Origin of the sequence: Streptomyces sp. NPDC060366 (assembly GCF_042725135.1) — a bacterium.
Lineage (GTDB): Bacteria > Actinomycetota > Actinomycetes > Streptomycetales > Streptomycetaceae > Streptomyces.
Genome location: NZ_JBHXDC010000009.1, coordinates 173,015 through 228,176, shown reverse-complemented (window position 1 = coordinate 228,176; position 55,162 = coordinate 173,015). Strand labels below are relative to the sequence as shown.

Genomic DNA, 55,162 nt, shown 5'->3' with positions numbered 1-55,162 from the left:
GCCGGTGACGGCATCACCGCCAACGCCGTCCACCCCGGCGCGGTCCTGTCGAACCTGACGCGCCACATGAGCCAGGACGAACTCGACAAGGCCATCGCCTCCGGCTACACGTTCAAGACGCCCGAGCAGGGTGCGGCCACCTCGATCCTCCTGGCGACGTGGCCGGGGCTCGAAGGCATCGGCGGGCGGTACTTCGAGGACTGCCAGGAGGCGCGGATCCATCGGGAGGGCGACTCGGGCGGCGTCGCCGCGCACGCACTGGACCCCGTCGCGGCGGAGCGGCTGTGGCAGGTGTCGCTCGACATGCTGGCCTCGGCGTCGCGCGCGTGACCCCCACCCCGCAGGGCTCAGGCCCCCGCCTCCTCCAGCAGCCGCACCGTCTCCGGATACGGCCCGGTCCGCGCCCATTCGAGCGGCGAGTGCCCGTCGCCGCCGTCCTCGCGCAGTCGCGGATCGGCGCCGTACGCGAGCAGTTCGCGTACGGCGTCGGCATGCCCCCAGCACGCCGCCCCGCACAGCGGTGTGCCCTCCGTGCCGTCCCCGCTCTCGGTGTCGGGCAGCGCGCCCGCCGCCAGCAGGAGGCGTACGGAGTCGGCGTCGCCCTGCACGGACGCCGCGTACAGGGGAGTCGACCCCTCGGAGTCCCACGTCTGCGCCGGCGCCCCGCCCCGCAACAGCACGGCGACCTCCGCCGCCCCACCGAGCCTCGCGGCCCACACCAGGCGCCGCGACAGCTTCTTCCGCCGTCTGTTGTTCATCGCGCTCCCGCTCCCTTCCTCAACTCGTGTGCAGCATCAGGCCGACGCCGATCACCATGAGCCCGGCGGCCGCGATGGTCGCGCCTGGTCCGGATCGCTCGGTCGACCGGGGTACCCCGTGCAAAGACGGCAACTGAGCCGGACGGACATTGCCTGACCCCGGCATGGTCAGGCAACACCGGGTCCAGCGACAATGCAGGCACCTTCGGGCCGGGCGTTATTTCGCGTTCCGGGCCTCTCGAGGTCGGAGCGGAGCGACACCATGGCATGGGTAGTAGGACTGGGCGCGCTCTTGGGGCTGCTGGCGGTCACATCGGGAATCGTCACGCTTCGGACCGGGTGGATCGTGCCCACGGCACGTCGCCACGTCACCAGGCCCCGACTCCACGGTCTCGGCGCCCTGCTCACGGGTACCTCCGTCTTTTTGCAGAGCCTCTTCCACTTTCCAGTCCTGCCGAGCGTTTCCTGGGAGGCCCGCTTCTTCGGTGGGAACGCCCTCCTGCTTTCTGGACTGCTCCTGATCGCCTTCAGCCAGTTGCTGCCGCTCCGCCGAAGCAGCCATCACCCCGATCCCTCTGCCGTTTGAAGGGTGTCGGTGGATCACGGCCGGAGCCATAGGCTGTCGAACCCCGGGGGCCGTCTTCGTCGCGCTGGACGTGTGGCCGGGCCCACCTCACGACTTCGGCTGTGCGGCAGCGCGGCCACCTCCGTCGCGCCGCCTCCCGCTTTCTTCCTCAACTCGTGTGCAGCATCAGGCCGATGCCGATCACCATGAGACCGGCCGCCGCGATGCGTGGTGTGCCGAAGCGTTCCTTGAAGAACACCGCCCCTATCGCCGCTCCGACGATGATCGACGACTCCCGCAGCGCCGCGATCGGTGCGAGGGCCGCCTGCGTCTGGGCCCACAGCACCAGGGCGTACGCGCTCACCGAGAGCGTCGCGCCGAGCAGGCCGAGGCGGGCGTGCGGGCGGAGTTGGGTGAGGAGCCGGCCGCGGCGCGCGAACAGGGCGTAGAGCGGGATCAGCGAGCCCTGAAGGATCATCAGCCAGCCGATGTAGCCGAGTGGTGTGCCCGATTCGCGGACGCCCACCCCGTCCACGACGGTGTAAGCGGCGATCGCCACACCCGTCGCGACCGCGGCGGTCAGCGCGGGCCACTGCGGCTTCGTCTCCGCGCTCCGCATGCCCCACAGGGCCACGCCCACCAGCCCCGCCGAGGCCACGGCGACGCCGGTCGCCTGCCAGCGGTCCAGCGACTCGCCGACGAAGACCGCTGCCAGGACGGTCACCAGTAGCGGCGCCGTGCCGCGGGCGATCGGATACATCTGGCCGAAGTCGCCGAGACTGAACGACCGCATCAGCAGCGCCTGGTAGCCGAGGTGAACCACCGCCGAGACGATCAGATACGGCCACGCGCCGGACGCCGGGAACGGCGCGAAGCAGACGGCGACCGCGCCGATCAGCGTCCCGCCCCCGGCGATCAGGGTGAAGGCGACCACCTGGTCCTTGATGGTGTGCGCGATCGCGTTCCACGTGGCATGGGTGACGGCCGCCAGGAGGACGGCGGCGGCGACGGCCGGGGTCACGCCATGCGCTCGCGGACGTCCACCAGCGTGCCGCCGGCGTGCGAGACCACGCTCTTGGGGTCCATCGGGAAGACCGTGTGCGGGGTGCCGGCCGCCGCCCACACCACGTCGTGGTCGAGCAGCCCCCGGTCGGCGAGCACGCGGGTCCGGGTGCGGTGGCCGAAGGGCGGTACGCCTCCGATCGCGTAACCGGTGGTCTCCCGTACGAGATCCGCGCGCGCCCGCTTGACCGCCCCGGCGCCCAACTCCTCCCGTACGCGCTCCACATCGACGCGCGACGCGCCGTCCATCAGCACCAGCACCGGGACGCCGTCGGCCTCGAAGATCAGGGACTTGACGATCTCGCCGAGTGAGCAGCCGATGGCGGTGGCGGCCTCGGCCGCCGTACGGGTGGCGTCGGGGAAGGCGCGGACCTGGCCGGTGAGGTCGTCGAGGCCCAGTTCGCGCAGGGCCTCGACGAAACGGGGATGCGCGGCGGGGGCGGTGTCAGGCGTGCCGTCGGGGTTGGTCATGACGGGCACGCTAGCGGCAGGGCGAGGGGCGGTGCGAGGGCGTTTCCCGACGCGTTTCTCGACCCGCCGCCCGCAGCCTGTCCGCCAGCGCGCCGCAGCGCTCCGCGAGCTCCGGAGGGTCGAGCACCTCGAAGTCGTGCCCCAGCAGCAGGACATGCATGAGTACGGCGTCGAGACGGGCGCCGCCGCTCAGCACCTCGCAGCGTCCGTCCCCCCGCTCCTCCACGACGGCCGCCGACGCCGGGATCTGCTCACGCACCCTGTCGGCGGACGCGTGCACGAGGAAGCGCGCCCGATGCGCGTAGACGCGGCTCGCCACACCCTCCTGCACGTACGCCGCCGCGTCCGGCGCCGCGCGCGGGCGGAAGCGCCAGGTCCGCACCGATACCCCGGTCATCCGGTCGACACGGAAGGTGCGCCAGTCGTCGCGGTCGAGGTCGTAGGTGAGGAGGTACCAGCGCCGGTCGGAGGCGACCAGCCGGTACGGCTCGCAACGGCGCCGCCGCGTCTCGCCGCCCGAGGGGTAGTCGAAACCGGTCTCGACCTCGTCGCGGCAGGCTCTGGCCAGCGTCATGAGCACATCGGGGTCGACCGGCGACCGGCCGCCGCCGAAGAACTCCACCGCGCCGGAGAGGGCGCGCACCTCGTGCCGCAGCCGGACGGGCAGCACCTGGTCGAGCTTGGTCAGTGCCCGGAGCGCGGCCTCGCCGGCGCCGGTGACCGCGCCACCCGCGCCGACCAGCAGGGAGACCGCCGTCGCGATCGCCTCCTCGTCGTCGAGAAGCAGCGGCGGCAACTCCTGCCCCGCGCCGAGCTGATAGCCGCCGCCGACGCCTTGGCCGGCCCGTACCGGATAGCCGAGCACGCGCAGCCGCTCGACATCGCGCCGCACCGTGCGCGTCGTGACGCCGAGCCGGTCGGCCAGCTCGGGGCCGGTCCAGACCTGACGCTGTTGCAGGAGCCCGAGCAGGGTGAGTACCCGCTCGGTCGTACCGCGCTCTGTCGTGCCGTGTTCCGCCGTACCCGCCCGCTCGGTCGCGTCCCGCCCGTCACCGCTCGCCGCCGTATCCATGCCGACACCCTGACAGAGAATGCGGACCGATCCTGTCCGCCATGGGTGTCAGGGTGGCTCCATGGAAGCGGACGAACTCGATTGGAACCGGACGCTGCGCGAGCAGTGGGAGTTCCACTGGAACCATCAGCTGCGGGCCCGGCTCGACGGCCTCACCGACGACGAATACTTCTGGTCGCCCGTGCCGGACGCCTGGAGCGTGCGGCCACGCGGCGAATCGACGGCGCCCCTGCGGTTCGGTGCGGGGGACTTCACGATCGACTACGCCCACCCCGCCCCGGACCCGGCGGCCTTCACCACGATCGCCTGGCGGCTCGGCCACGTCGTCGTCGGCGTGCTCGCCGCGCGTAACGCGGCGCACTTCGGCGGGCCGCCGGCGTCGTACGAGAGCTGGGAGTACGCCGCGAGCGCGGAGACCGCGCTCGCGCAGTTGGAGGAGCAGCTCGATACCTGGCTCGCCGGGGTGCGGGGCCTCGGTGACGCCGGGCTCCGGGTCCCGATCGGTGCGAAGGAGCCGTATCCCGAGGCCCCGACGGCGGATCTGGTGCTGCACATCCACCGCGAGCTGATCCACCATCTGTCCGAGGTCTGCCTCCTGCGCGACCTCTACCACCACATGAAATCCACCACGAACGGAGCCACCCGATGAGCCGCCACATCCAGATCACCTTCGACGCCCACAACCCGGCGGCGCTGTCGACCTTCTGGCGCGACGCACTCGGCTACGTCCACCCGGCTCCGCCCGGCGTCGACCTGCCGGAGGGCGCCGACCCGCTGGCCGCGTGGGACGAATTCCTGGCGCGGATCGGCGTACCGGAGGAGCAGCGCAACACCCGATCGGCCGTCGAGGACCCGGACGGCCACGGCCCGCGGCTGTTCTTCCAGCAGGTACCGGAGGACAAGGTCGCCAAGAACCGCGTCCACCTCGACGTCCGCGCGGCTCCCGGACTGGAGGGGGAGGCGCGGATGGCGGCACTGGAGGCGGAGTGCGACCGCCTGGTCGTCCTGGGAGCGACCCGCGTACGCCGCGACGAGCCGGCCCCGCCGCTGAGCGCCGGGTTCATCGTGATGACGGATCCCGAGGGCAACGAGTTCTGTCTGGACTGACGGTGCGGGGGCGGCCCTGGGGGGCGTACCCGGAGTGGCACGGCGCGGTGCCGGTGCGCCCGCTCCGTAGGATGCGAGGCATGCCGGATGCCCCGTTCCGTCCCGAGCCGTTCACCGCGCGCGCCTCGCCCGCCGCGCTTGAGGACCTCCGAGCGCGGCTGCGCGCGACGCGCTGGCCGGATGCGCCCGAGGACGCCGGATGGGGGCTCGGGACCGACCTCGGCTACCTCCGTGAGCTGGTCGACTACTGGGCGGACGGGTTCGACTGGCAGGCGCAGGAGTCGGCCCTCGCCCGGTTCCCCCGCTACCGTGTCCCGGTCGGCGGCCTCGGGATCCACTACGTGCACGCGCGTGCCGTCGCGCCGACCGGGTCCACCGTGCTGCCGCTGGTCCTCAGCCACGGCTGGCCGGACTCCTTCTGGCGGTACGCGAAGGTCCTCCCGCTCCTCACCGATCCCGGCGCGCACGGCGCCGACCCCGCGGACGCGTTCGACGTGGTCGTGCCGGACATGCCGGGTTACGGGTACTCCGACCGTCCCACCGGCGCGCCACTCGACTCCATCGCCGTCGCGGGTCTCTGGGCCGAGCTGATGGGCCTTCTCGGCTACGCGCGGTTCGGCGCGGCGGGCGGGGACATCGGCAGTCACGTGAGCCGCTACCTCGCGCTCGACCATCCCGACCGGGTGGTGGCCGTCCACCGCACCGACGCGGGCGTTCCGCTCTTCGCCGGTGATCCGGCGGACCTCGCGCCCGAGGAACGAACCTGGTTCGATTCCGTCGCGGCGTGGGGCGCGAGCGAGGGCGCGTACGCCGCCGTGCACCGTACGAAGCCGCAGACGGCCGCCTTCGGGCTCACCGACTCGCCGGCCGGGCTCGCCGCGTGGATCGTGGAGAAGATGCGGGCGTGGAGCGACTGCGGGGGCGAGATCGAGCGCGCCTTCTCGAAGGACGAGATCCTCACGAACGTCACGCTCTACTGGCTCACGGGCACGATCGGCTCGTCGATGCGCATGTACGGCGCGAACGCCGCGATTCCGCCCGCGCAGCTCGCTCGCCGGGTCGAGGTGCCGTCCGGCTTCTCGCTCTTCCCCGGCGACATCGTGCGTCCGCCGCGGGCGTGGCTGGAGCGGACGGCGAACGTCGCGCGCGTGACGGAGCCCGAACGAGGCGGCCACTTTGCCGCGTTCGAGGAGCCGGAGCTGTACGCGGAGGAACTGCGCGCGTTCTTCCGCCCGTACCGGGCACCGTCGCTGGGCTAGGGCGTGTCCGGGGCGCCGGGTCCGTCCGGTGGCCGGTTCGTCCTCAATCGCCGGACGGCTGAAAACGCGGCCGCGTCCCGCTTCCTCAGCCCGCCGCGAGGACCGCTGCCACCACCGGGCCCGCCGCGTCACCGCCGTGGCCGCCCGCCTCTACGCTCGCCGCCGCCGCCAGGTCGTCCTGGAAGCCGGTGAACCAGCTGTTCGACGTGGCCTGTCCGTCCACCTCGGCGGAGCCCGTCTTCGCGCCCTTGTCGCCGCCGAGCGCGGACATCGCCGCCTTGCCCGTGCCCCACGAGGCCGTCGCCCGCATCATGTCGCGCAGCTGCTGGCCCACCCCGCCCGGCAACTGGCGCTCGGCCACCGCCAGTTGGCGGTCGTCGAGGTCGCGCGGGACGATGACCGGCTGGCGGAACGTGCCGTCCTTCGTGGTGGCCGTGACGGACGCGATGTTCAGCACGTTCATCTGGACCGTGCCCTGACCGATGTACTGCGCGGCGGCCCCGCCCCCGGCGGACTCCGGCACGCTGCCGTCCGCCGACGCTATGCCGGTCTGCCAGTTCAGCCCGAGGCCGAAGACCTCACGGGCCTCCGCGGGCAGCGCGTGGTCGTCCTTCGTGTCGTCGATCAGCTTGATGAAAGCGGTGTTGCAGGAGCGCGCGAAGCTCTGTGTGAAGTTGCCGCCCTTGATGTCGAACTGGTCCAGGTTGTGGAACGAAGTGCCCTGGTAGAGCACCGTCTTGGGACACTCGGCCGGCTGGTTCGCGCCGACCAGACCCTTCTCCAGCAGCAGCGCCGCGGTCACTATCTTCATCGTCGAGCCCGGCGCCTGCTTGCCGAGCATCGCCGCGTTGAAGCCGTCCTCACGATTGTTGGCGACGGCGAGTATCTCGCCGGTGCTCGGCTTCACGGCGGCGACGGACGCCTCGTCGTACTTCTTCACGGCCTGCTCGGCCGCCGCCTGCACCTTCGCGTCGAGTGTCGTCCTCAGCTCGCCGGGCTTGCCCTTGGAGAGCGTCAGCAGCGTCGTGCGGGGCGCGCTGTCGCCGTCGCTCTGGATCCACGTCTCGACGCCGGACCTGCCGCCCGCCTTCTCCCCGTACTTGTCCCGCAGTTGGTCGAGCACCGGCGCGAGTGACGGGTACTTCTCGGCGGTCAGCTCGGTCCCGTCGCGGTCGACCGCCTTGATCGGCGGCTTCGCGGCCTCGCCGGTGACCAGGCTCGTGTTCTTCGCCAGCTTCGGGTGAATGACGGTCGGCACCCAGTCGACCAGCGGCTTCCCGCTGGTCAGTCCACGGACGACGGTCAGCTCGGAGGCGTACGACAGGGGCTTGCTCAATCCCTCGAACTTCACCGTCGCCTTCACGGTGAAGGGCACCTTCGCGCCCGTCGCCTTCCCCGGAGTGATCACGGCGCCGGTGATGTGGGCCTGCTCGCCGTATCCGGCGACGGCTTCCTTCGCGGCGGCCGGATTGTTGGTGTACGTGGCGGCGAGCTCGGGGTCCTTGCCCTCGGCCCACGCCGCCAGGAACTGCCCGGCGGCGTCCTTGACCTCTTCCGCGCTCAGCGGCCCTGTCCGGACCTCGGTCGATGCCGACCGGGCCTCCGTGTCCCCCTCGCCGGCCAGGACGTTGTACGCCCCGTACCCGATACCACCGGCCACGACGACGAACACGCCGCCGACGATGGCGACCTTCGTTCCACTGCGCATGGGTGCGGTCCCCTCCCCCCAGGAGCGCCCCCGCCACGTTTGAACGTGTTCAAGGGGCAATGATTTCGCACTCTACGGGACGCGGGTGAACGCGGAAGGGCCCGTTATCGGACCGCGATGAGGGCCGGCATCAGGCGGTGGATCCGGGCGGATCCGGGTGGATCCGTGCGGACGCGCGTCGACGCGACCAGGGGCGCGACCGCCGGAGACACCCGCCTGAAACGACCGCCGGAACGAGCGATGACACGACCGTTGACACGGCTGATTCCGCGAACGTAGCGTAAGGACTAGTCGTCTAGACTAATTCGAGCCTGCCGGGCTCTGACGCGGAGGTGACCATGGAGTCGCGGACATCGCATCTGAAAGAAGCTCGCTACGAGCTGGTCGAGATTCCCGAGCCGATGGGCCCGGTCAGCGTGACCGTGGACCGGCGCAAGGTCCTCGACCACGCCTACAGCGAGGACGACTTCGGGTCCTGGTACTTCCAGGACTCACCGTTCGGCGGCCCCGTGGGACACCCCCTCGTACTCGCCAACGACCTGCTGTTCCTCTTCTACGAGAAGTACGACGGCAACACCGCCCAAGGTCTGCACACACACGAGCATCTGACGTTCCACTCGCCGGTCCGGGTGGGTGAGACGGTCACGATCGAGGGCGGCTACACGCAGAAGTACGAGCGCCGGGGCCAGGGCTATGTCGTCCTGGAGGCCGAGGCGCGCGGCGCCGACGGCCGGCTGCTGGTGCGCCACACCGGCAAAGAGATCATGCGGACGGTCGCCGGTGAGGTCACCGGGCAGAACCGTACGGCGGGCGACGTCCGGTCACGCACCGTGCTCGGCACGGTGGACACCGCCGTCCCCGCTCTCGACCGGGCCCGCCTCGACGCTCCCGCACGCGCCGCCCTGCCGCGGCGGACAACGGTCTTCACCCAGGACCAGATGTCTGTCTTCTCGTGGGCCGGGCGCGGTTACGCCAACGTGCACACCGCCCCCGAGAAGGCCGCGGCCTCCGGACTGGACCGCACGATCGTCCAGGCCCAGCAGCAGACCGGTTTCATCATCGCCAACCTGATCGACGTGTTCGGCAAGGCGTTCTTCACCTCGGGCGAACTCGACCTCCGCTTCGTCTCCCCCGCCTTCGTCGGCGACGAACTCACCGCCGGCGGCGCTGTCGCCGGTGTCACCGGCGACCGGCTCGAACTGGAGGTCTGGGTCGACAAGGCCGACGGCACCCGTACCGCACTCGGGTGGGCGTCCGCCCGCGTGGACACCGACCCGGAGCGCCCCGTGCGCCTGGTCTGACCCGCCGTATCCCCGCCCCCGCACCCCCGTCCCCACACGTCAGTGAGATCGACAACGGAGTCATCCATGGCGCACTCAGCCACCGCCCCGCCCACCACCGAGCAGGAACGGACCAAGCTCGCCAAACGAGCCGCCGTAGCCAGCCTCGTCGGCACCGCCGTCGAGTGGTACGACTACTTCATCTTCGGCACCGCGGCCGCCCTCGTGTTCGGGGAGCTGTTCTTCCCCAACGAGGACGACCCGATCATCGGCACCCTGTCGGCGTTCGCCGTCTTCGGTGTCGGCTTCTTCGCCCGCCCCGTCGGAGGGGTGGTCTTCGGACACTTCGGTGACAAGTTCGGCCGCAAGGCCGCCCTCGTCACGACGCTCATGCTGATGGGCGTCTCCACCTTCCTCATCGGCCTCCTGCCCACCACCGAACAGATCGGTATATGGGCTCCGATCCTGCTCGTCCTGCTGCGGCTCGTCCAGGGATTCGGCGTGGGCGGCGAGTGGGGAGGCGCCTCACTGGTCGCCGTCGAGTACGCCCCGGCGCACAAACGCGGCGCCTACGGCAGCTTCCCGCAGATCGGCAACGCGGTGGGGCTCGTGCTCTCCACGGGCATCTTCGCGATCGTGTCCACGCTGCCCGACGACGCGCTGATGAGCTGGGGCTGGCGCGTGCCGTTCCTGCTCAGCGCCGTACTCATCGCCGTCGGCCTGTTCATCCGGTTCAAGCTCACCGAGACCCCCACCTTCCAGGCCGCGCAGGAGGAGCTGGAGAAGCAGCCTGCCGAGGAACAGGCCAAGGAACGCATGCCGATCGCCGAACTGTTCACCCGGTTCAGGAGGCCCCTGCTCCTGGCCATGGGCATGCGTCTCGGTGAGGCGGTCTTCGGCTACATCATCCTGACCATCGGCCTCACCTTCGCCGAGAACTACACCGACATCCCGCGCACCCATGTCCTCGTCGCGAGCAGCATCGCCGCCGCGCTCGCCATCTACACGTACTACTTCTTCGGGAAGCTGTCCGACCGCATCGGCCGGCGCACCGTCTTCATCATCGGCTCACTCGTGGGCGTGGTCGTCACCTTCCCCTTCTTCTGGGTCCTGGACGCCGACGCCCTGGTGCTGATGTACGTGGCCTACGCCGTGGCGTACGCGATCGGCGTGGGCGCCGTCTACGGCGTCGAACCGGCCTTCTTCGCCGAGCTGTTCAGTACGAAGGTGCGCTACACCGGACTCTCCCTGGCGGCGCAGATCCCCAGCGTCCTCATCGGACTGTGGCCGCTCGCCTCGACCGCCCTGCTGGCGGCGACCGGCGGAGACCCCTGGCCCATCGCGGCCATCACCGTCGCGGCCCTGCTCATCGGACTGGTGTGCGCGTACCTGGCCCCCGAGACCAACCGCGTCGACATGACACGTGTCGGTGACGAGACGGAGAAGGCACGATGACGGAACCGAACCCCCGTCCATGGCGGGATCTGACCGACCCGCGCCGCGCGGGCGCGACCGACAGGCTCGAAGAGGGGCTCAAGGAACCGGAGTTCGAGAACCTCGACATTCCCGAGGCGCTCGGCACCGTGCGGGTCGTCGTCGACGACCACAAGATCAAGCGGTACGCCTTCACCCACGACGACCATTCCCCCTGGCATCTGACGGAGAGTCCGTTCGGCGGCAGGCGCGTCGGGCACGCGGCGCTGCTGGGCAACGACCTCGTCCAGCTCTTCACCCTCGTCTACGCGGCCAGCCAGGTCGTCGGGTACCACACCGAGGAACAGATGTGGTTCGACAGCCCCGCCGTCCTGGACGAGGTCGTCACCCTCAGCGGCACGTACACCGAGGCCTACCGGCGCCGAGGCGAGGGCTACGTCGTCATGGAGGCCACCGCCACGGGCGAGGACGGGCGCAGCATCGTCCGCCATCGCGGTGTCGAGATCCTCAAGACCGACCCCGGCGCCATCGGCGGACGCGGATCGGCGGCGCCCGAACGGCGCGTCACCGGCGAGGTTCCGGAAGGCGCCCGGACCGTCGGCGCGCTGGGTCCGGACGTACGCCCCGGTGACGTACTCGCGCCGCTGCACAAGACGGTGACCGCCGAACAGGCCGCGGTCTTCAGCCGCGTGGGCGAGTACGTGCGCAACATCCACAACGACATCGACGTCGCCCGCGCGGGCGGGCTGCCGGTGCCGATCGTGCAGGGACAGCAACAGTTCGGCGTGCTGGCCCAGTTGCTCACCCTCCGCGCCGGTCCGTCGTTCCTCACCACCGGCTGGCTGCGGGTCAAGTTCCTCGCCCCGCTGGAGGTGTTCGAGCCGTTCACCTCCACCGGCGTCGTCACCGCCGTCACCCCCGTCGACGACGGTCTCCGCGTCGATCTGGAGGTCTGGGTACGCCGCGACGCCGACAACCGTCTCCTCACCGCCGGCTGGGCGGCCGTGACCGTCCCCGCGTCGTGAGCGACCGCGCCACTGCCACTTCGCACCTCTCACTTCTCACCGACCGCACCACCGCACCGACACAGAAAACGGGATCTTCGCAGATGAGCACTTCCAAGACCGGCGGCCAGGTCGTCGTCGACCTTCTGACCTCCCTGGGCGTCGAGTACGTCTTCGGCGTCGTGGGCGGCCAGACCCTCGCCATCACCGACGCGATCATCGACACCCCCGGCATCCAGCTCGTCCACACCCGGCACGAGAACGCCGCGGCCGTGATGATGGACGCCTACGGCAGGCTCACCGGCACCCCGGCCGCCTGCATCTCCACGACCGGACCCGGCGCCACCAACCTCCTCACCGGCGTCGGGGGCGCCTACCGCGACTCCAGCCCCGGCTTCGTCCTCACCTGCAACAACAACGGCGAGAACATCCACAAGGACGACGCCCAGAACGCCGACCACGTCGAACTGCTCAAGCCGCTGGTGAAGTACTCCCGGCTGGTGGCACACAGCTCGTCCATCAAGCAGGCGATGGAGGAGGCGTACGTCAACGCCCTCACCGGCAACCCCGGTCCGGTCCACCTCGACTTCGCCCGCGACACCATCGAGGGGCAGGTGACCGACCCGCCGGTGGTGCCCGCCGTCCACCCGAGCCGCGCGTGGGTCACCGAGCGGCCGTCCGCCAACCCCGTCGCGCTGGCCAGGGTCGCCGAGCGGGTGCTGCGCGCCGAACGGCCGGTCATCTGGCTCGGCAACGGCGGCAACCGGGCGCGGGCGAGCGAGGACGTACTGGCGCTCGCCGACGCGCTCGGTATCCCGGTCGTCACCACCTTCAACGGCATCGGGTCCGTGCCGACCACGCATCCGCTGGTGTTCGGGGCCGTCAGCCGGATGGGCACCACGCTCTCCGGCGAGGTCCTCGGCGACGCCGACCTCGTACTCGCGCTCGGCAACAGCCTCAACGCCGTGTCGACCACCCGCTGGCGCCGCGAACTCCCCGAGGTGATCCAGGTCGACGTCGAGCCGGCCATGATCGGGCGCTACTACTCCGAGATCACCCAGGGCGTGGTCGGTGACCTCGGCTCGTTCGCCCGTGACCTGGTCACCGCGACCGCGGGTCACGCGGCCGACGCGAAGGCCGGACGCGCCGAGTGGATCAGCTCGCTCGACAAGGCGCGCACCGACTGGTGGCAGGCCTCCGAGGTGACGGACCCCGCCGCCGAGGGTCCGCTGTCCCCGGCCGACATCGTCCGCACCCTGCGCGAGGTGTCGCCCGAGGAGACGCTGCTGATCCCGGACGCCGGCAACCCGGGCGTCTGGTCCTTCCTCTGGGAGATCCAGCGGCCCAACAGCTACATCAAGCCCGTCGGCTTCGGGAACATGGGATTCGCGCTGCCGTCGGCGATCGCGGCGTCGCTGATCGACCCGCGGCGCCCCGTGCTCGCGTTGATCGGCGACGGCTCCCTCGGCATGAGCATGGGCGAGATCGAGACGCTCGCGCGCGTCGGCGGCAACGTCTGCGTCGTGGTCCTCAACGACTCCAGCTACGGCAACATCCGCCAGGAGCAGGAGTTGCACTTCGACGGCCGCACCACGGGCGTCGACTTCGGCACCGTCGACTTCGGCATGGTGGCGCGGGCGATGGGTGTGGACGGCGAGGTCGTCACCGGCCTGGCCGCGCTGCGGCAACGGGTCGCGGACGCCTTCGCGGCCGGTACGCCGGTGATACTCGACGTACCGATCGACCGTGCTGCCAACGCCTGGACGTTCCCTTCGTTCGTGGCGCCGAAGAAGTAGAAGCAGGAGTAGGAAGCAGGTGACAGCGGCAATGTCGAACGCGAACGCGGCACCGAACGGGGCGGCGGGTCCGACACCCCTCGACGGCGTGAAGGTGCTCGACCTCTCGCGGTTCATCGCGGGCCCGCTCTGCGCGCAGATCCTGGCCGACTTCGGAGCCGAGGTGGTCAAGATCGAGCGGCCGGGCGGCGAGGACTCCCGGCACCACGGCCCGTACCACCGGGACGAGAGCGTCTACATGTTCCTCTACCACCGGAACAAGTACGACGCCTCCCTGGACACCCGTCACCCGGAGGCGCTCGGAATCCTCGAGCGCCTGATCGCCTGGGCGGACGTCGTCGTGGAGAACTACCGGCCGGGCACGATCGAGAAGATGGGCATCGGCTACGAGCGGATGAAGGAGCTCAACCCGGACATCATCCTGGTGTCGATCTCCGGCTTCGGCCAGACCGGTCCGGACTCGCGCCGCGCCCTGTTCGACGCCATCTCGCAGGCGTCCTCGGGGCTGATGGACATGACCGGGGAACCGGACGGCAAACCGACCCTCAGCGGCACCTACATCGCCGACTACACCACCGGCTACCAGGGCGCGATCGGGGCCCTGCTGGCGATCCTGCACCGCGAACGCACCGGCGAGGGCCAGCTCGTGGACATCGCGTCCTTCGACACGATGTTCTCCGCGCTCGGCATCCGCCTCATGTCCCAGCTCATGCTCGGCCAGGACATGCCCCGCAGCGGCTCACGCGATCTGCTGACGGCGCCGGTCAACGTCTACGAGGCCGCCGACGGACCCATCTACATCCAGGCCGGCACCGCCTCGTTGTTCCCGAAGCTCTGTGCGGTGATAGGGCGCCCCGATCTGGCCGAGGACCCGCGCTTCGCGCATGTCGAAGGCCGGATGACGCACCAGGAGTTCCTGGAGGGCGAGATCGGCGCATGGGTGGCGGGCCGTACGAGGGAGGCCATCGCGCGGTCCCTCGACGAGGCGGGTGTGCCTTACGCCAAGGTCGCCTCGGTCGGGGAAGTGGCCGAGTCACCGCAGATCGCCGCCCGTGACATGATCGTTGAATCGGAGCATCCCGAACTCGGTACGATCCGGATGCCCGGTAATCCGATCAAAATGGAGAAGACCCCGCCCATGGTCCGCAAGGCGCCACCTCGGGTCGGCGAGGACAACAGTTACGTCTACGGGGGCATCCTCGGGCTCTCCGCCCAGGACGTGGCCCAACTGCGTGGGTCGGGAGCCATCTGATCATGGCGCGCGCACCCAGGTATCAGGTGATCTACGACGACCTCGTGTCCCGGATCCGGTCCGGCGCCCTGGCCCCCTCGGCACGGCTGCCCAGCGAGACGGACCTGGCCAGGCAGTACGGGGTGAGCCGGATGACCGTGCGGCAGGCCCTGGACCTGCTCGACTCGGAGAGATTCGTCGTACGGCGGCAGGGCAGCGGCACCTACGTCAGCGGCCACGGCGATCGCGGACGGCGGCTCAACCGGCTGCGGTCCTTCGCCGAGGAGATCGAGGGCACGGGCGGTGAGCCGTCCACCCGGCTGATCCACTGCGAGACCACGACCGCGCCCGGCGAAGTGACCGAAGTTCTCGGCGGCACGGCGGACGACACGGTCAACCGGCTCACCCGTGTACGTCTCGTCGACGGCTCGCCCGCCGCCCTCCAGGACGCCTGGATCCCCTACTCCGTGGCGCCGTCACTGTGCCGGGAGCCACTGCTCGACGACTCCCTCTACCGCACCCTGACGACACGCTTCGGGGTCGAACTGCGCCACGCCGACCAGTCCATGACGGCCACTTTGCTGACCGCCGAACAGGCGGCACTGCTCGAAACCGAACCCGGCGGGGCCGCGCTGGTGGTACGCCGCACCACCTATGGATCGCGCGGCGAGATCGTCGAGTTCACCACGAGCTGGACGCTGCCCGGATTCCCCTTCCTGCTGAGGATCGACGCCGAATGAGCGCACATGTCATCGCGGTCGATGTCGGCACCTCGGCCGTGCGGGCCGTCGCGATCGATGTAGGGGGACAGGTCGTCGCGCAGCGGCGTATCGCCCGCACGTCGGGACTCGGCGGCGACACCTTCGACGCCGACGAACTGGAGCGGGACGTACGCGCCGCGCTGGCGGGTGTCTCCGGCGGACCGGCCCCCGCCGCGCTCGCCATCGCCGCCCACATCGGGACGGTCGCCGTCGACTCCGCCCTCCGGCCCCTCGGGCGCGGCGGCGGCTGGGCCGACACCCGGGGCGTGGAGCGGCTCGCGGCGCTCGGCGACGCGACCGTGCGGCGGCTGCTGCACGCCGCCGGCCGTCCGGCACTGACGGGCGGGGCGCTCGCCCATCTCCTGGGCATGGAGCCCGAACTCGCGTCGAGGGTGCACGCCGTGCTGTCGCCCAAGGACTTCCTCGTCGCCCGGCTCACCGGACGGCTCACCTCCGACACGATCAGCGCCGCCTACACGCTGGCCTCCGACGTACGGCACCGCGCGTGGAACACCGGCCTGCTCGCCGAGGCAGGTCTGGATCCCGCGCTGCTGCCGCCGCAGTCGGAGCCGACGTCGGTGGTCGGCGCCCTCACCGGGGAGGCCGGGGCGGCCACCGGCCTGCCCGCGGGACTTCCTGTGATCGCCGGCGGCCCGGACGGATCCGTCGGCATCGGCCTGCTCCTCGGCGGAGCCGGCGACGTCATCGCCGACGTCGCGGGCACCACCGACGTCATCGGCCGGCTGCTCCCGGGCCCCGACGACGTACCGGAGGGCGCCGTACTCAACCCCTCCGTCCTGCCCGGCCGATTCGTCGCCGGCGGGGCGACCGGGCTCACCGGAGGCGCTGTCGCCCGGTGGCGCTCCCTGGTCGGCACCGTCCCGGACGAAGAACTCGCCGCGGTGCCGCCGGGCGCGAACGGGCTCACCGTCCTGCCCGGCATGACTGGCGCGCGCTTCCCGACCTGGCGGTCCGGCACCCGCGGAGCGGTGCTCGGGCAGCGTCCCGACCACGACGCCGCGTGTCTGCTCCGGGCCGCCCAGGAGGCGGCGGCCTTCACGGTCCGTGAGGGAATGGATCACCTCGATCCCACGGGCGGCCTGCCGGTCGCGCTGGCCGGCGGCTCGTCGCGCAGCGCCCATGTGGCGCGGCTGCGCGCCGACATCCTCGCCCGGCCGCTCCTGATCTCCCCGGAGCCCGACGTGACCCTGCTCGGCGCCGCGGCGCTGGCGTTCATCGGCTCCGGACTGGACACCGACCTGGACGCGATCCGCGCCCGCCTGATCGGCACCCCGCGCCGGGTCGACCCCGACGCGGCTCGGGCGGCGCGCTACGAGCGACTGCACTCCCGCTGGCTGGAGCTGCGCGACGCGACGGACGGGCTCTCAACCCCGCCCGGCGACGCCCCGGCGCGGTGACCGGGCGGGCTGCGTCTGCGGCCCGTCCGGCGATTGAGGACCCGTCCTACACCCAGGTGTCGAACCACATCCGGTCCTGCCACTCCCCGACGGGGATCGTCTGGCCCGTGAAGACCGGCCAGAAGTAGATGAAGTTCCAGACGATCAGCAGCACCAGCACACCCGCCCCCACCGCGCCGATCGTCCTGCGTCTCTCGTCCGAGCCCGCCGGGCCCAGCATCGCGCCGATCATCATCGACACCGCGAGACAGAGGAACGGCACGAAGACCACCGCGTAGAAGAGGAAGATCGTGCGTTCCTGGTAGAAGAACCACGGCACCCAGCCCGCCGCGATCGCACAGGCGATGGCGCCCGCGCGCCAGTCGCGGCGAAAGAACCAGCGCCACAGGACGTACAGGATCGCGAAGCACGCCGCCCACCAGAGCAGGGGTGTGCCGATCGCCAGGACCTCCTGGGCGCACTTGTCCGCCGGGGCCGCCGTACAGCCCTCCGTGCCGCCCCTGGGGTCCTCGTAGAAGTACGAGACGGGGCGGCCCAGGACGATCCAGCTCCAGGGGTTGGACTGGTAGGTGTGGCCGGAGGTCAGATTGACGTGGAAGCTGTAGACCTCGGTCTCGTAGTGCCACAGGCTGCGCAGCCAGTCCGGCAGCCAGGACCACATCCCGCCCTGGCCCTGGGTGGCCGCCCAGTCCCGGAAGTAGCCCTTGTCGGTGACGATCCAGCCGGTCCACGAGGCGACGTACGTGCCGATCGCGACCGGGACCGTGGAGACGAACGCCGGCAGCAGGTCGCGCTTGAGTACGGCCAGGTACGGGCGTACGGCGCCGGCGGTGCGCCGCGCGCCCACGTCCCAGAAGACGGTGAGCAGACCGAACGCGGCCAGGATGTAGAGGCCGTTCCACTTCGTCGCGAAGGCGAGCCCCAGCATCAGACCGGCCGCGACGCGCCACGGCCGCCAGCCCAGCCGCAGGCCCTCCGCGATGTTGATGTCCGGCCGCAGCACCCCCTCCGCGTCCACCGGCAGCGCGTCCGCGAACCGCCGTCTCGCCCAGTCCCTGTCGAGCAGCAGACAGCCGAAAGCCGCCAGCACGAAGAACATCAGCACCAGGTCGAGCAGCGCCGTGCGGCTCATCACGAAGTGCAGCCCGTCCACGGCGAGCAGCCCGCCGGCCAGACAGCCCAGGAACGTCGAACGGAACAGCCGGCGGCCGATGCGGCACAGCATCAGTACGGAGAGCGTGCCGAGGACGGCCACCATGAAGCGCCAGCCGAACGGGTCGAAGCCGAACATCAGCTCGCCGAGCCCGATGATCCACTTGCCCACCGGCGGGTGCACCACATATCCGGGGTCGGTCGGCACCGGGACCTGCGAGGGGTCGGCCAGGATCAGCTTGTCGACGTCCTTGGGCCAGCTCGCCTCGTACCCCTGCTTGACGAGCGCCCACGAGTCCTTCGCGTAGTACGTCTCGTCGAATATCACCGACTTGGGGCTGCCCAGATGCCAGAACCGCATCAGCCCGGCGACCAGCGCCACCAGCAGTGGACCGAGCCAGGCGGACCAGCGGGTCAGCCGGTCGGCGAGCAGGGGGCGCACACCGAGCACGATCCACAGGCGTTGGGACGGCTCCGTGTACGGCGGCACCAGGCGCTCGCGCAGCCCGATCACCGGTCTCGGCGCATAGCCGAACCGCCGCAGCCGCTGGGGCCATGACGGCGGTCTGTCCTCGGCGTCCCGACCCTGGAGGGCTTCTGGCGCAGTACTGGTCACCGCGCCATCGTAGGGAACGCGACTGTGTGACGTGGGCACACGGCGCCCGAGACGGCGTTCTCCACCGCGGAAGGGGCCGCCCCGCCGCCCTGCGAGGATGGCGTACGTGACTACTGTGCCCTCCCGGGGAACGGCCCCCGCAGCCCCGACCGGCGTCCTCGTCCTCGCCGGGACCCCCATCGGCGACACCTCAGACGCCCCGCCGCGCCTCGCCTCCGAACTGGCGACCGCGGACGTCGTCGCCGCCGAGGACACCCGGCGGCTGCGCCGGCTCACCCAGGCGCTCGGCGTACAGACGACCGGCCGGGTCGTGTCGTACTTCGAGGGCAACGAGAGCGCCCGTACGCCCGAACTCGTCGAGGCGCTGGCCGGCGGCGCCCGCGTGCTGCTCGTCACGGACGCGGGGATGCCGTCCGTCTCCGACCCCGGTTACCGGCTCGTGGCCGCGGCCGTCGAACGCGACATCAAGGTGACCGCGGTGCCCGGCCCGTCCGCCGTGCTGACCGCGCTGGCACTCTCCGGGCTGCCCGTCGACCGCTTCTGTTTCGAGGGGTTCCTGCCCCGCAAGGCGGGCGAGCGGCTGGGGAAGCTCCGCGAGGTCGCCGACGAACGCCGCACCCTCGTCTACTTCGAGGCCCCGCACCGGCTCGACGACACCCTCGCGGCGATGGCCGAGGTCTTCGGCCCCGAGCGCCGGGCCGCCGTCTGCCGCGAGCTGACGAAGACGTACGAAGAGGTCAAGCGCGGCGGCCTCGGCGAACTCGCCGAATGGGCGGCCGACGGCGTACGAGGCGAGATCACCGTCGTCGTGGAGGGCGCCCCCGAGAGCGCGCCCGTGACGGACCCGGTGGAACTGGTGCGCCGGGTACGGGTGCGGGAGGAGGCGGGCGAGCGGCGGAAGGAGGCCATCGCCGCGGTCGCCTCGGAAGCGGGGGTGCCCAAACGCGACGTGTTCGATGCGGTCGTGGCGGCAAAGAATGCGGCCGTGACAGGCCCTCGTGACGGTAAAGGACTATCTTGAAAAGCAAAGCGCAGACCGTGTGCCGAGCCCTTTCGGCATGAGGAGGCCAAGAGCCTGCCATTAATCGACAGCGCTGATGCGCTCCCGCCCGAATAGGCGTCCACTGGATCGAGTGGAGAGGAGCTGGCATGAGTGAGATAACGGGCAACGCCGTCGCCCACGAGGCATATGCGTTCTGTTGCATGCGATGCGGTCACGGCTGGGAGCAGGCGTACGACATAGAGCACCACACGGACGCTTCGGGTCAGCAATACGTCGTCTACAAGGCGGACGGACTGCGGGTGCCTTCACCGCTGTCGAGTCCCACCTGCCTCAACTGCGGACACCACGTCGTGCGCATCATGCGCTCGGGACAGGTGTCCTCGGTGCACGCGTACTCCCTGATGAACCAGCAGCGGAACTCCGTCAAGGCACCCAGAACGCCGAGGGAGCCCAAGGCGCGAAAGACCCAGAAGCCGGCGAAGGCGTCCGAGCCCGCCAAGCCGGTGCCGGTGACGGACGAGGCGGGCGGGGCGGCCGTCGCGGCGGTCGCCGAGGGGGCACGGGCGAAGGCGGACCACCACTGGCACCTCTCCGACCTCCTGCACCCCTTCCACCGCAAGTAGGCCCCCGCACCTGCGGTCGGCCCGGTGGACACGGTCCTCGTACGATCGGGCCCATGACCCCGAAGAGCGCCAACAGCACGAAAAGCGCCACACGCGCCGAAGAAGCGCCGCCGGCCCCGGAACCGCTGCGGGTGCCGGTCGCCGATTCGCACACCCATCTGGACATGCAGAGCGGCACCGTCGAGGACGCGCTCGCCAAGGCGGCCTCCGTAGGAGTGCCGATCGTCGTCCAGGTGGGTTGCGACGTGAAGGGGTCCCGCTGGGCGGCCGACACCGCCGCCGCGCACGAGTCCGTGCACGCGGCGGTCGCGCTGCATCCCAACGAGGCGCCGCGCATCGTGCACGGAGACCCCGACGGCTGGTCGCGCCAGGGCGTGCGCGAGGCGGGCGGGGACGCGGCCCTCGACGACGCGCTCGCCGAGATCGACCGGCTGGCCGCGCTTTCGCAGGTGAAGGCCGTCGGCGAGACGGGGCTCGACTTCTTCCGTACGGGGCCCGACGGCATGGCCGCGCAGGAACGCTCGTTCCGCGCGCACATCGAGATCGCCAAACGGCACGGAAAAGCACTCGTGATCCACGATCGCGAGGCGCACGCCGACGTGTTGCGCGTCCTGGCCGACGAAGGCGCTCCGGAACGGACCGTTTTCCACTGCTATTCGGGCGACGCGGAAATGGCCGAAATCTGCGCCGCCGCAGGCTACTTCATGTCCTTCGCGGGAAATATGACCTTCAAGAACGCGCGACCGTTGCGTGAGGCGTTGGCCGTCGCTCCGTCCGAACTCGTTCTGGTCGAGACGGACGCGCCTTTTCTGACGCCCGTTCCGTACCGTGGACGGCCCAATGCGCCGTATTTGATTCCGATCACGGTACGCGCGATGGCGGAGGTGCGCGGGATCGGTGAGGACGCGATGGCGGCGGCGATTTCGGCCAACACGGCGCGCGCGTTCGGTTACTGAGCCGGCCGGTCCCGTTCGGCCCCGCCCGGCCCGGCCGGCGGATTCGTCGCCCACTCGAACAGCGACCCTGTGTAGTCGCGCTGCTTTGGAGAGTGACCGCCGCTCCGCTAGTGTCCGCCGGGCATCGGGGGCCCGGACCGGACTTGTGGAGCGTCGAGCGTCGTGAGCAATGCGCAGGGCAGTCACCGTGCCGGACGGTACGAGTACGAGTACGAGTACGGATACGGGCACGGGCACGGGCACGCGTACGGGTCCGAATTCGCTTACGCGGGAGACGTCGACGTCGTCGCGTGGCCGCACCCCGAACCGGCGCCCACCCTGCCGTGGTTCGACCCGGCGCAGGCGCTGGTCCCGCACCAGCCCCACCAGCCGCCGCCACCGCCGGTCCCCGCCCCGGCCCCGGCGTCCGACCTCCTCAGCGCCTCCCGCCGCCGCATCGTCCCGCAGGCCCTCGTCGTCGCCTTCCTGGCCGGCGGCACCTCCGCGTTCGTCGCCAGCGACAAGGAGGTCCGACTCAGCGTCGACGGCACCCCGCGCACGCTCCACACCTTCGCCGACGACGTGGACGAACTCCTCGCCGACGAGGGTGTGCGGATCGGCGCGCACGACCTCGTCGCCCCCGGCCGCGGCGCCGAACTCACCAACGGCGACGCGGTGGTTGTCCGCCACGGCCGTCCCGTCATGCTCACCCTCGACGGCAGGCGCCGCCAGATCTGGACGACCGCCGACACCGTCGAGGGCGCGCTGCGCCAGCTCGGCGTACGCGCGGAGGGCGCCTTCCTGTCCGTCTCGCGCTCCTCCGCGATCCCCCGCAGCGGTCTGGCCCTGGACGTCCTGACGGAGCGCACCGTGACGTTCATGGCCGACGGGCGCGAGCGCACCATCCGTACGAACGCCGCGACCGTACGTGACGCCCTGGCCGACTCCGGGCTGACCCTGCACGGCGAGGACACCACCTCGGTGCACCCCGACAGCTTCCCGCGCGACGGTCAGACGATCACGGTGATGCGCATCACCGCCGACGAGATCGTGCGCGAGGAGCCCATCCCGTACGACATCGAACGCACCCGCGACGCCTCGCTCTTCACCGGCACGGAGGTCGTCACGCACCAGGGCGAACCGGGGACGCGCCGCCTCACGTACGCCGTGCGCGCCGTCAACGGCGTCAAGCAGAAGCCCCGCAAGATCTCCGAGAAGATCGTCCGCGTGCCCGTCACCGAGCGCGTCAGGGTCGGTACGAAGCAGCGCCCGGCCTCCGTCACGGGCGCCGACGGACTCGACTGGGCCGCCCTCGCCGCCTGCGAGTCGGGTGGCCGGCCGGACGCGGTCGACCCCTCGGGGACGTACGGCGGGCTCTACCAGTTCGACTCCGGCACCTGGCGGTCCCTCGGCGGCAGCGGACGCCCGCAGGACGCGTCGGCGGGTGAGCAGACGTTCCGGGCGAAGAAGCTCTATGTGCAAAGGGGGGCGAGTCCGTGGCCGCACTGCGGCCGTAGGCTGCATGGGTGAGCACCACAGAGCCCCCCGACGCCTCGGGCGTCCCTGACGTCCCTGATGTCTCCGACGCCCTCCTCGGCCCCGCGGACATCCGCGAGCTGGCCGCCGCCCTGGGCGTACGCCCCACCAAGCAGCGTGGCCAGAACTTCGTCATCGACGCCAACACCGTCCGCCGGATCGTCCGCACGGCGGGTGTACGGCCCGACGACGTGGTCGTGGAGGTGGGCCCCGGGCTCGGCTCGCTGACACTGGCGCTGCTGGAGGCGGCCGACCATGTGACGGCCGTCGAGATCGACGACATCCTCGCCGCCGCGCTGCCGCGCACGATCGAGGCCCGGATGCCGGCCCGCGCCGGCCACTTCTCGCTGGTGCACTCGGACGCGATGCAGGTGCGGGAGCTGCCGGGGCCGACACCCACGGCACTGGTGGCGAACCTTCCGTACAACGTCGCCGTGCCCGTCCTGCTCCACATGCTGGAGCACTTCCCGACCATCGAGCGCACCCTGATCATGGTCCAGGCGGAGGTCGCGGACCGGCTCGCGGCGGCGCCGGGCAACAAGGTGTACGGCGTGCCGTCGGTGAAGGCCAACTGGTACGCGCGGGTCAAGCGCGCCGGCGCCATCGGCCGTAACGTGTTCTGGCCCGCGCCGAACGTCGACTCGGGCCTCGTCTCGCTCGTCCGGCGCGCCGAACCGCTCACGACCACCGCCTCGCGGACCGAGGTCTTCGCGGTCGTGGACGCGGCCTTCGCGCAGCGCCGCAAGACGCTGCGGGCGGCGCTCGCGGGCTGGGCCGGGTCGGCCCCGGCGGCGGAGGCGGCGCTGGTCGCGGCGGGGATCTCGCCGCAGGCGCGGGGGGAGTCGCTGACGGTGGAGGAGTTCGCACGGATCGCGGAATCGAAGGGGGCGGGGGCATGAGTGACACGAACGCGGTGAGCGTGGCGCGCACGGCGAGCGGGAGTACGGGGGCGGTGACCGTACGCGTACCGGCGAAGGTCAACGTCCAGCTGGCGGTGGGCGCGGCGCGCCCCGACGGCTTCCACGACCTCGCCAACGTCTTCCTGGCGGTCGGTCTCCACGACGAGATCACCGTGACCCCGGCCGACGAGCTGCGCGTCACCTGCGCCGGACCGGACGCGCACCAGGTCCCGCTGGACGCGACCAACCTCGCCGCGCGGGCGGCGATCGCGCTCGCGGAGCGCCACGGGCTGGAGCCGCGCGTCCATATCCACATCGACAAGGACATCCCCGTCGCGGGCGGCATGGCCGGCGGCAGCGCGGACGGCGCGGGAGCACTGCTCGCCTGCGACGCGCTCTGGTCGCTTGGCTCGTCCGAGGCCGAACTGCTCGCCATCTGCGCCGAGTTGGGCAGCGACGTGCCGTTCAGCCTGCTGGGCGGCGCGGCGCTCGGCGTCGGACGCGGGGAGCGGCTGACGCCCCTGGACGTCGGCGGCACGTTCCACTGGGTGTTCGCGGTCGCCGACGGAGGACTGTCGACCCCGGCGGTCTACGCGGAGTTCGACCGGCTCACCGCCGCCGCCGACGTTCCGCCCCCCGCCGCCGACCCCGCCCTGCTCGCGGCCCTGGGCGCGGGCGACGCGACGGCCCTGGCGGCCACCCTGACCAACGACCTCCAGTCCGCGGCCCTCTCGTTGCGCCCGTCCCTCGCGACGACGCTCGCCACGGGCACGGCGGCGGGCGCGCTGGCGGCCCTGGTCTCGGGCTCGGGCCCGACGACCGCGTTCCTGACGAAGGACGAGGAGTCGGCGACGGCGGTGGCCCAGGCCCTGCTGGCGTCGGGCAACTGCCGTACGGCGCGGGTGACTTCGGCGCCCGCCGCCGGGGCGCGGGTGGTGTCCTGATGGCCGGTTCGAAGTCCGTGGGCGCCGCCGCCGACACCGCCATTGCCACAGAACCGCTGATCGCGCTGCTCCGGGAGACCGCCGACGGCTCCGGCGGCCTCGTACAGCTCCGCCCCGGCCTCTCCGACGCCCGGATGGACGCGTGGGCGGCGCCGGTTCCGGAAGAGATCCGCGTACTGCTGCGCGCCGTGGGCGGCATCCGGATCGCCTTCGGCCGCCGGAAGGACGACGACACCTTCCTCTTCTCGGAGATCGACTTCGACGAATCGCTCAACGAAGGCACCCACCCCATGGGCGGGGACGGCAGTTGGTACGTGGAGCAGGCCGGCGGCCCCGGCACCCACCGCTTCGTCCATCTCGACTCGGGCGGCGGCTTCACCTACGTGGACGTCGACCGTGAAACCGGCGCCTGGGGACCGGTGTTCATCTTCTGGGACGACAACGACACGACACGGCTCGACAGTTCACTGCACGCCTGGCTGCACCGCACGGCCCTCTGCCTCCGCGACGCCCTGCGGGACGCCGACGCAGACACCTACGCCTTCGACTCCGCCTTCACGGAGACCTGGACGGAGCCCCGGCGGAACGCGCACCAGGTGCCCACGATCCCCGCGGTCGAGGCACGGACGAGCCCGGACCCGGTCATCCGGTCCGTGGCCACCGCGCTCCCGGACGACGCGGAACTGGCCGACCTCCGCGAGGCGGACGGCGCCGCGTTGGTGATCTTCGACTTCCCGGAACTCTGCCGCTTCGCCCGGACGCACACCGGCACGATACTCACGGCGGTCCCGGCGGCCCCGGACGACGACTACTGAGCCGTCATCCCGGCCGGGGAGCCTCGCGCACGTGCTGGTGGCCGTCCAGGGGGAACGGAGGACGGGCGGGGAGGGTTTGGTGGTAGGCGTAACCGGTCTTCTCCGCCACGCGGCACGAGGCGGTGTTGTCGATCTGGTGGAGCAGTTCGAGCCGTGTGAGGCCGTCGAGTGTGGCGAATGCCCAGTCGGTCAGGGCGGTCACGGCGCGCGGCGCGATTCCCCGGCCGCGCGCATCGGCCGCGGTCCAGTACCCGACCTCGGCACAGTCGCTCGGCACCGTACCCCGCTTGATCGCGACGTTGCCGACGAGCAGGTCCCCTTCGAGTACGGCGAAACTGAGCCGCTGCCCGGTGCGCCACCCGTCCGACTGGACCGCCAGCCAGCGTGCGCCGTCCACGACTCCGGTCACGTGCAGCCGGGTCCACTTCCGGAGGAGGGGGTCGCGGTAGATGTCGACCAGCGGCTGGATGTCGCTGTCGGCCCAGGGGCGCAGAGCGAGGGCGGGGTGCCCGGCTGGGGTCGGATCGACGTGGAGTTCGACGGTCAACGGGGGCTCCTACCGGCTCTGCGTGCTCTTGGGGTTCTCCGGAAACAGCCCGGTCACCTCGGCGGACGTCACGGTCTCGGCGGCCAGGGGAGGTGTCGCCTTCACGGGCTCGCCGGGGTCCGAGATGGCGAGTTCGAAGGGCTCGCCGTCGATCTCGAACCCGGCGCGCAGCGGGACGGGGGTTCCCGTCACCGGGACTTGGACGCTCACCCCGGCGCCCTCCGGCTGCTGGACCAGCCCCACCACCCGCTCGCCGGCCTTCGTCTCCGGATTGCGCGCCTCGGCCCCGCTCACCGAATCGGGCACGTCGGCGAACGTCGTGTCCAGATCGCACAGCCTCAGTTCCAGGTTCTCCTCCACCTCGGCCGGCGACGACTCGATGTACTTTCCGCGGACCTTCTTCGCGGCCTTGTCGTGGCGGGCGACCGCGTCCGGGCCGGTCTGCTCGGCGAGCCGGCGCCAAGTGGCCAGAACGGCGTCGTCGTGCCGATGCCACACCCGTTCGCCGCCCACGTGGACGAACTCGGTGCGGCCGTCGTCGCCGAAATCGAGCGTGCCGACGCAGTTGCCCTCCCGGTCCGCCCGGAGGTCGATGTCGGCAATCGACATGTAGCGACCGTTCATGCGGACCGTGTCGTACCCCTTCAGAGTCTTCAGCGCCGCGGACATCCGCCGGACCTCGTTGCCGCCCTTCTCCGCCGAGGGCTTGTCGTCCTCCGCGCCCGAGCCACCGCACCCGGCCACCCCGCCCGCTCCCAGCACCACGATCGCGCACAGCACCGCTGTGCGTCGCGTCCGGTTCCCCACCCCTGCACGCTCCCCGCGCTCGAAGATCTACTGTGCGCGAAAGTTACCCCACGGGTCCGCGCGCGCAGCACCCCCGCAGCCCCTCCACCGCCTCACGCCCCGCCACGCCGATCGCCGTGTCCAGGTCCGGGCGGCGGGTGGAGAGGGAGGTGGCGCGGGTGAAGACCGCGATCGCGTAGCGCGCGCCGTCGGGGCAGGTGACGACGCCGATCTCGTTGCGTACGCCCGGCAGCGTCCCGCTCTTCGCCGCCACCGAGGTGAAACGGTCGAACGCCGCGCCCAGTCGCGCGCCGTTCACCTGGCCCGACATGAGCTCGCGGACACCCGCGCAGGCCACCGCCGCCCCCGCGCGGTCGTTCCACACCAGGCTCAGCAGCCGCGTCATCTCGCGCGGTGTCGCGCTCGTCGTACGCGCCGGGTCCAGGGCGCGCAGCCGGTGGACGTCCTCGGCGGGCAGCGCGGCGAACGCCGACGCGAACGCGTCCGCGTCGGCCGCCCCCAGATCCTCCAGCATGCTCTCCAGCACCTCGCGCGGCGCGCCCGTCACCCGGACGCGTTCCAGGCCCAGTTGGTGGGCCAGGGACTGCACCGTGTCCCGGCCGACACGCCGGAAGAGGATGTCGGCGGCGGTGTTGTCACTCACCGACATCGTCATGAGGGCGAGATCGCGCAGGCTCAGCTCCACGTCGTCGTGGAAGCCGGCCGTTCCCGTACCGCCGAGCCGGTCCGCCGCGCGTACGACGGCCCGTTCGGCCGGATCGAGCTGCCCGGCGGCGGCCTGCCGGAAGAACTCCAGCACCAGCAGCACCTTCACCACGGAGGCCAGGACCACGGGCTCGTCCTCCGCGTGGCCCACCGCGCGCCCGCAGTCGACGCAGCGGGCGTGCAACCACAGGCGGGAGCCGAGGAGTTCGAATCTGCGCGAGAGTTCGCGGGGGTGCGGGAGTTCGTCGATGTGCGTGACGTCCGTTCCGGTCATGACCGCTCGTACACCGCGTTCCAGGGTCGGGGAGCGGGCTCGGTGCCCGGTCCGGATGCGGCCAGGGCACCGCCCTCGTGACCGCGCAGAATCCCGGTCGCCGCCCGCACCAGCGGCCCCACCGCCGGGTGCGGCGCACGGGACGGCCACGCGAAGACCAGCCGCCACAGCGGCGCCCGGGGCGCCAACGGACGCCAGATCACGCGCGGTTCCTTCCGCGCGATCGCCGGGTGGCTGAAGGCGACCCCGTGCCCGGCGATGACCAGGCCGAGCATCACCTCGGGGCTGCGCGCCGTCGAGACCCGCACCGGGTGGAAACCCTCGTCACGGCAGGCCGCGAGCGTCGCGTCGTACAGCGCCGGGGCCGCCTCGCGCGGATGCGTGACCAGTGCCCGGCCCGCCAGCTCGGCGAGTGTGATGTCACCGCCGGAGGACGCCTCTCCCGCGAGTGGCGGGACGCGCGGCAGCACGACCCCCAGCGGAGGTTCGATCACGGGGCCGCTGTCCAGACCGGCGGCGGGATCGAGCGGATGGTGGACGAGCCCGGCGTCCAGGCCGTGCCCGGCCAGCAGTTCCAGTTGCTCGGCGGTGGTGAACTCGCTCAGTTCCAGGCGGACTTCGGGTGCCAGCGCGGCGAACTCGGTGAGTACGGCCCCGAGTACGCTGCCCGGCAGCTCCGGCGGCACCCCCACCCGCAGCGTGCCGTACTCGCCGCGCCCCGCCCTGGCCACCAGCTCCCGCATCCGTCCCACCCCGGCGAGCAGTTCACGGGCCTCGTCGAGGAGTACGGCGCCGGCCGGCGTGAGCCGCACCTGGCGGCGCGAGCGGTCGAAGAGTTCCACCCCCAACTCCCGCTCCAGTTCGCGGATGCGCTGGCTCAGTGGCGGTTGCGCCATGCCGAGGCGTTCGGCCGCCCGGCCGAAGTGCAGTTCCTCGCCCACCACGGTGAAGTGACGCAGCTGTCGCAACAGGTCCACGCTGCGACGATATCGGCCTCGATATGAGTCGCCGCCGGTCAGGGTCTTGGACCGGGCCGCCGCGGGCGTGCTGTGATCCCGTCCTGTTCGCCACACCGGCCGCTCCCTCCGGGGGAGCCGACCGTACGACGAAGGGCACTGACGCACGATGAGCAAGGCCAACAGCAACAGCGACAACGGCAAGAGCGCCAACGGCAAGAGCGAGCGGCGACCGAACTTCATGACGCGGCGGGGGCTGCTCGGCGCCTCGGCGGCGGTCGGCGCCGGCGTGGCCGCGACGGCCGTGGGCACCGCGAGCGCCGGCCCGTCCGCACAGTCGTCCGCCGACCGGTCCACGCCCCCCGGCGATCTGCGCCTGCGCTGGCTCGGCAACAACGGCTGGGAGATCCGTATCGGCGCCGGTGACTCCGCCGCCACCGTACTGATCGACCCCTGGCTCACCCGCTTCTGGACCGGCACCTACACCGAGCCGGGCGCGGCCCCGGAGACGCCGATCGAGGTCGACACCGCGGTGATCGACGGTTACGGGCTGCGCGCCGACCAGATCCTGGTCACGCACGGGCACTACGACCACATGACCGACGTCCCGCACCTCGCGAAGACCACCGGCGCCACGGTCTTCGGCACCGAGAGCCATGTGAACACCATGCGGGCGATGGGCGCCCCGGAGCGGCAGATGTCGGTGGTGGCGGGCGGTGAGCGGCTTCAGTACGACGGCTACTCCGTGCAGGTCGTACGGTCGCTGCACTCCATGGGCGGCGAGCACCCCCGCGTCGCCTTCGCCGGCACCCGGCCGGGGCAGGTTCCCAAGGCCCCGGAGACCATCGCGGACCTGGTCGAGGGCGGGAGCCTGTCGTATCTGATCAGCGTCGGCGGCTTCAACATCGTCAACTTCGGCTCGTCCAACTTCAGCGAGCACGACCTCGAAGGGATACGCGCGGATCTCGTCATGATCCAGCCGGGCGGGGCCAACGTGCCCGGCTACGTACCGAGGCTGCTCGATCTGCTGGGACACCCCTCCTATGTCGTACCGACGCACTGGGACGACTTCGACGAGCCGCTGGACAAGCCCGCGGTGGACTGGGGCGGGCTCGACGCGCTGCGCGACGCGGTACGGAAGGCGAGCCCCAAGAGCCGGTTCGTGAAGCTGGACCACCTGGAGACGCTGAGTCTCTGACGGCACGGGTGGCCGCGTTCGCGCGGCCGGTTGTCAGACCTCCGCGCTAGATTCCCGGCATGACTCGATACGTACTGGTGGCAGGCGCGTGGCTCGGCTCGTGGGCGTGGGACGAGGTGGTGCCCGAGCTGCGCGCCGCCGGGCACGACGCCCACGCGCTGACACTGTCCGGCCTCGCCGAGCGGCGGGACGAGGAGCGGGACCGGCCCATCGGGTCGAAGACCCACGTCCGCGACATCGTGGACACGATCGAGCGCCTGGACCTGCGCGATGTCGTCCTGGTCGGCCACAGCTACTCGGGCATCCCGGTCGGCCAGGCCGCCGAGCGCATCGGTGACCGGCTGTCCCGCGTGGTGTTCGTCGACTCGAACGTGCCTGTGGACGGCGAGTCGTTCGTCTCCGGCTGGCCGGACGGCCGGGCGGCGGTGGAGGCGGCGATCGCCGGGAGCGGCGGCTTCTGGCCGCCGCTCACGGCGGCCGAGTTCGAGGGCCAGGGCCTGACGGACGAGCAGATCACCCGCATCGTCTCCGGCGCGACGCCCCACCCGGGCGCGACCCTGACCGAACCGGCAAGTCTGGAGCGACCACTCGCCGAGCTCCCGGCGACCTACATCAAATGCCTGCTGGACTGGCCGGAGCCGAGCCCCGAGGTCGCCGAACTGCTGAAGAGCGAGAACTGGCGGCTGGTGGAGATGAACACGGGCCACTGGCCGATGTTCTCGCAGCCCCACGAACTGGCCCGGATCCTGCTCGGCGCTGCCACTGCCGGTGGCGAGCAGCCACCCGGACAGTGAAGATCACGATCTCCGGCTGGACTGTCGGACCAGGTCGGACTCGTCCCAGATCCGCAGTACGCCGTCGCTCCCCGAGGTGACGAGTGCCCGACGGCCGTCGACGACTGTCGACTCCATCGCCGTGACGCCGTGCTCGCGCGTGTCGACGTGTCCGGCCTCGGTCCCGTCGGCGGCGGACCACAGCCGCAGCGAGTCCTGGTCCGCGGCGAGGACCAGCGGCTCTCCACCGACCGTCGTGACAGCCAACGTCTCCGACTCCCGCGTGGCGGCGACCAGTTCGTACAGCGGCTCGTCCCGATCGGAACCAAGGGCCCACGCGTACAGATCGCCCTTCTCGGTGAGCGCGAGAACCGCCGTGCGCTCCGCGAGCGCGCAGGCGGTCACGGCCCACACCCGCCCGTCGTACGGATAGAAGGAGCCGATCCGGGAGAAGGTCGCGGCGTCCCACACTTCGGCTCCCGACCCGCCGGCCAGGATCAGGGAGCGGCCACCGACCCGCGCTGCGCCGAGGCAGGACAACTCGCCCACTTCGCCAAGTAGCGTGTCCCCGCCGTCCGGTGACCGGAGCCGTACCTCCTCCGAGTACTGCTGCGCGGTGACGAACGCGCCGTCGAGCGCGATCACATCGGCGAGATAGGCACCGTTGAACCGTGCCCGCCACAGGAGTTCACCGGTGCCGAGATCCCAGAGCGCCGGTTCCTGTTCGTCTCCGCCGGCCGCCAACAGGAGCCTGCCGCCGACGGAAAGCGCGGCGACCATGTCGATGGTGTTCTCGGCATCGGGGTACTCCGCCATGATCGGATCCTCCGCGTGCGCGTACGGAATGGGCCGCGCCAGCCATTCCCCTGTCGACGGGGACCATGTCCACACCCCGCCCCACTTGTCCAAGCAGACGATCAGGGAACTTCCTTCGTGGTGGACGACGGAGAGGTCGCTGATCAGGAACTCACTGGGGATCCTTGTGCTCATGAGCATTCGGGGAGTGTAGTTTCCGGTCCCGGCCCGCGACCGGGGTTCCTCGCGAACCGGTGCGCGACGGGTTGTCGGCGCCGTATGACCGTGACGCACCCGTTGCGGTCCCGTACGAAGGCGCCCCGCCGTCTGCACTCAGCCGTTGCGGGCCTCCCGCGCCGCGGCCTCCACCCGGTCCCGGTACGTCTCCCACCAGGCCCGGTCGCCCGGAGGCATGTTGTCGTTGCCCTTCTGCATCCCGACCGCTCCGTCGACGAGTTCGCGCACGACGTCGGCGTGCCCCGCGTGCCGGGTGGTGTCGGCGATCACGTGCACGAGGACGCGGTGCAGTGTCACCTCGCGTCGGTCCTCGGGCCACCACGCGACGTGACCGGTCGCGTCGAGCGGCAGAGCGGCTACCGTGCCGTTCGTGTGCTCCCACGCCTGCCGGTACAGCCCCACGATCTCCGCGCGCGACTCGTCCGCGGCGGCCCACATGTCCGCGTTGGCCTCGGCGCCCTCCCCGTACCACGAAGGCGCCTCGGCCCCGTCGAAGAACGGCCGTCCGAACGTCTCGCCGAAGTAGTCGATCTCCACCCCGGCGACGTGCTTGACCAGCCCCAGCAGATTGGTCCCGGTGGGCGTCAGAGGGCGGCGGACGTCGTACTCCGAGAGGCCGTCGAGCTTCCACAGCAGGGCGTCACGGGCGGATTGGAGGTACCGGAGAAGGTCTGCCTTCGGGTTCGGTTCGATCATGCCGGGCAGTCTCCCACCCGGCACTGACACCCTCATCGGCCCGCCGTCCAGGGCCGGGCGGGTCAGACCAGGTGGTCGAACTCGCCGGCCTTCACACCGAGGAGGAAGGCGCGCAGCTTGTCCCTGTCGGTGGTGACGATCGTGTCCGGTGCGTCGCTCTCACGGAGCAGGATCCGGCCGTCCACGTCGGCCAGTTCGACACACTGGATCTCGGCGTCGGAGCCCGAGAATGAGGACTTCTGCCAGTTGATGGGGCTGGTCATGATGGTGGCTCGCCTTCTGTTGAGTGCTGTGGTGCGCCGGTTGCGTTCAGCGCGGTAGGAGGGGGAGTTGGCGCGTCTCGGGGGTGTGGAACGCGTAGTACGGGTGGACCGTCCACTCCAGCCACGCGCTGCGGTGGCTGAGCGAGAACCCGCATGGTTCGCCCCGGTGCAGGGCGGCGACGGCTCCGACGCAGCCGCCGCCCTCGGCCCAACTGAGGGCGCGTTTGCGCTCTTCGGGTGGGAGCGTGGCCATGAGGGCGCGGACGGACAGCCGGATCTGGCGGATTGCCTCGGCGGGGGTGCGGGCGGAGTGGCGTTCGATCTTGTCGATCTCCGAGCCCGCAGCGGTGAGCGAACGGTACGCGATGTGCTCGTACCAGTAGCGGATTTCGATGTCCGGGCATGGCGAAGCTGCGGGCTGGAGCATGGATGGGCCTTCCGCCGGGTCGTGTGCGGTACGGAGCCGCCCCCGCCTGTCGCCGGCATGACGGGCGGCGGACGGGGGCGACCCTTCGGGCCTCTCCCCGGCCGGGCCAAGGGCAGGGGGAGGTACGTCGCCACGGGTCCGGCCCGCCGAGTTGGCCGGTCCGAGCGCGACGCATGGTGACGTTAGCGTGACAGGATGCGATGTCGCAACGGTGGTACGTCCCAAAGGTGCGCCGCGGTTGACGGGCGAGGTTCGGAGCCTTCGCGATGTCACGGAAAACGCCCCCCGCCGAGGGGGCGGGAGGCGTTCGCGATGTCAGGTTCGTCAGATCAGGTGGTCGAACTCCCCGGCCTTGACGCCCAGCAGGAAGGCGCGCAGCTTCTCGGGACTCGTGGTGACGATCGTGTCCGGTTCGTCGCTCTCGCGCATGAGGATCTGGCCGTCGGCGTGGGCCAGTTCGACGCAGTTCGGGCTGTCGTCAGCTCCCGAGAATGAGGACTTCTGCCAATTGATGTGGTCGGTCATGCCGCTTGACTCACATTCTCTGTGCGATCTGTTGGATGAATTTTCTCGACTCGTCGGCGTCGAGTGAGATGGCCACGAGTGAATCGAGCAGCGCGCGATACCGGGCGAGTTGTGCCTCGGCATCCAGATGGCCGCCGTGGAACGCGCTGTCAATCTGCACGGTGTCCAACTGTGGAATCGCGGCGCCCGCGTAGAGCACCGAGTGAACGGACCCGGTGATCTGCCTGTCGAACGGGATGATGCGGATCGTCACGTTCGGCCATTGCGAGGCGTCGTGCAGGAAGTCGAGCTGCGCTCGCATGACGTCCAACGAGCTGTATCTCATGCGCAACGCGGCTTCGTGGATGATCGCTTCGAACTTCGGCGGGTTCGGGCGGTCGAAAATCTCACGGCGCCTGGTCCGGTGCTCAACGCGCGCGTCGATGTCGGCGGTCGGTAGGTTCGTCACGCCGCTCGTGATCAGTTCGCGAGCGTACGCCTCGGTCTGGAGCAGCCCGGGAACGTTCAGCATCTGAATGGCGCGCAGATAGGCCGCGTGGTGTTCCAGTTCTGCCAGGTCCAGGAATCCTGGCGGAAGAACTCCCCGATATTCCTCCCACCACCCCTTTCCGCGTTCCTCGGCCATGTCGGCCAGCGCGTCGACAAGGTGCTTGTCCGTCGCCGAGCAGTGCGCGGCAATTCGCCGCACGCGTTCCGCGCTGACTCCGTACCTGCCGGACTCCAAGTGGCTTACCTGGGCCCGTTCTCCGCCCAGGAATGCCGCGACCGCGCTGCCGGACAGTCCTGCCCGTTCGCGCAGCTTTCGCAGCTCGATCCCCACCCGCTTCTGTCGGGCTGTCGGATAGGGCCTCGGCGGCATGGATCCCTCCTTCTTGTGGTGCGTACGAGTGTGCCGCCCCACTCTGTCACCGGTCCACCCGTCCGAGTGCGACTGCCGTCACACTGTTGCGCCGTCCCATTGTTGTGCCTTACGTTCTGGAGCGCGCCGAGCCCGCACAGCCGAAGTGAAGCCGCTCCAGCGGCCGTTGCCACGTCCGGCGGATGGCGTACACCCTCAGCACCCCGGCACAGGGAGACCTCGACATGCCACCCGTGAGCCCCACACCCACCCCCCACCACGGCGGCGAAAGCTACCGGCTGACCGTGCCCAGTACCGACCACGCGCCCCGCCTCGCCCGCGAGTTCGTCGCCTCGCTTCTCGACGTCAGCGGGTACGCCCCTCTCGTGGACGACGCCCGGCTCTGTGTCAGTGAGTTGGTCACCAATGCCCATCGGCACACGCGGACCCACCGAATCCGGGTCGAGGCCGTCGTCAATTGGAAGCAGGCCACCGTGTACGTCTGCGACAGCAACCCCTGGGCGCTGCCCGCACCAGGTGAGGTGGGACTGGGAGCCGTACAAGAGGGCGGGCAGGGGCTCCGGCTCGTCGAGAACCTTGCCCGCGCTTGGGGGCTCACCATCTACGGCGGTTGCTCGCCCGCGTACAAGGCCGTCTGGTTCACCCTCGCCCGCCGGGGCGCCGCGTGAAGCACCTCGCGTGGGACTTCGTCCTCGCCGCAGCCGGCCTCGTCGTCCTCGCCGTGGGGCTCGTTCGGGGGGATGACGCAGGTCGGGCCCGGTGCCGGGACTGCGGCGCCGGGCCCGACCTGGTGGGCGTTACGCCGCGTCGAGGCGCGACACGCTGCCGCCGATCGCGAGCACGTACAGCTCGCCCGCGCCGTCCTGGACGAAGGAGATGACCTCGCCGTTCGTGACGCCGAGGTCGCTCTGGCCCGTCACCTTGCCGTTCTTGAGCTTCAGGGTGCGGACCGTGCCGTCGCAGTAGTCGCTGTACAGGTACTGGCCCCTGAGGGCCGGGATCGCCTGGCCCCGGTAGACGTAGCCGCCGGTGACCGCGCAGCCCAGTCCGGTGCGGTCGTACTCGAAGACCGGCCGCGTGTGGTTCGCGGGCTCGGTGCCGCCCCGGAAGGGGTGGGTGCCCTCCATCGAGGCCCAGCCGTAGTTCTCGCCGCCCTTGCTCCTCGCCGGAGCCCAGTCGATCTCTTCCCAGTCGCTCTGGCCCACGTCGGCGATCAGCATGTCGCCCGTGCCGGAGTCGAAGGAGAAGCGCCAGGGGTTGCGGAGCCCGTACGCCCAGATCTCGTCCTTGGCGTTGGGGTCGTTCACGAACGGGTTGTTCTTCGGGATCGTGTAGGGCTTGCCGCTCTGCCTGCCGCCGGCCGGGTCGATCCGCAGGATCTTGCCGAGCAGGGTGTCGAGCTTCTGGCCGTTGCCGTGCGGGTCGCCGCCCGCGCCGCCGTCGCCGAGCGCGATGTAGAGATAGCCGTCGGGGCCGAACTTGATGTCGCCGCCGTTGTGGTTCTCGTACGGCTGGGTCTGGGTGAGGACGGTGCGCCGGGTCTGCGGCTGGAGCTTGCCGTTCCGCAGGGCGATCTCGTCGATCGTGCTGGTGCCTTCGAGGTCCGTGTACGAGATGTAGAAGTGCGCGAGCCTCTTGTCGAACGCGACCCCCAGCAGGCCGCGTTCGCCGTCGGTGGTGGTCTCGGCGGAGATGTCGAGGACGGGCTTGCTGAGCCCGTTGTCCGTCAGAACCCGTACGGTGCCCGCGCGTTCGGCGATCCAGACCGTGCCACGCGGCCCGGCGGCGCCGGCGATGGGGTTCTGTGCCTTGGCCACTTCCGTGAGCTTCACATCGGCCGCCGGACGCGGGCCGCGTGGCTCGTCGGCGGATGCCGTGGTCAGCGCGAGGGAAGCGAGGAGGGAGATGGTGCAGATGATCGCCGAGCTTCTGGTGCGAAATTTCACCGTGACTCCTAGAGCGGCGAATGGGGGACCCGGCTGCTCGTGTGCTGCAGGTCACGGATGAGGATACAGAGACAGCATTACTTGGCCTAGACCAATGTGCCGTCCATTCGTCTCTGTCCAATTACCGCTGTCGGGCCCGCCCGGCGGCGGCAAGGCGGCCTGCCCCCCGCCGCCCGGCGCCCCCGTCACCCCGGCCGCCCGCCGCCAGGCGGACCGCCCCCGCACCCCACCCCCCGCTCCGACTACCCTGGGACGTCGATCCATCCGTCCCGTAGCAGGAGTGAAATGGCCGTCAATCTGGTCAATGTCGAGGCAGTCACCAAGGTGTACGGCACCCGGGCGCTGCTCGACGGGGTCTCCCTCGGGGTGTCCGAAGGGGACCGGATCGGGGTCGTCGGGCGCAACGGGGACGGGAAGACCACCCTCATCCGGATGCTCGCCAAGCTGGAGGAGGCCGACACCGGGCGGGTCACGCACAACGGCGGGCTCAGGCTCGGCGTCCTCACGCAGCACGATTCGCTCGATCCCGCGGCCACCGTCCGGCACGAGGTGATCGGTGACCTCGCCGATCACGAGTGGGCCGGGAACGCCAAGATCCGGGACGTCCTCACCGGGCTGTTCGGCGGGCTCGACATGGCCGGGTTCCCGCAGGGGCTCGACACCGTCATCGGGCCGCTGTCCGGTGGCGAGCGGCGCCGGATCGCGCTCGCGAAGCTGCTCATCGCCGAGCAGGACGTGATCATCCTCGACGAGCCCACCAACCATCTGGACGTCGAGGGCATCTCCTGGCTCGCCAGGCATCTGCGTGAGCGACGCTCCGCGCTCGTCGTCGTGACCCACGACCGGTGGTTCCTGGACCAGGTCTGTACGCGGATGTGGGACGTGCAGCGCGGCGCGGTGCACGAGTACGAGGGCGGCTACTCCGACTACGTCTTCGCCCGCGCCGAGCGCGAGCGCATCGCCGCCACCGAGGAGTCCAAGCGGCAGAACCTGGTGCGCAAGGAGCTGGCATGGCTGCGGCGCGGCCCGCCGGCCCGTACCTCCAAGCCGCGCTACCGCATCGAGGCCGCCAACGAACTGATCGCGGACGTGCCGCCGCCCCGCGACAACTCGGCGCTGATGAAGTTCGCCAACGCCCGCCTCGGCAAGACGGTCTTCGACCTGGAGGACGTGACCGTCCAGGCCGGGCCCAAGGTGCTGCTCAGGCATCTGACCTGGCAGCTCGGCCCCGGCGACCGGATCGGCCTCGTCGGCGTCAACGGCGCGGGCAAGACCTCCCTGCTGCGCGCGCTCGCGGACGCGGCCCGTACGCAGGGCGACGTCCAGCCCGAGGCCGGGAAGGTGATCGTCGGCAGGACCGTCAAGCTGGCCTACCTGTCGCAGGAGGTCAGTGAACTCAAGCCCACCTTGCGGGTGCTGGAAGCCGTGTCGCAGGTGCGCGACCGCGTCGACCTGGGCAAGGGGCGGGAGTTGACCGCCGGGCAGCTCTGCGAGCAGTTCGGCTTCGGCAAGGACAAGCAGTGGACGCCCGTCGGCGATCTCTCCGGCGGCGAGCGGCGCAGGCTCCAGATCCTGCGGCTGCTGATGGACGAGCCCAACGTGCTGTTCCTGGACGAGCCGACGAACGACCTCGACATCGAGACGCTCACCCAGCTCGAAGACCTCCTCGACGGCTGGCCGGGCTCGATGGTCGTCATCAGCCACGACCGGTTCTTCATCGAGCGCACGACGGACAAGGTGTTCGCGCTCCTCGGCGACGCCAGCCTGCGCCATCTGCCGCGCGGTATCGACGAGTACCTGGAACGGCGGCGCAAGGTAGTGGAGTCGGCGCCCGCCCCGGCGCGCTCCGGTGCCGGAACCGGTACGCCGGCGCCGGCCGCCGCCGTCGCGTCGGCGAAGGACAACCGCGCCGCGAAGAAGGAACTCCAGCGGATCGAGCGGCAGCTCGACAAGATGTCCACGCGCGAGACCGCCCTTCACGGACAGATCGCCGAAAGCGCCACGAACTTCGACAAGGTGGCCGAGCTCGACAGCGAGCTTCGTGAACTCGTCGCGCAGCGCGACGAGTTGGAGATGCGCTGGATGGAGCTCGCCGAAGACGCGTAGAGGTCCGGTACAGACCTCGTAACAACCGCATCACGGGCCGGTCCTCCCTTGGGAACAGGGGAGCACCGGCCCCTCCCGTACAAGGGTGCGAGTGATACAAAGAAGCCCCGCTCGACTGACGTGACACTGCGGATTCCCAAGCCCGAATCGCTCCGTTCCGGTGGCACCTGCTGACATTCGACAGCCGGTCTTCCCGCCTCCGGAACAGCGGGGGAGACCGACCGGACGAAGGACCGTACGACAAGGGGGAAGGCTGATGACCCAGCCGCCCAGCCAGCCACCGCCGCCGGGCCAGCAGCCGGGCCAACAGCCGGGCCAGGAGCCGGGTTACGGATACCCGCAGGGGCCGCCGCAGGGGCAGCCCGGATACGGCTACCCGCAGACACCGCCCGTCCCCGGTCAGCCGCCGGGTCAGCCGGGTCCGTACAACCAGCCCGGCCCGTACGGCTCGCAGCCGGGCCAGCCCGGCCCGTACGGCTCGCAGCCGGGCCAGCCCGGCCCGTACGGCCAGCCGGGCCCCTACAACCAGCCGGGACCGTACGGCCAGCAGGCCAACCCGTACGGCGGTGGCGGCGGTTACCCGCCCCAGCAGTACCCCGGCGCGCCCACCCCGCCCCCCGGCGGCAACGGCGGCGGCAGCTTCTTCAAGCGCAAGCCCGGCGTCGTGATCGCCGCGGCCGTCGCGGGTCTGCTCGTCATCGGCGGTGGCACCTGGTTCTTCGTCAGCGGTGACGACGAAGGCGGCAAGAAGAGCGTCAGCAAGAAGGACGACGACGCCAAGCCCGACGGCAACGGCTCGGACGACGAGCCCGACACCGGTGACGGAACCGGCGGCGGGCGCGAGGCGCAGGACGACCTCAACGCCGGTCGCAAGGACGGCGAGTCGAAGATCCTTTGGCTTCAGAAGAACGACGTCGACCTGCCGAAGAACGGCGCCGACGTGTACGGCCCGTGGTTCGCCGGCGACATCGTCGTCAAGGCCATGTACAAGAAGGTCGTCGGCTACAGCGCCGCGGACGGCAAGCAGAAGTGGAGCCTCACCCTGCCCGCCGAGATGTGTGCGGCGCCCACGGTGTCCACGGCCGACGGCAAGATCGTCCTCGGGATCAAGGATGGTGTCTCGGAGAAGTCCGACTGCGCCGTTCTCCAGCAGGTCGACCTCAAGACCGGCAAGGGCGGCTGGAAGCAGACGCTCAAGCAGCAGGGCAACTTCGACTTCCTCTCCGACATCACCCTCGCCATCAACGGCGACACCGTCACCGCGGCCCGCACCGGTCACGCCAACGCCTTCCGGATGAGCGACGGCAAGGCGCTCTTCGACGAGGTGGCGGGCAACTGCCAGCCCGACGCGATCTCCAGCGGCGCCAGGATGATCGCCGCCGAGTCGTGCCCCGGCGGTGACATCGACAAGCAGCAGAACCAGGTCCAGGAACTCGACCCGGTCACCGGCAAGGCCAAATGGACGTACAAGCTCAAGACCAACTGGGAACTCGACAAGGTCTATTCGAGCGATCCGATCGTCCTGTCGCTGACGGAGCCGGACAAGAAGTCCTGGGCCATCGTCGCGCTCAACGACAACGGCACCGTGCGCTCCCAGATCGACGGCGGCAAGGACAAGTTCCAGCCCAAGTGCGGCGGAGGCTTCATCGTCTTCGGGTCCAACCTGGACGGCTGCACCGGTGTCGCCGCCGACGCCACCACCTTCTACATGGCGACGCAGCCCAGCGAGACCGGCTCGTCCGGCACCAACGAGGTCATCGCCTTCAGCCTCGACACCGGCAAGGCCAAGTGGCGCGCCAAGGCCCCGGCCGAGCGCGTCATGACGCCGCTGCGGATGGAGGGCGCGAACGTGCTCCTCTACTTCGAGCCGTCGTACGACAAGGGCGGCGCCGTCGCGACCCTGGCGCCCACCGGAGGCGCCCCCAAGGTGCTGCTCAACAACCCGCAGTCCACCTCCCAGATCGAGAGCTCGTTCTACGACACCGAACTGGACTACGTGGGCGGGCGGTTCTTCGTGACCAGCAGCCGGGTCAGCGCCAGTGACGACAAGGCCGAGATGGAGACGAAGACCATGATGGCCTTCGGCAAGTGACACACTCCGTGTCTCTCCGACTCCGCTCCGTACGCATACTCATCCCTTTTGAGGTAAGCACGCCATGACCCAGCCACCCCAGCCGCCCAACGAGCCCCCGCAGGGAGGGTTCGGCAAGCCGCAGGAGCCGCCGGCCGGGGGCTTCGGTGCACCGACCGAGCCGCCTCCCGGCGGATTCGGCGCGCCGACGCCGCCGCCCGAGCAGCCCGGCTACGGCTATCCGCAGACGCCCCCCGGCCAGCCCGGCCAGCCCGGTCAACCGCAGTACGGCTACCCGCAGCAGGGCCAGTACCCGCAGCAGCCGCCGACGCAGCCCATGGGCCAGCCGCAGTACGGGTATCCGCAGCAGGGCCAGCCCCAGTACGGCTACCCGCAGCAGCCGGGCCAGCCGTACAACCAGCCCGGTCCGGGCGGACCCGGCGCACCCGGCGGGCCCGGTGCCCCCGGCGGCAAGAAGATCAGCACGCAGGCGCAGATCATCATCGCCGCGGTCGTCGCCGTCGTCCTGATCGTCGGCGGTGGCGTGTACTTCGCCTCCAGCGGCGACGACGAAAAGGGCAACCAGGCCAAGAAGTCCGACACCAAGGGCGGTGACAAGGACGGCGACAACGGCAAGTCCCTCGGCGGCGGCACGGAGAAGCCCCCGGGGAACAACAAGTCGAAGGTCGCCTTCCAGCTTCCGCAGCCCAAGGTCGGCGACATCACCGACGTGTCCGGCTCGTGGCTCACCGACAAGGCGTACGTCAAGACCGGCGTGAACCAGATCGTCGGCTACGAGGCCGACACCGGCAAGCAGCTCTGGACCATCCCGCTGCCCGGCCAGGTCTGCGCGGCCTCGCGCCACGCCACCGAGGACAACAAGACGGCCGTCGTCTTCGCCGCGAGCAAGCCGACCGCCAAGGAGAAGTACGTCTCCTGCACCGAGGTCGGCGCGATCGACCTCGACAAGGGCGCACTGCTGTGGACCGAGTCGGTCACGGGCGGCAACTCCGGTGACGACAAGGCCGCCTTCCGGGAGGTCACCCTCAGCGGCAAGACCGTCGCAGTCGGCGGCACCGACGGCGGCGCGGCCTTCGACCTCACCACCGGCGACAACCTGTGGAAGCCCGACGTCAACGCCGAGGGCTGCTACGACATGGGTTACGGCGGCGGCCCCGCGCTCGTCGCGGCCCGCAAGTGCGGCTCGTACGACGACCCGACGGTGACGATCGAGACCGTGAAGCCGACCGACGGGACGCCGATCTCCAAGTTCAAGATGCCCGCGGGCGTCGAGTACGTCTCCGTCGTCTCCACCAAGCCGCTCGTCGTCGCGGCCGACGTCGGCGACACCGCAGGTGACGGCAGCGGCATCTCGGACTTCTTCTCCATCGACGAGAAGACGGGCAAGCTGCGCGCCAAGATCCCCGTGGACGCGGACAAGTACGCGGGCCAGTGCGGCTCCACCGAGGTGGAGCAGTGCTCCAAGCTCGCCGTCGGCAACGACAGGATCTACGTGCCGACCGAGGAGCACGAGGGCACCGGCGACGAGTACGGCCAGACCAACGAGATCGTCTCCTTCGACCTCGCGACCGGCAAGGCCACGACGGACCGGGCCGACGCGGGCGAGCGCTACGCGATGTACCCGCTGCGCATGGACGGGTCGAACATCATCGCGTACAAGTGGCCCCCGTACGACAAGGGCGGACAGATCGTCTCCATCGACGGCGCCACGTTCAAGGAGACGGTTCTCATGGAGAACCCGGGCGAGGAATCCGTCCGTGAGGCGGAGACCAGCTTCTCGCTGGACGGCGCGGAGATCCGCTTCGGCGGCGGCCGGATGTACACCTCGGAGACGCTGATCAGCGAGCCGAGCGACTACAGCAAGGACCGCAAGGAGTACCTCGTGGTGGCGTTCACCACGAACTAGCCTGGTTCGTGATCGCCGGGCGGGCCGCACACGCGGCCCGCCCGGCGATCACGTTTCGCCCCTGAATCGCGGCGAATTCGACAAGTAGGCGTCTTCTTACCCGTATGGGGGCGCGCGGTCCCGGCCGAGCGTGTAGCTTGCCGGGTCAGGGGGGCCGGGGGGCCCTGGGCCTGGGGGGATGGGGATTCTCGATGGGCATACGGCTCATGGTGGTCGACGACCACCGACTACTCGCCGAGGCGCTCGCCTCGGCCCTGAAACTGCGCGGGCACCGGGTGCTCGCGGCCGCCGCGCCCACGGCCGGCGCCGCCGAACTGGTCGTGAGCCGGGCGCCCGAGGTGTGCCTCATGGGGACGGCGGCACCGGCCGGTCCCGGCGCCTTCGACCCGATCGTACGGATCCGGCGCGAGCGACCGCAGGTGGCGGTCGTGGTCCTGGGGCCGGTGCCGAGTCCGCGCGGTATCGCCGCGGCCTTCGCGGCCGGGGCGTGCGGATACGTACGGCACGACGAACGCATCGAGGGTGTCGAACGCGCCATAGTGAAGGCGCGGGCGGGCGACGCGGCCGTGGCGCCGGGGCTGTTGCAGGGGGCGTTCACCGAACTGCTGAACCCGGTGGCCCAGCCGGACGACGAGGGGCAGCGTCTGCTGCGGATGCTCACACCGCGCGAGGTCGAGGTGCTGGTGCGCGTCGCCGAGGGGGAGGACACCCGGCTGATCGCCGCCGGTATGGGTATCGCGCCGAGCACCGCCCGTACGCATGTGCAGCGGGTCCTGATGAAGCTGGGCGTGGGCTCCCGGCTCGAGGCCGCGGCGCTGGCCGCGCGGACGGGGCTGCTGGACCGGGCCATGAACGAGTGATCGCCGGACGGGCCGTCCGCACGGCCCGTCCGGCGATCGGCGGCAAGCGCGGCGGTTACTTCCCGGCGTCGGGCGCGTCCGGTTCGTCCGTCGCGGCCGGCGGCGGTATCTCCGTCGGGCGCAGCTTCATCCAGCCCAGGAAGAACAGGCCGAGTGCCAGCATCGCCAGCCCCGTCCAGAGGTTGATGTTGACGCCCTCGGCCTTCTCCATGTCCGCGTCGGACACGAAGACACCGGCGACGGTGACGATCACCCCGTACAGCGTGAACAGGCCGCCGATGATGAGCCGGATGTCGAACAGGCGGGCCGCCGTGGCGGACTTGCTCTCCAGTTCGGAGACTTCTTTGTGCAGGTCGGACATGATGAGTGTGCCTCCGCTTCTGTCAGAACGAGTACGGGATGTAGCAGGCCGCGGCGAGGACGATCGCGCCCCAGCCGAGCAGGGCGGGCTTGCGGTACCACGCGTCGTCGCCCTCGGCCGGTGCCTCCGACATACCGGGTGACGTCGTCCCGTACACCAGGCCCGCGAGTTCGGCCTCCGGCTTGGGCGCGGTGAACAGCGTGACGGCGACCATCACCACGGCGCCGGCGACGAAGCCGACGATCGCGGAGACGAAGTTGGCGCCCTGGTCGCTGGGTATGTCGATGACGCCCTGCTTGTAGATCCAGAAGTAGTTGACCATCGCGGCCGTCGTACCGGCGACCAGACCCCAGGCACCGGACTTCATCGAGGCCCGCTTCCAGAACATACCGATGATGAAGACCACGAACATCGGCACGTTGAAGAAGGAGAACAGGGTCTGGAGGTAGCTCATGATGTTGGAGAAGCTGGCGGCGATGAAGGCCGTGCCGACGGAGGCCAGCACACCGATCGCGGTGATCAGCCGACCGAAGCGCAGGTAGTACGTGTCCTCCCGGTCCTTGACCACGTACCTCTGCCAGATGTCGGTGGTGAAGACGGTGTTGAACGACGACACGTTCGCCGCCATGCCGGCCATGAAGGCGGCCATCAGACCCGTGACGGCGATCCCGAGCACACCGTTGGGCAGCAACTCCTGCATCAGCAACGGGATCGCGTCGTTGTACGTGAGGTCCGAGCCCGCCGTGCCTATCTTCGGCACGATCACGGCGGCGACCAGGCCCGGGATCATCACCAGGAAGACGATGAAGATCTTCGGGAACGCGGCGATCAGCGGGGTGCGCTTGGCGGCGGAGAGGTTCTTGGCGGAGAGCGCGCGCTGCACCTCGGCGAAGTTGGTCGTCCAGTAGCCGAAGGAGAGCACGAAGCCGAGCCCGAGGATGATCGTCAGCCAGTTGGCGCCGAGCGGGTTGGCGTCACCGATGCCCGTACCGCCCCAGGCGCTCAGGAAGTTGTCACCCTTGCTCGCGCTCAGCGAGTCGGTCAGACCGTCCCAGCCGCCGACCCGCTTGAGGCCGAGGACCGTGAGGGGGATGAGCGCGGCGAGGATGACGAAGAACTGGAGCACTTCGTTGTAGATCGCCGACGAGAGGCCGCCGACGGTTATGTACGCGAGGACGAAGAACCCGGCGACGACGATCGAGACCCACTGGGGCCAGCCGAGCAGCGCCTCGACCACGATCGACAGGGCGTAGAGGTTGACGCCCGCGATGAGGATGGCGGCGAAGGCGAAGAGGACCGAGCTGAGCAGGTGCGCCGACTTGTCGAAGCGCTGGAGCAGGAACTCGGGGACGGACCGCACCTTGGAGCCGTAGTAGAACGGCATCATCACCAGGCCGAGGAAGACCATGGCGGGGATCGCGCCGATCCAGTACCAGTGCACGACGGCCACGCCGTACTGGGCGCCGGTCGCGGCCATGCCCAGGATCTCGGTCGCGCCGAGGTTGGCGGCGACGAAGGCGAGGCCGGTGACCCAGGCCGGCAGTGATCTGCCGGAGAGGAAGAAGTCGAGGCTGGTCTTGACGCTCGCCCGGGCGGCGAAGCCGATGCCGAGGACCACGATGAAGTAGATCGCCAGGATCGTGTAGTCGAGGCCGTTCGTGGGGAGCCGAAGTCCTTCGGCCAGGTAGTACGTGGGGGACTGCATGGGGGTACCCGCTTCGTCGCGTGAACGTTTCGTCGGTGGAGCCTGCAATGACTCCGTCGGAACTTACGCCTCCTATTAACGAAACTGAACACTTTTGATGGTGTTCTTTGTTCGATCGTGATCGAGTGCCACAACCGTTGACGTGAGTGTTGGCTCGTGGTTAGTTATGTTTAGTTCTGTTTGAGTGCGGGCTCGGGTGTGGCCGGAGGAAGAAGACGATGAAGAAGACGGTGACGGCGCTCGCCGACGGCCGGGAGCTGATCTACTACGACTCCCGTGACGACGCCGTACGCGACGCCGTGGACCAGCGGCCCCTCGAACCGATCTCCACCACCTCCGAGATCCGCCGCGACCCGCTGCTCGGCGACTCGGTCGCCGTCGCCTCGCACCGCCAGGGCCGCACCTACCACCCGCCGGCCGGCGAGTGCCCGCTCTGTCCCACCGACGCCGCCGCGGGCCGGCTCAGCGAGATCCCCGACAGCGACTACGACGTGGTCGTCTTCGAGAACCGCTTCCCCTCCCTCGCCGGGGACGCCGGACGCTGCGAGGTCGTCTGCTTCACCTCCGACCACGGTGCCTCCTTCGCCGACCTCACCGAGGAACAGGCCGGTCTCGTCCTCGACGTATGGACCGACCGCACCGCCGAACTGGCCGAACTCCCGCAGGTGGAGCAGGTGTTCTGCTTCGAGAACCGCGGCCCCGAGATCGGCGTGACCCTCGGCCATCCGCACGGGCAGATCTACGCGTACCCCTTCGTCACCCCCCGAACCGAACGGATGTCCCGGTCGGTCGCCGAGCACCGCGCCGCCACCGGGGGCAACCTCTTCGACGACGTCCTGGAGCGCGAGCGTGCCGCCGGCCGGGTGATCCTCACGGGTGAACACTGGGTGGCGTTCGTGCCGTACGCGGCGCACTGGCCGTACGAGGTGCACCTCTATCCGCTGCGCCGGGTGCCGGACCTGCGGGGCCTCGACGAGGCGGCGCGCGCCGAGTTCCCCGCCGTCTATCTGGAGCTGCTGCGGCGCTTCGACCGGATCTTCGGCGCGGGCGAACCGCCGACGCCGTACATCTCCGCCTGGCACCAGGCACCGTTCCGCCAACCGGGGCGCCACGACTTCGCACTTCACCTGGAACTTTTCACCATCCGCCGGACGTCGGGCAAGCTGAAGTTCCTCGCGGGATCCGAGTCCGGAATGAACGTCTTCATCAACGACGTACCGCCGGAGACCGCGGCCGAGCGACTGCGAGAGGTAGCGAGCGCGTGAGTGGCAAATATCTGGTGACGGGCGGCGCGGGGTATGTCGGCAGCGTGGTCGCCACGCATCTGCTGGAGGCCGGGCACGAGGTGACCGTGCTCGACGACCTCTCCACCGGCTTCCGGGAAGCGGTCCCGGCGGGCGCCGAATTCATCGAGGGCCGGGTCCACGACGCGGTCAAGTGGCTCGACCCCTCCTACGACGCGGTCCTGCACTTCGCCGCGTCCTCACAGGTCGGCGAGTCCGTCGCCAGGCCCGAGAGGTACTGGGAAAACAACGTCGGCGGCTCGATGGCGCTGCTGGAGGCCATGCGCGCCGCCGGCGTACGCAAGCTCGTCTTCTCCTCGACGGCCGCGACGTACGGCGAGCCCGTCTCCACCCCGATCACCGAGAGCGACCCGACCGCGCCGACCAGCCCCTACGGCGCCACCAAGCTCGCCGTCGACCACATGATCGGCGGCGAGTGCGTGGCGCACGGGCTCGCCGCGGTCTCGCTGCGGTACTTCAACGTGGCGGGCGCGTACGGGAGTTACGGCGAGCGGCACGACCCCGAGTCGCACCTGATCCCGCTCGTCCTGCAAGTCGCCCTCGGCGCACGGGAGTCGATCTCCGTGTACGGCGACGACTACCCGACCCCGGACGGCACGTGCGTGCGCGACTACATCCATGTCGCCGACCTCGCGGACGCCCATCTGCTCGCCCTGACGGCCGCGGCCGAAGGGGAACACCTGATCTGCAACCTCGGCAACGGCAGCGGGTTCTCCGTCCGCGAGGTCATCGAGACCGTACGCACCGTCACCGGGCACCCGGTGCCGGAGGTCGTGGCCCCCCGCCGCGCCGGCGACCCCGCGGTCCTGGTCGCCTCCGCCGCCACGGCGCGCGAGCGCCTGGGCTGGACCCCGAGCCGGGCCGACCTGGCGGGGATCGTCGCGGACGCGTGGGCGTTCGCACGTCGAGAGGAGACACACAGGTGAGTGGTCCGAGCGTGGCCGACGGGTTCGAGGAGCTGTACGGCGCGGCGCCCGAGGGGGTGTGGGCCGCGCCCGGCCGGGTGAATCTCATCGGCGAGTACACCGACTTCAACGACGGCTTCGTGATGCCGCTCGCGCTGCCGCACACCGCCGTCGCGGCGGTGTCGCGGCGCACGGACGGCGTCCTGCGGGTGCACTCCGCCGACGCCCCCGGCGGGGTGGTGCGGCTCGCCGTCGACGATCTGGTGCCGCTCTCCGACACCGGCTGGGCCGCGTATCCGGCGGGCGTCGTATGGGCGCTGCGCGAGGCGGGCCACGCGATATCGGGCGCCGACATCCACCTCGCGTCGACCGTGCCGACGGGCGCGGGACTCTCCTCGTCGGCGGCGCTGGAGGTCGTGACCGCGCTCGCACTGAACGACCTGTACGAACTCGGCCTGTCGGCACCCGAGTTGGCGGTCCTCGCCCAGCGCGCCGAGAACGCGTTCGTCGGCGTCCCCTGCGGCGTCATGGACCAGATGGCCTCCGCCTGCTGCACCGACGGGCACGCGCTGTACCTCGACACCCGCGACCTCTCGCAGCGCCAGGTCCCCTTCGACCTGGCCGCCGTCGGGCTTGAGCTGCTGGTCGTCGACACACGGGTGAAGCACTCCCTGGGCGACGGCGCGTACGCGGAGCGACGCGCCGGTTGCGAGACCGGCGCGCGGGCGCTCGGCGCGCGCACGCTGCGTGAAGTGGAGTACGCGCATCTGCCCGCCGCGCTGGACCGGCTGGCGGGCGAGGCGGAGAACGTACGCCGCTATGTCCGCCATGTCGTGAGCGACAACCACCGCGTGGAGCGGGTCATCGGCCTGCTCGACGCGGGCGACGTCCGCGCGGTCGGCCCGGTCCTGGTCGAGGGCCATGTCTCGCTCCGCGACGACCTGCGGGTCTCGTGCGCCGAACTGGACCTCGTGGTGTCGTCGGCGGTGGCGGCGGGCGCGCTCGGCGCGCGGATGACGGGCGGCGGCTTCGGCGGCTCGGCGATCGTCCTGGTCGAGACGGCGGACGCGGACACGGTGACGAAGGCGGTCCTGGAGGCGTTCGCGTCGGCGGGCCACACTGCTCCCCGCGTCTTCCCTGCGGTCCCGTCGCGGGGGGCGCACCGGGTGAGCTGAGGCCGCGGTCCCCGGGTCGAGGTCAGGTCAGGCGCTTGATGAAGAGGAACTCCGTGACGCCGGGCGGATAGTCGGGGATGTGCCCCGCCAGGTCGTAGCCCTGCCGCCGGTAGAACGCCGGCGCCTGGAAGTCCCAGGTCTCCAGGCGCGCGTGCGTACAGCCCCGGCCGCGGGCCAGGTCCTCCGTCTCCGTCAACAGGCGCGTGCCGAGGCCCGTGCCGCGGTGCGTCTCGTCGATCCACAGCAGGTCGACATGGAGCCAGCGCGCCCACACATGGGCCGCGAGCCCGCCCGCGAGCGCGCCCGTCGACTCGTCCACCAGCCACACGTGCAGCGGGAACTCCTCGTCGTCGGCCGACCCCCGCAGCTCCCGCAGGACCGCCGAACGTGCTGTGTTGGTGTCCCGCATCCGCTCTTGCAGCAACGCCCGTCGTTCGTTGTCGACTTCTGTCTCTAGACGGAACATGCGCCCCACCCTAACCAGCCGTCGCCGATCAGTTCTGTAAATAGTCTTCCGCTCCGGGCCCCCGCCCGTACGCTGATGCACAGCACCGGTGGGGGCCGGTGCTGATCAGGGAAGCGAGACAGTCGGGTACGACGCCCAGGGGTGGGTGGGCAGCCGCACGGCGGCGGCCGTGGCGGCATCAGTGTCCACGAGGACGCCGGCTCACCCCACCGGGCGCCGTACCCGCGTCGTCCCGCGCCCCGACATCTGGGGGTGTCAATTGGTCCGTATCAGAGTTCTCGTGGTGGACGACCACCGCATATTCGCCGAGTCGCTGGCAGCCGCCCTCGCGGCGGAGCCCGACGTGGACGTCGCGGCCGCCGGCAGCGGTCCCGCCGCGCTGCGCTGCCTGGAGCGGGCGGCGACCGAAGGGCGCGCGTACGACGTGATGCTGGTCGACGCCGACCTGGGCATCGTCGCGGGCGCGGGCGTCGGTCCGGTGGCCCGCGCCGTACCCGACAGCGGCGAGGCCGGTCTCGGACTCGTCGACGGCATCTCGCTGGTCGCCGGCGTCCGTTCGGGACAGCCGTCGGTGCGCTGCGTGGTCCTCGCGGAGAAGGACGACCCGAGCCGCGCGGCACTCGCCCTCCAGGCGGGAGCCTCCGGCTGGGTCGCCAAGGACTGCTCGCTGCAACGGCTGCTTGCGGTGATCAGGGGCGTACTGCGCGACGAGACGCATCTGCCGCCCGCGCTGCTCACGAACGTCCTGCGGGAGCTGACCGCCGCGCGCAAGCACCGCACGGACAGCGAGCGGCTGGTCGACTCGCTGACGCCGCGCGAGCTGGAGGTACTGCGCTGCATGGTGGCGGGCCTGGGGCGCAAGGCGGTGGCCGAGCGCCTCTTCCTGTCCCCGCACACGGTCCGTACGCACATGCAGAACGTGCTGGGGAAGCTCGGCGTCCACTCGACACTGGCGGCGGTCGCACTGGCCCGCCGCGCGGGAGTGGGCCCGGCGGACCTGGGCGACACGGACGCGGTACGGGTGGGCTAGGCCTGGTGGGTCCCTGTCCGGAGCCCGGCCGTTTCACGGGCCGGGCAGTCGTACCTCAGCCGGGGACGTTGTCGAACGGCGCGGTCAACCGGCGCAGCAGCGCGGCCAGTTCGCCGCGCTGCCCGCGCGACAGCTCCGCGAGGATCGCGCGCTCCTGGGCGAGCAGACCGGCCAGCGCCTGATCGGCGCGGTCGCGCCCTTCGGGGGTGAGCCGTACGAGGACCCCGCGCCGGTCACTGGGGTCGGGCAGCCGCTCGACCAGGTCCTTCTTCGCGAGCCGGTCGATGCGGTTGGTCATCGTGCCGGACGTGACCAGGGTCTGGGTCAGCAGCTGACCGGGGGAGAGCTGGTACGGAGCGCCGGCCCGCCGCAGCGAGGTCAGGACGTCGAACTCCCACGGCTCCAGATTGTGCTCGGAGAACGCGAGGCGCCGGGCCCGGTCGAGATGGCGCGCGAGCCTGCTGACGCGGCTGAGCACCTCAAGTGGTTCCACGTCGAGGTCCGGCCGCTCCCGGCGCCATGCTGCGACCAGACGGTCGACCTCGTCCTCCATGGCGATCAGTGTAGAGGGTCTGTCGACATGAAGTCTCTTGACGTCAAGATATACTTGAGTGCAGGCTTGGGCATGGTCGGGCGCGGACGGGAATCCGCTCGTCCGCTCCGTATCCCGAGGGGACTTCGTACATGCATTCGGCAGCGACTCCGGCGACCAATCCGGTACCCACCCCGGCATCCACCTCCGCACCGACCTGGGACCCGGAGCAGTACCTCCACCACTCCGCGCACCGCACCCGCCCGTTCCTGGATCTGCTGGGCCGGATCCCCGAGCTGCCGGGCGGGAACCGGCCCGCCCGCATAGCCGACATCGGCTGCGGCCCCGGCAACGTCACGGCGCTCCTCGCCGAACGGTGGCCCACCGCCCACATCACCGGATTCGACCTCTCCACCGAGATGCTGGCACAGGCCGAGAAGGAGTACGCGGGACCCACACCCGGCGGCGGCCGGCTGGACTTCCGGCCCGCCGACGCCGCGCACTGGACGCCCGACGAGCCGTACGACCTGATCGTCTCCAACGCCGCGCTCCAGTGGGTCCCCGGCCACGCCGAATCGTTCGCGAGCTGGATCGACGGCCTGAACCCCGGCGGTACGTTCGCCTTCCAGGTGCCCGGCAACTTCACCGCCCCCAGCCACGCCCTCCTCGGCGAACTGTGCGAGACCCCGCGCTGGAGCCGCCGCCTCGACAGCCACGGCCGGCGCTTCGTACACATCCTGGACCCGGCCGAGTATCTGCTGCGCCTCACGGACCTCGGCTGCACGGCGGACGCCTGGGAGACCACGTACCTCCAGCTGCTCTCCGGCGAGGACCCGGTGCTCGACTGGGTCAAGGGCACCGCCCTGCGGCCCGTCCTCACCGAACTCGCCGACGACCCGGAGGCGGCGGAGGAATTCCTCGGCCAGTACGGCGACCTGCTCCGCAAGGCCTATCCACCCGGCCCGCACGGCACGGTGTTCCCGTTCCGCCGGATCTTCGCGGTCGCGAGAAGGCGCGCCTGATGATCGCGGACGTCGACCATGTCCAGCTCGCCGCCCCGGCGGGCTCGGAGGACGCGCTGCGCACGTACTACGCCGACGTCCTGGGTATGACGGAGATCCCCAAACCGCCGGCACTGGCGGTACGCGGCGGCTGCTGGTTCCGGACCGGCCGGGTCCAGCTCCACCTCGGCATCGAGGCGGACTTCCGCCCGGCGAGAAAGGCCCATCCGGGCCTGCGGGTCACCGGCATCGACGCGTTCGCGGCCCGCCTGGAGAGCCACGGCGCCCCGGTGGCCTGGGACGACAGCCTCCCGGGTCACCGCCGCTTCTACTCCGACGACCCGGTGGGCAACCGCCTGGAGTTCCTGGAGCCGGTGACCTGAGCGGCCTGCCCCGACCCGGCCCGACACCAGAACACCCACCCGACACCAGCACACCGGGGCGCCACGAGAACGTGGCGCCCCGGTGGTGGGACCCGGACCCCGGAAGCGGTCTCGGCGCTCTTGCGGCGCGGCCCGCTCTCACACCTTGCGGTGCCCTATCAGTCGTGGCTTCGCCTCCAGATTGCCCAGCCCGTGCCACGCCAGATTCACCAGGTGCGCCGCCACCTCGTTCTTCTTCGGGCGGCGGGTGTCCACCCACCACTGGCCCGTCAGTGCCACCATGCCCACCAGGGCGTGCGCGTACAGAGGCGCCAGCTTCGGGTCGAAGCCGCGTGCCTTGAACTCCATGCCGAGAATGTCCTCGACCTGCGTGGCGATGTCACTGATCAGCGAGGCGAACGTGCCCGTCGACTGCGCCACCGGCGAATCGCGGACCAGGATGCGGAAGCCGTCCGTGTACTCCTCGATGTAGTCGAGGAGCGCGAACGCCGCCTGCTCGCACAGCTCCCGCGGATGGCCCGCCGTAAGAGAACTCGTCACCATGTCGAGCAGCTGGCGCATCTCCCGGTCGACCACGACCGCGTACAGGCCCTCCTTGCCACCGAAGTGCTCGTACACCACCGGCTTGGAGACGCCCGCCTTCGACGCGATCTCCTCGACCGACGTGCCCTCGTAGCCCTTCTCGGCGAACAGGGTGCGGCCGATGTCCAGCAGTTGCTCGCGACGCTCCTTGCCGGTCATCCGCACCCGGCGGGAGCGCCGGGCGGGCGCGCTCGGGGTCCGGCTCTTCTGGGTGTCGCTCTTACCGCCGTCGATCGCCACGTTGCCAATCATGCCGCGTTGGAATGGTCAATTTTCCGCCGGGCGTCCAGCCGTCCGGCATCCGGCCAGCGCACGCTGTGCGCCCAGCCGAACGCCTCGAACCACCGGATCAGCCGGGCACTGGAGTCGATCTGACCTCGCAGCACACCGTGCCGGGCGCTCGTCGGGTCCGCATGGTGCAGGTTGTGCCATGACTCGCCACAGGACAAGACCGCCAGCCACCACACATTGCCTGACCGGTCACGGGATTTGAACGGCCGCTTGCCCACCGCGTGACAGATCGAATTGATCGACCACGTCACGTGGTGCAGCAGCGCCACCCGCACGAGCGAGCCCCAGAAGAACGCCGTGAAAGCGCCCCACCACGACATCGTCACCAGCCCGCCGACCAGCGGCGGGATCGCCAGCGACACGAACGCCCACAGCAGGAACTGCCGCGAGACCCGGCGGATCGCCGGATCCCTGATCAGATCCGGCGCGTACTTCTGCTGCGGCGTCTGCTCCTCGTCGAAGAGCCAGCCGATGTGCGCCCACCACAGGCCCTTCATCAGCGCGGGCAGGCTCTCGCCGAACCGCCACGGCGAGTGCGGGTCACCCTCCGCGTCCGAGAACTTGTGGTGCTTGCGGTGATCGGCGACCCAGCGGACCACCGGACCCTCCACGGCCATCGACCCCGCCACGGCCAGCGCGATCCGCAGCGGGCGCTTCGCCTTGAACGAGCCGTGCGTGAAATAGCGGTGGAAGCCGACCGTGATGCCATGGCAGCCGATGAAATACATCGCCACGAGCAGACCCAGATCGAGCCAGCTCACCCCCCAGCCCCAGACCAGCGGAACGGCGCCGAGCAGGGCGATGAAGGGCACGACGATGAAGAGCAGCAGCGTGATCTGCTCCAGCGAACGCTTGTTCTCCCCGCCGAGCGTGGCTGAGGGAGTGGAGGGGGTGGGGGGAGCGGAGGAACCGTCCGGCGCAGGCTGGGCCTGTGAGGAGTCGCCGAGAACGTCAGGGCTTGTCGACATGGGTGTGTCCCCTGGAGGTGTGGAATGCGGCATTCTGCCCGTCTACGGGCGCGTAACCTACGGCAACGTAAGTATGGCAGCGAAGAGGCACGCGACAAGGGGCCTGTGGATAACGACGCGCAAAGGACACCTATCCTTGTGACGTCGGACAGCGCGGTCCGGTCGAACAATCTCTCCAGAACCTTCTCCTCCCGACGTGCTCAAACACTGCAAGGAGCCGCACCTGTGAGCAGTGCCGACCAGACCCCGACCGCCGACCGGTCCACGACCGACCGGCCGTTGCACACCGAGGGCGCCACCTCCAACGTCGAGCTGCGCTCCGACATCCGCCGGCTCGGCGACCTCCTCGGCGAGACCCTCGTACGCCAGGAGGGACCCGAACTCCTCGACCTCGTCGAGCGTGTCCGCGCCCTCACCCGCGAGGACGGCGAAGCAGCCGCCGCGCTGCTCGGCGACACCGACCTGGAGACCGCCGCGAAGCTCGTCCGCGCCTTCTCCACCTACTTCCACCTCGCCAACGTCACCGAGCAGGTCCACCGGGGCCGCGAGATGCGCGACCGCCGGGAGGCCGAGGGCGGGCTCCTCGCCCGTACCGCCGACCGTCTCAAGGACGCCGACCCGGACCATCTGCGCGCCACGGTCAAGAACCTCAGCGTCCGCCCCGTCTTCACCGCACACCCCACCGAAGCCGCGCGCCGCTCCGTACTGAACAAGCTCCGCCGCATCGCCGAACTCCTCGAACTGCCCGTCATCGCCGCCGACCGGCGCCGCCACGACCTGCGGCTCGCCGAGTCCATCGACCTGATCTGGCAGACCGACGAACTGCGCGTCGTACGGCCCGAGCCCGCCGACGAGGCCCGCAACGCCATCTACTACCTCGACGAACTCCACGCCGAAGCCGTCGGTGACGTCCTTGAGGACCTCGTCGCCGAACTCGAACGCGTCGGCGTCGAACTGCCCTCCGGCACCCGCCCCCTCAGCTTCGGCACCTGGATCGGCGGCGACCGCGACGGCAACCCCAACGTGACCCCCGCCGTC

General features: G+C 70.6%; 55 protein-coding genes (2 of these 55 cut by a window edge). 32 read left to right on the top strand and 23 right to left on the bottom strand.

Features of this window, described 5'->3' with window-relative positions; genetic code table 11:
* A protein-coding gene (locus ACFWHU_RS23045; protein ID WP_385793523.1) for an SDR family NAD(P)-dependent oxidoreductase crosses the window boundary here: on the top strand, window positions 1–330 show its 3' portion. 621 nt of this gene lie to the left of the window's left edge; the window shows 330 of its 951 coding nt (coding positions 622–951); its start codon lies off the left edge, out of view; the stop codon is at window positions 328–330.
* A gap of 17 nt (window positions 331–347) precedes the next feature.
* Here ACFWHU_RS23045 and ACFWHU_RS23040 read toward each other — a convergent pair whose 3' ends face one another.
* The 4 genes from ACFWHU_RS23040 to ACFWHU_RS23025 all read right to left on the bottom strand — a co-directional run bounded on the left by ACFWHU_RS23040 (window position 348) and on the right by ACFWHU_RS23025 (window position 3,928).
* A complete protein-coding gene (locus ACFWHU_RS23040; RefSeq protein ID WP_387226774.1) occupies window positions 348–758 on the bottom strand; it encodes an ankyrin repeat domain-containing protein in 411 nt (136 codons plus the stop codon).
* Between the two features lie 734 nt (window positions 759–1,492).
* Window positions 1,493–2,344, bottom strand: a complete 852-nt coding sequence (locus ACFWHU_RS23035; RefSeq protein ID WP_387226772.1) for an EamA family transporter — start codon at window positions 2,342–2,344, stop codon at window positions 1,493–1,495.
* Window positions 2,341–2,856 (bottom strand): YbaK/EbsC family protein, encoded by a 516-nt coding sequence (locus tag ACFWHU_RS23030; protein ID WP_385793504.1) that lies wholly within the window; start codon window positions 2,854–2,856, stop codon window positions 2,341–2,343. Before ACFWHU_RS23030 ends, ACFWHU_RS23035 begins: the two co-directional genes overlap by 4 nt.
* A 10-nt stretch (window positions 2,857–2,866) precedes the next feature.
* The gene (locus ACFWHU_RS23025; protein WP_385793502.1) at window positions 2,867–3,928 is read right to left on the bottom strand and encodes a helix-turn-helix transcriptional regulator; all 1,062 of its coding nucleotides are present in this window, start codon (window positions 3,926–3,928) and stop codon (window positions 2,867–2,869) included.
* A 61-nt stretch (window positions 3,929–3,989) separates the two neighbouring features.
* Here ACFWHU_RS23025 and ACFWHU_RS23020 point away from each other — a divergent pair, with 61 nt between their 5' ends.
* The 3 genes from ACFWHU_RS23020 to ACFWHU_RS23010 all read left to right on the top strand — a co-directional run bounded on the left by ACFWHU_RS23020 (window position 3,990) and on the right by ACFWHU_RS23010 (window position 6,294).
* Window positions 3,990–4,577: a DinB family protein gene (locus ACFWHU_RS23020; protein WP_387226769.1), complete on the top strand. Its 588-nt coding sequence runs from the start codon at window positions 3,990–3,992 to the stop codon at window positions 4,575–4,577.
* Window positions 4,574–5,035 carry a VOC family protein gene (locus ACFWHU_RS23015; RefSeq protein ID WP_387226767.1) on the top strand — a complete coding sequence of 154 codons (462 nt, stop codon included), beginning with the start codon at window positions 4,574–4,576 and terminating at the stop codon, window positions 5,033–5,035. The genes ACFWHU_RS23020 and ACFWHU_RS23015 overlap by 4 nt, the downstream gene beginning before the upstream one ends.
* A gap of 80 nt (window positions 5,036–5,115) precedes the next feature.
* Window positions 5,116–6,294: an epoxide hydrolase family protein gene (locus ACFWHU_RS23010; protein WP_387226764.1), complete on the top strand. Its 1,179-nt coding sequence runs from the start codon at window positions 5,116–5,118 to the stop codon at window positions 6,292–6,294.
* 85 nt (window positions 6,295–6,379) lie between these two features.
* Here the strand turns inward: ACFWHU_RS23010 and ACFWHU_RS23005 are convergent, their stop codons facing one another.
* Entirely contained in the window at window positions 6,380–8,002 is a 1,623-nt protein-coding gene (locus ACFWHU_RS23005; protein WP_387226762.1) for a penicillin-binding transpeptidase domain-containing protein, read from the bottom strand.
* Window positions 8,003–8,340: 338 nt separating this feature from the next.
* Between ACFWHU_RS23005 and ACFWHU_RS23000 the strand changes: the two genes are divergently transcribed.
* From ACFWHU_RS23000 to ACFWHU_RS22970, 7 genes are all read left to right on the top strand, one after another.
* Window positions 8,341–9,303: a MaoC/PaaZ C-terminal domain-containing protein gene (locus ACFWHU_RS23000; protein ID WP_387226760.1), complete on the top strand. Its 963-nt coding sequence runs from the start codon at window positions 8,341–8,343 to the stop codon at window positions 9,301–9,303.
* A 66-nt stretch (window positions 9,304–9,369) separates the two neighbouring features.
* Window positions 9,370–10,737, top strand: a complete 1,368-nt coding sequence (locus ACFWHU_RS22995; protein ID WP_385793492.1) for an MFS transporter — start codon at window positions 9,370–9,372, stop codon at window positions 10,735–10,737.
* Window positions 10,734–11,741 carry a hypothetical protein gene (locus ACFWHU_RS22990; RefSeq protein ID WP_387226758.1) on the top strand — a complete coding sequence of 336 codons (1,008 nt, stop codon included), beginning with the start codon at window positions 10,734–10,736 and terminating at the stop codon, window positions 11,739–11,741. Before ACFWHU_RS22995 ends, ACFWHU_RS22990 begins: the two co-directional genes overlap by 4 nt.
* An 83-nt stretch (window positions 11,742–11,824) precedes the next feature.
* A complete protein-coding gene (locus tag ACFWHU_RS22985; protein WP_387226756.1) occupies window positions 11,825–13,516 on the top strand; it encodes a thiamine pyrophosphate-binding protein in 1,692 nt (563 codons plus the stop codon).
* 31 nt (window positions 13,517–13,547) lie between these two features.
* The gene (locus tag ACFWHU_RS22980) at window positions 13,548–14,768 is read left to right on the top strand and encodes a CaiB/BaiF CoA transferase family protein (RefSeq protein WP_387226754.1); all 1,221 of its coding nucleotides are present in this window, start codon (window positions 13,548–13,550) and stop codon (window positions 14,766–14,768) included.
* 2 nt (window positions 14,769–14,770) lie between these two features.
* Window positions 14,771–15,487, top strand: a complete 717-nt coding sequence (locus ACFWHU_RS22975; RefSeq protein WP_387226752.1) for a GntR family transcriptional regulator — start codon at window positions 14,771–14,773, stop codon at window positions 15,485–15,487.
* A complete protein-coding gene (locus ACFWHU_RS22970; protein ID WP_387226750.1) occupies window positions 15,484–16,926 on the top strand; it encodes an FGGY-family carbohydrate kinase in 1,443 nt (480 codons plus the stop codon). Before ACFWHU_RS22975 ends, ACFWHU_RS22970 begins: the two co-directional genes overlap by 4 nt.
* Before the next feature lie 46 nt (window positions 16,927–16,972).
* Here the strand turns inward: ACFWHU_RS22970 and ACFWHU_RS22965 are convergent, their stop codons facing one another.
* On the bottom strand, window positions 16,973–18,694 hold the full coding sequence (locus ACFWHU_RS22965) for a dolichyl-phosphate-mannose--protein mannosyltransferase (RefSeq protein WP_385793476.1): 1,722 nt from the start codon (window positions 18,692–18,694) through the stop codon (window positions 16,973–16,975).
* A 106-nt stretch (window positions 18,695–18,800) separates the two neighbouring features.
* On the opposite strand from ACFWHU_RS22965, the gene rsmI reads away from it, so the two are divergent.
* From rsmI to ACFWHU_RS22930, 7 genes are all read left to right on the top strand, one after another.
* The gene (rsmI, locus tag ACFWHU_RS22960; protein WP_385793473.1) at window positions 18,801–19,715 is read left to right on the top strand and encodes a 16S rRNA (cytidine(1402)-2'-O)-methyltransferase; all 915 of its coding nucleotides are present in this window, start codon (window positions 18,801–18,803) and stop codon (window positions 19,713–19,715) included.
* 128 nt (window positions 19,716–19,843) lie between these two features.
* Window positions 19,844–20,320: a hypothetical protein gene (locus ACFWHU_RS22955; protein ID WP_385793471.1), complete on the top strand. Its 477-nt coding sequence runs from the start codon at window positions 19,844–19,846 to the stop codon at window positions 20,318–20,320.
* Window positions 20,321–20,373: 53 nt separating this feature from the next.
* Window positions 20,374–21,276 carry a TatD family hydrolase gene (locus ACFWHU_RS22950; RefSeq protein WP_385793469.1) on the top strand — a complete coding sequence of 301 codons (903 nt, stop codon included), beginning with the start codon at window positions 20,374–20,376 and terminating at the stop codon, window positions 21,274–21,276.
* A 162-nt stretch (window positions 21,277–21,438) separates the two neighbouring features.
* Window positions 21,439–22,785 carry a ubiquitin-like domain-containing protein gene (locus tag ACFWHU_RS22945; RefSeq protein WP_387226747.1) on the top strand — a complete coding sequence of 449 codons (1,347 nt, stop codon included), beginning with the start codon at window positions 21,439–21,441 and terminating at the stop codon, window positions 22,783–22,785.
* Window positions 22,782–23,690, top strand: a complete 909-nt coding sequence (gene rsmA / locus ACFWHU_RS22940; protein WP_385793465.1) for a 16S rRNA (adenine(1518)-N(6)/adenine(1519)-N(6))-dimethyltransferase RsmA — start codon at window positions 22,782–22,784, stop codon at window positions 23,688–23,690. The genes ACFWHU_RS22945 and rsmA overlap by 4 nt, the downstream gene beginning before the upstream one ends.
* On the top strand, window positions 23,687–24,634 hold the full coding sequence (locus ACFWHU_RS22935; RefSeq protein ID WP_387226744.1) for a 4-(cytidine 5'-diphospho)-2-C-methyl-D-erythritol kinase: 948 nt from the start codon (window positions 23,687–23,689) through the stop codon (window positions 24,632–24,634). The genes rsmA and ACFWHU_RS22935 overlap by 4 nt, the downstream gene beginning before the upstream one ends.
* Window positions 24,634–25,449 (top strand): hypothetical protein, encoded by an 816-nt coding sequence (locus tag ACFWHU_RS22930; RefSeq protein WP_387226742.1) that lies wholly within the window; start codon window positions 24,634–24,636, stop codon window positions 25,447–25,449. Before ACFWHU_RS22935 ends, ACFWHU_RS22930 begins: the two co-directional genes overlap by 1 nt.
* 4 nt (window positions 25,450–25,453) lie before the next feature.
* Here ACFWHU_RS22930 and ACFWHU_RS22925 read toward each other — a convergent pair whose 3' ends face one another.
* The 4 genes from ACFWHU_RS22925 to ACFWHU_RS22910 are packed head-to-tail and all read right to left on the bottom strand — an operon-like array spanning window position 25,454 to window position 28,759.
* Window positions 25,454–25,996 (bottom strand): GNAT family N-acetyltransferase, encoded by a 543-nt coding sequence (locus ACFWHU_RS22925; protein ID WP_387226740.1) that lies wholly within the window; start codon window positions 25,994–25,996, stop codon window positions 25,454–25,456.
* A 9-nt stretch (window positions 25,997–26,005) separates the two neighbouring features.
* Window positions 26,006–26,803: a hypothetical protein gene (locus tag ACFWHU_RS22920; protein WP_387226738.1), complete on the bottom strand. Its 798-nt coding sequence runs from the start codon at window positions 26,801–26,803 to the stop codon at window positions 26,006–26,008.
* Window positions 26,804–26,846: 43 nt separating this feature from the next.
* A complete protein-coding gene (locus ACFWHU_RS22915) occupies window positions 26,847–27,782 on the bottom strand; it encodes a serine hydrolase (RefSeq protein ID WP_385793443.1) in 936 nt (311 codons plus the stop codon).
* Window positions 27,779–28,759, bottom strand: coding sequence for a LysR family transcriptional regulator (locus tag ACFWHU_RS22910; RefSeq protein WP_385793441.1), 981 nt, complete (start codon window positions 28,757–28,759; stop codon window positions 27,779–27,781). The genes ACFWHU_RS22915 and ACFWHU_RS22910 overlap by 4 nt, the downstream gene beginning before the upstream one ends.
* A gap of 148 nt (window positions 28,760–28,907) precedes the next feature.
* Between ACFWHU_RS22910 and ACFWHU_RS22905 the strand changes: the two genes are divergently transcribed.
* The gene (locus tag ACFWHU_RS22905; protein ID WP_387226734.1) at window positions 28,908–29,936 is read left to right on the top strand and encodes an MBL fold metallo-hydrolase; all 1,029 of its coding nucleotides are present in this window, start codon (window positions 28,908–28,910) and stop codon (window positions 29,934–29,936) included.
* 59 nt (window positions 29,937–29,995) lie between these two features.
* Complete coding sequence (locus ACFWHU_RS22900) at window positions 29,996–30,730, top strand: alpha/beta fold hydrolase (RefSeq protein ID WP_387226732.1); 735 nt, start codon at window positions 29,996–29,998, stop codon at window positions 30,728–30,730.
* A 3-nt stretch (window positions 30,731–30,733) separates the two neighbouring features.
* Here ACFWHU_RS22900 and ACFWHU_RS22895 read toward each other — a convergent pair whose 3' ends face one another.
* The 6 genes from ACFWHU_RS22895 to ACFWHU_RS22870 form a co-directional block, all read right to left on the bottom strand.
* Window positions 30,734–31,705, bottom strand: a complete 972-nt coding sequence (locus ACFWHU_RS22895) for a WD40 repeat domain-containing protein (RefSeq protein ID WP_387226729.1) — start codon at window positions 31,703–31,705, stop codon at window positions 30,734–30,736.
* Between the two features lie 132 nt (window positions 31,706–31,837).
* Window positions 31,838–32,437 carry a DinB family protein gene (locus ACFWHU_RS22890; RefSeq protein WP_387226727.1) on the bottom strand — a complete coding sequence of 200 codons (600 nt, stop codon included), beginning with the start codon at window positions 32,435–32,437 and terminating at the stop codon, window positions 31,838–31,840.
* Window positions 32,438–32,499: 62 nt separating this feature from the next.
* On the bottom strand, window positions 32,500–32,700 hold the full coding sequence (locus tag ACFWHU_RS22885) for a DUF397 domain-containing protein (RefSeq protein ID WP_385793429.1): 201 nt from the start codon (window positions 32,698–32,700) through the stop codon (window positions 32,500–32,502).
* A gap of 46 nt (window positions 32,701–32,746) precedes the next feature.
* The gene (locus ACFWHU_RS22880) at window positions 32,747–33,127 is read right to left on the bottom strand and encodes a hypothetical protein (RefSeq protein ID WP_385793426.1); all 381 of its coding nucleotides are present in this window, start codon (window positions 33,125–33,127) and stop codon (window positions 32,747–32,749) included.
* Window positions 33,128–33,451: 324 nt separating this feature from the next.
* Window positions 33,452–33,652 (bottom strand): DUF397 domain-containing protein, encoded by a 201-nt coding sequence (locus ACFWHU_RS22875; protein WP_387226725.1) that lies wholly within the window; start codon window positions 33,650–33,652, stop codon window positions 33,452–33,454.
* A gap of 10 nt (window positions 33,653–33,662) precedes the next feature.
* Entirely contained in the window at window positions 33,663–34,511 is an 849-nt protein-coding gene (locus ACFWHU_RS22870) for a helix-turn-helix domain-containing protein (protein WP_387226722.1), read from the bottom strand.
* A gap of 224 nt (window positions 34,512–34,735) precedes the next feature.
* Between ACFWHU_RS22870 and ACFWHU_RS22865 the strand changes: the two genes are divergently transcribed.
* On the top strand, window positions 34,736–35,179 hold the full coding sequence (locus ACFWHU_RS22865) for an ATP-binding protein (RefSeq protein WP_387226720.1): 444 nt from the start codon (window positions 34,736–34,738) through the stop codon (window positions 35,177–35,179).
* Between the two features lie 129 nt (window positions 35,180–35,308).
* Here the strand turns inward: ACFWHU_RS22865 and ACFWHU_RS22860 are convergent, their stop codons facing one another.
* A complete protein-coding gene (locus ACFWHU_RS22860) occupies window positions 35,309–36,457 on the bottom strand; it encodes a PQQ-dependent sugar dehydrogenase (protein ID WP_387226718.1) in 1,149 nt (382 codons plus the stop codon).
* Window positions 36,458–36,742: 285 nt separating this feature from the next.
* On the opposite strand from ACFWHU_RS22860, the gene ACFWHU_RS22855 reads away from it, so the two are divergent.
* From ACFWHU_RS22855 to ACFWHU_RS22840, 4 genes are all read left to right on the top strand, one after another.
* A complete protein-coding gene (locus tag ACFWHU_RS22855) occupies window positions 36,743–38,563 on the top strand; it encodes an ABC-F family ATP-binding cassette domain-containing protein (RefSeq protein WP_387226716.1) in 1,821 nt (606 codons plus the stop codon).
* 256 nt (window positions 38,564–38,819) lie between these two features.
* Window positions 38,820–40,655 (top strand): PQQ-binding-like beta-propeller repeat protein, encoded by a 1,836-nt coding sequence (locus ACFWHU_RS22850; protein WP_387226714.1) that lies wholly within the window; start codon window positions 38,820–38,822, stop codon window positions 40,653–40,655.
* Window positions 40,656–40,719: 64 nt separating this feature from the next.
* Window positions 40,720–42,561, top strand: a complete 1,842-nt coding sequence (locus ACFWHU_RS22845; RefSeq protein WP_387226712.1) for a PQQ-binding-like beta-propeller repeat protein — start codon at window positions 40,720–40,722, stop codon at window positions 42,559–42,561.
* A 191-nt stretch (window positions 42,562–42,752) separates the two neighbouring features.
* Window positions 42,753–43,421, top strand: coding sequence for a LuxR C-terminal-related transcriptional regulator (locus tag ACFWHU_RS22840; protein WP_078076901.1), 669 nt, complete (start codon window positions 42,753–42,755; stop codon window positions 43,419–43,421).
* A 55-nt stretch (window positions 43,422–43,476) separates the two neighbouring features.
* Here the strand turns inward: ACFWHU_RS22840 and ACFWHU_RS22835 are convergent, their stop codons facing one another.
* Window positions 43,477–43,782, bottom strand: a complete 306-nt coding sequence (locus ACFWHU_RS22835; protein WP_385797345.1) for a hypothetical protein — start codon at window positions 43,780–43,782, stop codon at window positions 43,477–43,479.
* Window positions 43,783–43,804: 22 nt separating this feature from the next.
* Window positions 43,805–45,487 carry a sodium:solute symporter family protein gene (locus tag ACFWHU_RS22830; RefSeq protein WP_385797343.1) on the bottom strand — a complete coding sequence of 561 codons (1,683 nt, stop codon included), beginning with the start codon at window positions 45,485–45,487 and terminating at the stop codon, window positions 43,805–43,807.
* A 218-nt stretch (window positions 45,488–45,705) separates the two neighbouring features.
* Between ACFWHU_RS22830 and galT the strand changes: the two genes are divergently transcribed.
* Genes galT through galK form a run of 3 tightly spaced genes read left to right on the top strand, consistent with a single transcriptional unit; the run spans window position 45,706 to window position 48,871 of the window.
* Window positions 45,706–46,752, top strand: a complete 1,047-nt coding sequence (gene galT, locus ACFWHU_RS22825; RefSeq protein WP_385797341.1) for a galactose-1-phosphate uridylyltransferase — start codon at window positions 45,706–45,708, stop codon at window positions 46,750–46,752.
* Window positions 46,749–47,717 (top strand): UDP-glucose 4-epimerase GalE, encoded by a 969-nt coding sequence (gene galE, locus ACFWHU_RS22820; RefSeq protein ID WP_387226709.1) that lies wholly within the window; start codon window positions 46,749–46,751, stop codon window positions 47,715–47,717. Before galT ends, galE begins: the two co-directional genes overlap by 4 nt.
* Window positions 47,714–48,871 carry a galactokinase gene (galK, locus tag ACFWHU_RS22815; RefSeq protein WP_387226706.1) on the top strand — a complete coding sequence of 386 codons (1,158 nt, stop codon included), beginning with the start codon at window positions 47,714–47,716 and terminating at the stop codon, window positions 48,869–48,871. The genes galE and galK overlap by 4 nt, the downstream gene beginning before the upstream one ends.
* Window positions 48,872–48,893: 22 nt before the next feature.
* Here the strand turns inward: galK and ACFWHU_RS22810 are convergent, their stop codons facing one another.
* Window positions 48,894–49,337: a GNAT family N-acetyltransferase gene (locus ACFWHU_RS22810; RefSeq protein ID WP_385797334.1), complete on the bottom strand. Its 444-nt coding sequence runs from the start codon at window positions 49,335–49,337 to the stop codon at window positions 48,894–48,896.
* 259 nt (window positions 49,338–49,596) lie between these two features.
* On the opposite strand from ACFWHU_RS22810, the gene ACFWHU_RS22805 reads away from it, so the two are divergent.
* The gene (locus ACFWHU_RS22805) at window positions 49,597–50,367 is read left to right on the top strand and encodes a LuxR C-terminal-related transcriptional regulator (protein WP_385797332.1); all 771 of its coding nucleotides are present in this window, start codon (window positions 49,597–49,599) and stop codon (window positions 50,365–50,367) included.
* A gap of 55 nt (window positions 50,368–50,422) precedes the next feature.
* On the opposite strand, the gene ACFWHU_RS22800 is transcribed toward ACFWHU_RS22805, so the two are convergent.
* Window positions 50,423–50,920 (bottom strand): MarR family transcriptional regulator, encoded by a 498-nt coding sequence (locus tag ACFWHU_RS22800; RefSeq protein ID WP_356584440.1) that lies wholly within the window; start codon window positions 50,918–50,920, stop codon window positions 50,423–50,425.
* A 131-nt stretch (window positions 50,921–51,051) separates the two neighbouring features.
* On the opposite strand from ACFWHU_RS22800, the gene ACFWHU_RS22795 reads away from it, so the two are divergent.
* Window positions 51,052–51,921 carry a trans-aconitate 2-methyltransferase gene (locus ACFWHU_RS22795; protein ID WP_385797328.1) on the top strand — a complete coding sequence of 290 codons (870 nt, stop codon included), beginning with the start codon at window positions 51,052–51,054 and terminating at the stop codon, window positions 51,919–51,921.
* Entirely contained in the window at window positions 51,921–52,283 is a 363-nt protein-coding gene (locus ACFWHU_RS22790; RefSeq protein ID WP_387226703.1) for a glyoxalase, read from the top strand. The genes ACFWHU_RS22795 and ACFWHU_RS22790 overlap by 1 nt, the downstream gene beginning before the upstream one ends.
* 138 nt (window positions 52,284–52,421) lie before the next feature.
* Here the strand turns inward: ACFWHU_RS22790 and ACFWHU_RS22785 are convergent, their stop codons facing one another.
* Both ACFWHU_RS22785 and ACFWHU_RS22780 read right to left on the bottom strand, forming a co-directional pair.
* Window positions 52,422–53,117 (bottom strand): TetR family transcriptional regulator, encoded by a 696-nt coding sequence (locus ACFWHU_RS22785; RefSeq protein ID WP_385797324.1) that lies wholly within the window; start codon window positions 53,115–53,117, stop codon window positions 52,422–52,424.
* Window positions 53,114–54,124 (bottom strand): acyl-CoA desaturase, encoded by a 1,011-nt coding sequence (locus ACFWHU_RS22780; protein WP_385797322.1) that lies wholly within the window; start codon window positions 54,122–54,124, stop codon window positions 53,114–53,116. The genes ACFWHU_RS22785 and ACFWHU_RS22780 overlap by 4 nt, the downstream gene beginning before the upstream one ends.
* A 225-nt stretch (window positions 54,125–54,349) precedes the next feature.
* Here ACFWHU_RS22780 and ppc point away from each other — a divergent pair, with 225 nt between their 5' ends.
* Window positions 54,350–55,162, top strand: the 5' portion of a protein-coding gene (gene ppc / locus ACFWHU_RS22775) for a phosphoenolpyruvate carboxylase (protein ID WP_385797320.1). Its footprint extends 1,965 nt past the window's final position; only the first 813 of its 2,778 coding nucleotides appear in the window; its start codon is at window positions 54,350–54,352; its stop codon lies beyond the right edge, outside the window.

Coding starts and splice junctions, on each gene's coding strand:
- ACFWHU_RS23005 (WP_387226762.1), bottom strand. CDS start 8,002: ATGCGCAGTGGAACGAAGGTCGCCATCGTCGGCGGCGTGTTCGTCGTC.
- ACFWHU_RS23010 (WP_387226764.1), top strand. CDS start 5,116: ATGCCGGATGCCCCGTTCCGTCCCGAGCCGTTCACCGCGCGCGCCTCG.
- ACFWHU_RS22840 (WP_078076901.1), top strand. CDS start 42,753: ATGGGCATACGGCTCATGGTGGTCGACGACCACCGACTACTCGCCGAG.
- ACFWHU_RS22915 (WP_385793443.1), bottom strand. CDS start 27,782: ATGACCGGAACGGACGTCACGCACATCGACGAACTCCCGCACCCCCGC.
- ACFWHU_RS22835 (WP_385797345.1), bottom strand. CDS start 43,782: ATGTCCGACCTGCACAAAGAAGTCTCCGAACTGGAGAGCAAGTCCGCC.
- ACFWHU_RS22795 (WP_385797328.1), top strand. CDS start 51,052: ATGCATTCGGCAGCGACTCCGGCGACCAATCCGGTACCCACCCCGGCA.
- ACFWHU_RS22880 (WP_385793426.1), bottom strand. CDS start 33,127: ATGCTCCAGCCCGCAGCTTCGCCATGCCCGGACATCGAAATCCGCTAC.
- ACFWHU_RS22970 (WP_387226750.1), top strand. CDS start 15,484: ATGAGCGCACATGTCATCGCGGTCGATGTCGGCACCTCGGCCGTGCGG.
- ACFWHU_RS22845 (WP_387226712.1), top strand. CDS start 40,720: ATGACCCAGCCACCCCAGCCGCCCAACGAGCCCCCGCAGGGAGGGTTC.
- ACFWHU_RS22985 (WP_387226756.1), top strand. CDS start 11,825: ATGAGCACTTCCAAGACCGGCGGCCAGGTCGTCGTCGACCTTCTGACC.
- ACFWHU_RS22810 (WP_385797334.1), bottom strand. CDS start 49,337: ATGTTCCGTCTAGAGACAGAAGTCGACAACGAACGACGGGCGTTGCTG.
- ACFWHU_RS22865 (WP_387226720.1), top strand. CDS start 34,736: ATGCCACCCGTGAGCCCCACACCCACCCCCCACCACGGCGGCGAAAGC.
- ACFWHU_RS22980 (WP_387226754.1), top strand. CDS start 13,548: ATGTCGAACGCGAACGCGGCACCGAACGGGGCGGCGGGTCCGACACCC.
- ACFWHU_RS22975 (WP_387226752.1), top strand. CDS start 14,771: ATGGCGCGCGCACCCAGGTATCAGGTGATCTACGACGACCTCGTGTCC.
- ACFWHU_RS22785 (WP_385797324.1), bottom strand. CDS start 53,117: ATGATTGGCAACGTGGCGATCGACGGCGGTAAGAGCGACACCCAGAAG.
- ACFWHU_RS22855 (WP_387226716.1), top strand. CDS start 36,743: ATGGCCGTCAATCTGGTCAATGTCGAGGCAGTCACCAAGGTGTACGGC.
- galT (WP_385797341.1), top strand. CDS start 45,706: ATGAAGAAGACGGTGACGGCGCTCGCCGACGGCCGGGAGCTGATCTAC.
- ACFWHU_RS22830 (WP_385797343.1), bottom strand. CDS start 45,487: ATGCAGTCCCCCACGTACTACCTGGCCGAAGGACTTCGGCTCCCCACG.
- ACFWHU_RS22885 (WP_385793429.1), bottom strand. CDS start 32,700: ATGACCAGCCCCATCAACTGGCAGAAGTCCTCATTCTCGGGCTCCGAC.
- ACFWHU_RS22875 (WP_387226725.1), bottom strand. CDS start 33,652: ATGACCGACCACATCAATTGGCAGAAGTCCTCATTCTCGGGAGCTGAC.
- ACFWHU_RS22930 (WP_387226742.1), top strand. CDS start 24,634: ATGGCCGGTTCGAAGTCCGTGGGCGCCGCCGCCGACACCGCCATTGCC.
- ACFWHU_RS23030 (WP_385793504.1), bottom strand. CDS start 2,856: ATGACCAACCCCGACGGCACGCCTGACACCGCCCCCGCCGCGCATCCC.
- ACFWHU_RS22905 (WP_387226734.1), top strand. CDS start 28,908: ATGAGCAAGGCCAACAGCAACAGCGACAACGGCAAGAGCGCCAACGGC.
- ACFWHU_RS22895 (WP_387226729.1), bottom strand. CDS start 31,705: ATGCTCATGAGCACAAGGATCCCCAGTGAGTTCCTGATCAGCGACCTC.
- ACFWHU_RS22900 (WP_387226732.1), top strand. CDS start 29,996: ATGACTCGATACGTACTGGTGGCAGGCGCGTGGCTCGGCTCGTGGGCG.
- ACFWHU_RS22990 (WP_387226758.1), top strand. CDS start 10,734: ATGACGGAACCGAACCCCCGTCCATGGCGGGATCTGACCGACCCGCGC.
- ACFWHU_RS23040 (WP_387226774.1), bottom strand. CDS start 758: ATGAACAACAGACGGCGGAAGAAGCTGTCGCGGCGCCTGGTGTGGGCC.
- ACFWHU_RS23015 (WP_387226767.1), top strand. CDS start 4,574: ATGAGCCGCCACATCCAGATCACCTTCGACGCCCACAACCCGGCGGCG.
- ACFWHU_RS22955 (WP_385793471.1), top strand. CDS start 19,844: ATGAGTGAGATAACGGGCAACGCCGTCGCCCACGAGGCATATGCGTTC.
- ACFWHU_RS22800 (WP_356584440.1), bottom strand. CDS start 50,920: ATGGAGGACGAGGTCGACCGTCTGGTCGCAGCATGGCGCCGGGAGCGG.
- ACFWHU_RS22790 (WP_387226703.1), top strand. CDS start 51,921: ATGATCGCGGACGTCGACCATGTCCAGCTCGCCGCCCCGGCGGGCTCG.
- ACFWHU_RS22850 (WP_387226714.1), top strand. CDS start 38,820: ATGACCCAGCCGCCCAGCCAGCCACCGCCGCCGGGCCAGCAGCCGGGC.
- ACFWHU_RS22935 (WP_387226744.1), top strand. CDS start 23,687: ATGAGTGACACGAACGCGGTGAGCGTGGCGCGCACGGCGAGCGGGAGT.
- ACFWHU_RS22780 (WP_385797322.1), bottom strand. CDS start 54,124: ATGTCGACAAGCCCTGACGTTCTCGGCGACTCCTCACAGGCCCAGCCT.
- ACFWHU_RS22950 (WP_385793469.1), top strand. CDS start 20,374: ATGACCCCGAAGAGCGCCAACAGCACGAAAAGCGCCACACGCGCCGAA.
- ACFWHU_RS22890 (WP_387226727.1), bottom strand. CDS start 32,437: ATGATCGAACCGAACCCGAAGGCAGACCTTCTCCGGTACCTCCAATCC.
- ACFWHU_RS22995 (WP_385793492.1), top strand. CDS start 9,370: ATGGCGCACTCAGCCACCGCCCCGCCCACCACCGAGCAGGAACGGACC.
- ACFWHU_RS23025 (WP_385793502.1), bottom strand. CDS start 3,928: ATGGATACGGCGGCGAGCGGTGACGGGCGGGACGCGACCGAGCGGGCG.
- ACFWHU_RS23020 (WP_387226769.1), top strand. CDS start 3,990: ATGGAAGCGGACGAACTCGATTGGAACCGGACGCTGCGCGAGCAGTGG.
- ACFWHU_RS22870 (WP_387226722.1), bottom strand. CDS start 34,511: ATGCCGCCGAGGCCCTATCCGACAGCCCGACAGAAGCGGGTGGGGATC.
- ACFWHU_RS23000 (WP_387226760.1), top strand. CDS start 8,341: ATGGAGTCGCGGACATCGCATCTGAAAGAAGCTCGCTACGAGCTGGTC.